General features: G+C 73.9%; 29 protein-coding genes (1 of these 29 only partly in view). 21 read left to right on the forward strand and 8 right to left on the reverse strand.

Annotated elements, in window-relative coordinates:
• The 5 genes from ACFY3N_RS32685 to ACFY3N_RS32705 all read left to right on the forward strand — a co-directional run.
• Positions 1-1,408 carry the 3' portion of an amidohydrolase family protein gene (locus tag ACFY3N_RS32685; protein WP_390820431.1) on the forward strand. Its footprint begins 113 nt before the window's first position, so 1,408 of the gene's 1,521 nt are visible here — the last part of the coding sequence; the start codon falls outside the window, past its left edge; its stop codon occupies positions 1,406-1,408.
• Entirely contained in the window at positions 1,405-2,241 is an 837-nt protein-coding gene (locus tag ACFY3N_RS32690) for a 2,3-dihydro-2,3-dihydroxybenzoate dehydrogenase (protein WP_390820432.1), read from the forward strand. The genes ACFY3N_RS32685 and ACFY3N_RS32690 overlap by 4 nt, the downstream gene beginning before the upstream one ends.
• Before the next feature lie 90 nt (positions 2,242-2,331).
• On the forward strand, positions 2,332-3,018 hold the full coding sequence (locus ACFY3N_RS32695; protein WP_390820433.1) for an isochorismatase family protein: 687 nt from the start codon (positions 2,332-2,334) through the stop codon (positions 3,016-3,018).
• Positions 3,015-4,973, forward strand: a complete 1,959-nt coding sequence (locus tag ACFY3N_RS32700) for an anthranilate synthase family protein (protein ID WP_390820434.1) — start codon at positions 3,015-3,017, stop codon at positions 4,971-4,973. The genes ACFY3N_RS32695 and ACFY3N_RS32700 overlap by 4 nt, the downstream gene beginning before the upstream one ends.
• Positions 4,973-6,208 (forward strand): 3-deoxy-7-phosphoheptulonate synthase, encoded by a 1,236-nt coding sequence (locus tag ACFY3N_RS32705; protein WP_390820435.1) that lies wholly within the window; start codon positions 4,973-4,975, stop codon positions 6,206-6,208. Before ACFY3N_RS32700 ends, ACFY3N_RS32705 begins: the two co-directional genes overlap by 1 nt.
• A gap of 43 nt (positions 6,209-6,251) precedes the next feature.
• Here the strand turns inward: ACFY3N_RS32705 and ACFY3N_RS32710 are convergent, their stop codons facing one another.
• Positions 6,252-9,536 carry a LuxR C-terminal-related transcriptional regulator gene (locus ACFY3N_RS32710; RefSeq protein WP_390820436.1) on the reverse strand — a complete coding sequence of 1,095 codons (3,285 nt, stop codon included), beginning with the start codon at positions 9,534-9,536 and terminating at the stop codon, positions 6,252-6,254.
• Between the two features lie 535 nt (positions 9,537-10,071).
• Between ACFY3N_RS32710 and ACFY3N_RS32715 the strand changes: the two genes are divergently transcribed.
• From ACFY3N_RS32715 to ACFY3N_RS32755, 9 genes are all read left to right on the forward strand, one after another.
• Positions 10,072-10,338 carry an acyl carrier protein gene (locus ACFY3N_RS32715; RefSeq protein WP_004924036.1) on the forward strand — a complete coding sequence of 89 codons (267 nt, stop codon included), beginning with the start codon at positions 10,072-10,074 and terminating at the stop codon, positions 10,336-10,338.
• Positions 10,322-11,245 (forward strand): alpha/beta fold hydrolase, encoded by a 924-nt coding sequence (locus ACFY3N_RS32720; RefSeq protein ID WP_390820437.1) that lies wholly within the window; start codon positions 10,322-10,324, stop codon positions 11,243-11,245. Before ACFY3N_RS32715 ends, ACFY3N_RS32720 begins: the two co-directional genes overlap by 17 nt.
• Positions 11,242-18,042: an SDR family NAD(P)-dependent oxidoreductase gene (locus ACFY3N_RS32725; protein ID WP_390820438.1), complete on the forward strand. Its 6,801-nt coding sequence runs from the start codon at positions 11,242-11,244 to the stop codon at positions 18,040-18,042. The genes ACFY3N_RS32720 and ACFY3N_RS32725 overlap by 4 nt, the downstream gene beginning before the upstream one ends.
• Before the next feature lie 92 nt (positions 18,043-18,134).
• Positions 18,135-25,379: a beta-ketoacyl synthase N-terminal-like domain-containing protein gene (locus ACFY3N_RS32730; protein WP_390820439.1), complete on the forward strand. Its 7,245-nt coding sequence runs from the start codon at positions 18,135-18,137 to the stop codon at positions 25,377-25,379.
• Between the two features lie 31 nt (positions 25,380-25,410).
• The gene (locus ACFY3N_RS32735) at positions 25,411-27,030 is read left to right on the forward strand and encodes a PfaD family polyunsaturated fatty acid/polyketide biosynthesis protein (protein WP_390820440.1); all 1,620 of its coding nucleotides are present in this window, start codon (positions 25,411-25,413) and stop codon (positions 27,028-27,030) included.
• A complete protein-coding gene (locus ACFY3N_RS32740) occupies positions 27,027-28,745 on the forward strand; it encodes an acyl-CoA dehydrogenase family protein (RefSeq protein WP_390820441.1) in 1,719 nt (572 codons plus the stop codon). The genes ACFY3N_RS32735 and ACFY3N_RS32740 overlap by 4 nt, the downstream gene beginning before the upstream one ends.
• Positions 28,745-30,550 (forward strand): acyl-CoA dehydrogenase family protein, encoded by a 1,806-nt coding sequence (locus ACFY3N_RS32745; protein WP_390820442.1) that lies wholly within the window; start codon positions 28,745-28,747, stop codon positions 30,548-30,550. The genes ACFY3N_RS32740 and ACFY3N_RS32745 overlap by 1 nt, the downstream gene beginning before the upstream one ends.
• A 7-nt stretch (positions 30,551-30,557) precedes the next feature.
• Complete coding sequence (locus tag ACFY3N_RS32750) at positions 30,558-31,295, forward strand: 4'-phosphopantetheinyl transferase family protein (RefSeq protein WP_390820443.1); 738 nt, start codon at positions 30,558-30,560, stop codon at positions 31,293-31,295.
• A 29-nt stretch (positions 31,296-31,324) separates the two neighbouring features.
• Complete coding sequence (locus tag ACFY3N_RS32755) at positions 31,325-32,626, forward strand: NAD(P)/FAD-dependent oxidoreductase (protein WP_390820444.1); 1,302 nt, start codon at positions 31,325-31,327, stop codon at positions 32,624-32,626.
• 6 nt (positions 32,627-32,632) lie between these two features.
• Here the strand turns inward: ACFY3N_RS32755 and ACFY3N_RS32760 are convergent, their stop codons facing one another.
• A complete protein-coding gene (locus ACFY3N_RS32760; protein WP_390820445.1) occupies positions 32,633-33,298 on the reverse strand; it encodes a MerR family transcriptional regulator in 666 nt (221 codons plus the stop codon).
• Positions 33,299-33,399: 101 nt separating this feature from the next.
• Here ACFY3N_RS32760 and ACFY3N_RS32765 point away from each other — a divergent pair, with 101 nt between their 5' ends.
• The 7 genes from ACFY3N_RS32765 (at position 33,400) to ACFY3N_RS32795 (ending at position 42,371) form a co-directional block, all read left to right on the forward strand.
• Positions 33,400-33,822: a DUF3291 domain-containing protein gene (locus ACFY3N_RS32765; RefSeq protein WP_390820446.1), complete on the forward strand. Its 423-nt coding sequence runs from the start codon at positions 33,400-33,402 to the stop codon at positions 33,820-33,822.
• Between the two features lie 87 nt (positions 33,823-33,909).
• A complete protein-coding gene (locus ACFY3N_RS32770) occupies positions 33,910-35,406 on the forward strand; it encodes an MFS transporter (protein WP_390820447.1) in 1,497 nt (498 codons plus the stop codon).
• 96 nt (positions 35,407-35,502) lie between these two features.
• The gene (locus ACFY3N_RS32775; protein ID WP_390820448.1) at positions 35,503-36,717 is read left to right on the forward strand and encodes a sensor histidine kinase; all 1,215 of its coding nucleotides are present in this window, start codon (positions 35,503-35,505) and stop codon (positions 36,715-36,717) included.
• Positions 36,718-36,817: 100 nt separating this feature from the next.
• Complete coding sequence (locus tag ACFY3N_RS32780; RefSeq protein WP_390820449.1) at positions 36,818-37,438, forward strand: response regulator; 621 nt, start codon at positions 36,818-36,820, stop codon at positions 37,436-37,438.
• A 215-nt stretch (positions 37,439-37,653) separates the two neighbouring features.
• A complete protein-coding gene (locus ACFY3N_RS32785) occupies positions 37,654-39,399 on the forward strand; it encodes a hypothetical protein (protein ID WP_390820450.1) in 1,746 nt (581 codons plus the stop codon).
• Positions 39,396-40,712: a hypothetical protein gene (locus ACFY3N_RS32790; protein ID WP_390820451.1), complete on the forward strand. Its 1,317-nt coding sequence runs from the start codon at positions 39,396-39,398 to the stop codon at positions 40,710-40,712. Before ACFY3N_RS32785 ends, ACFY3N_RS32790 begins: the two co-directional genes overlap by 4 nt.
• Positions 40,713-40,715: 3 nt before the next feature.
• Entirely contained in the window at positions 40,716-42,371 is a 1,656-nt protein-coding gene (locus tag ACFY3N_RS32795; RefSeq protein ID WP_390820452.1) for a nitrite/sulfite reductase, read from the forward strand.
• 415 nt (positions 42,372-42,786) lie between these two features.
• Here the strand turns inward: ACFY3N_RS32795 and ACFY3N_RS32800 are convergent, their stop codons facing one another.
• From ACFY3N_RS32800 to ACFY3N_RS32825, 6 genes are all read right to left on the reverse strand, one after another.
• Positions 42,787-43,677: an ABC transporter permease gene (locus ACFY3N_RS32800; RefSeq protein WP_390820453.1), complete on the reverse strand. Its 891-nt coding sequence runs from the start codon at positions 43,675-43,677 to the stop codon at positions 42,787-42,789.
• Positions 43,664-44,395 (reverse strand): ABC transporter ATP-binding protein, encoded by a 732-nt coding sequence (locus ACFY3N_RS32805; protein ID WP_390820459.1) that lies wholly within the window; start codon positions 44,393-44,395, stop codon positions 43,664-43,666. The genes ACFY3N_RS32800 and ACFY3N_RS32805 overlap by 14 nt, the downstream gene beginning before the upstream one ends.
• A gap of 127 nt (positions 44,396-44,522) precedes the next feature.
• Positions 44,523-45,614: an ABC transporter substrate-binding protein gene (locus ACFY3N_RS32810; protein WP_390820454.1), complete on the reverse strand. Its 1,092-nt coding sequence runs from the start codon at positions 45,612-45,614 to the stop codon at positions 44,523-44,525.
• Positions 45,611-46,933, reverse strand: coding sequence for a sulfate adenylyltransferase subunit 1 (locus ACFY3N_RS32815; protein ID WP_390820455.1), 1,323 nt, complete (start codon positions 46,931-46,933; stop codon positions 45,611-45,613). Before ACFY3N_RS32815 ends, ACFY3N_RS32810 begins: the two co-directional genes overlap by 4 nt.
• Positions 46,933-47,844, reverse strand: coding sequence for a sulfate adenylyltransferase subunit CysD (gene cysD / locus ACFY3N_RS32820; RefSeq protein ID WP_390820456.1), 912 nt, complete (start codon positions 47,842-47,844; stop codon positions 46,933-46,935). Before cysD ends, ACFY3N_RS32815 begins: the two co-directional genes overlap by 1 nt.
• Positions 47,841-48,524: a phosphoadenylyl-sulfate reductase gene (locus ACFY3N_RS32825; protein WP_390820457.1), complete on the reverse strand. Its 684-nt coding sequence runs from the start codon at positions 48,522-48,524 to the stop codon at positions 47,841-47,843. Before ACFY3N_RS32825 ends, cysD begins: the two co-directional genes overlap by 4 nt.
• Positions 48,525-48,929: the final 405 nt, after the last annotated feature.

A 48,929-nucleotide genomic window follows, 5' to 3' on the forward strand; every position in this document is an offset into this window, starting at 1 on the left:
CGTCGGGACGGTGGCCGAGGTGGACGCCGCCGTCGCGGCGCTGCCGCCGGAGCGGCGGGCCGCGCTGCGCACCGTGGACGCCCGCCGGATGCTGGTCCTGCCCGGCTTCGTCAACGCGCACTGGCACGAACTGTTCTCCACCCGGCTGCCGTTCAACGGGGCGCTGCGGCCCGCCGACGACCGCGGCGACCAGGCCGGCTTCCTCGGCAACGGCGGCGACATGCACCGTATCTCCGCCGTCTTCGACTCCTTCCACGACCTCATCGCCGGTCTCACCCCGGACGAGGGCGAGGCCATCGCGCGCTATTCGATGTGGACGCAGTTGCGGGCGGGCGTCACCACACTCGGCGACGTCGGCTCGGTCAACCGTCCCGAGGCGCTGGCCGCCGCCGCCGTGTGGCTGGGCATGCGCTGCTCGGTGAGCACCTGGGCCACGGACGCCGTGTGCCGGCCCGGGGAGAGCGCGTTCACCCGCAGCCGTGACACCGACGCCGTGCTGTCCGAGATCGAGTCGCTGGTCAAGACGTGCGCGAACGACGGCACGGGCCTGCTGCGGGCCCGCCCCACCGCCGTCTACGGCACCAACATGACCGATGAACTCGGGCGCGGGCTGGCCGAGATCGTGCGGCGCCACGACACCGGGTTCGCCTCGCACATCGGCGCCCAGCGCCACGAGGGCGAGTTCCTCCGCCAGTACTACGGCGACACCCCGGTGCGCCGCTTCGCCGGACTCGGCCTGCTGGACGAGCGGCTGATGTCGGTCCACACCGGGTTCGCCGACGACGAGGAACGGCGGATGCTGCTGGAGGCGGGAGTGCACCTGAGCCACTCCCCCGCCAAGTACGGCCCGGCGGGCGAGTCCGCGATGACCGAGACCCGGCTGATCCCGGAGCTGCGCCGCGCCGGCCTCGACGTGTCGCTGTCCACCGACGGCCAGCCGCTGGTCTTCCCCGGGATGCCCGAGCAGATGCGGGCCGCCTGGCAGACCCACAACGAGATGTACGCCGACCCGCTGCTGGTGCGGCCCACCGACGCGCTGGCGATGGGCACCCGGATCGCCGCGCGCGGACTGCGCTGGGAGGAGGAGATCGGCAGCCTGGCGCCCGGGAAGCAGGCGGACCTGGTGATGGTCCCGCTGGACGACTGGCGGTTCGTGCACACGCCCCGCCCGCTGGAGGCGTTCCTCGCGGTGGGCGGCTCCGGCGACGTCGACACGGTGGTCGTCGGCGGCCGCGTGCTGGTGGAGTCGGGCCGTCCCACCGGCTTCGACGAGGAGAAGCTGCTGGCCGACTACGAGGCGGCGCTGCGCTCCTACTCGCAGCGCTGTCTGAAGGTTCCCGAGGAGCGGATCGACGAGGTGTTCGCGCGCACCGCGCGGCGCCGTGCCGCCGAGGAGGCGACCCGATGACGGTACCGACGCACGAGCCGGACCGGGACGGAGCGGGGCTGGCGGGCGGGGTCGCCGTGGTGACCGGCGCCGCCGGCGGCATCGGCGCGGAGATCGTGGCCCAGCTCGTCCGTCACCGGGCGGCCGTGGCCATGGTCGACCGGGACGGGGCGGCGCTCGACGAGCTCGCCGCGCGGCTGCGCAAGGAGGCCGCGGCCGACCCGGAGGCCCCCGAACCGCGGCTGCTGGCCGTGCCGGCGGACGTCTCGCACGGCGGGGAGGTCGCCGCGGCGGTCGAGCGGGTCGAGAACGAGCTGGGCCCGATCACCCACCTGGTCAACGCGGCGGGCATCCTGCGCCCCGGCCCGGTGGCCGGGCTGACCGAGCGGGACTGGGACGACACCCTGGCGGTGAACGCCACCGGCGTCTACCTGATGAGCCGTGCCGTGGCCTCCCGCATGGCGCCGCGCGGCTCCGGGGCCATCGTCACCGTCACCTCCAACGCCGCCCGCACCGCCCGCACCGGGATGGCCGCCTACGCGGCGTCCAAGGCGGCGGCCCAGGCGTTCACCAAGTGCCTGGGGCTGGAGCTCGCGGGCACCGGCATCCGCTGCAACGTGGTCGCGCCGGGCTCCACCGACACGCCGATGCTGACCTCCCTGTGGCAGGGCGAGGACGCGGGCCGCCCGTCGATCGAGGGCGCCCCGGAGGCGTACCGCGTCGGCATCCCCACCGGCCGGCTGGCCCGCCCCCACGACGTGGCCCAGGCGGTGGTGTTCCTGCTCTCCGAGCGGGCCGGCCACATCACTCTGCAGGACCTCACGGTCGACGGCGGCGCCACGCTCGGCGTGTGAGCCGTCCGCCGTGGTCCGGTCCGCGTCCGCCGGTGGTGCCGGCGGGCGCGGACCGGCTCCCAGACGCTCGAAGACCCAGAAGGGCACACCATGACGCAGGCTGCCGTTCCCGAGATCGTCCCCCATGCCATGCCCACCGCCGCCGACCTGCCGCGGAACACCGCCGAGTGGGTCCTGGACCCGGACCGGGCCGTACTCCTCGTCCACGACATGCAGCGCTTCTTCGTGGAGAAGCTGCCCGCGCACCGGTCGCCGCGCACCGAACTCGTCCGGCACACCGTCGCGCTGCGCGAGGCCGCGGCCCGCGCGGGCGTCCCGGTCCTCTACACCGCCCAGCCGGGCGACATGAGCCCCGACGACCGCGGACTGCTCGCCGACTTCTGGGGTCCCGGCATGAGCGCGCGCCCCGAGCACCGCGCGGTCGTCGACGAACTGGTCCCCGACGAGGGCGACACCGTGCTCGTCAAGTGGCGTGCCAGCGCCTACCACGGCGGCGAGCTGCTGCGGCTGCTGCGCGCCTCGGGCCGCGACCAGATGGTGCTGTGCGGGATCTACGCCCACGTGGGCATCCTGCTGACCGCCTCCGACGGGTTCGCGCACGGCATCCGCACCTTCGTCGCGGGCGACGCCACCGCGGACTTCTCCCGGGGCCACCACCGGCTGGCCCTGTCGTACATGGCGGCGCGGTGCGCCATGGTGCTGCCGACGAGCACCCTGGTGACCGCGCTGGACGGGCACCGGGCGCCGGGCGCCGAGCTCGCGGAGGCACGGTCGTGACCGCCGGCGCGGGCTCCCTGCTGCGCCGGATCGCGGACGGCACGCACAGCGCCCCGTTCGCCCTGCTGCACCGCCCCGAGTCGGGGGCGCCGGACCGCGTCGACGTGCTGGCCGGACCGGTGGACGTGTACGGGGCGCTCGCCGACCTCCCGCTGGAGGAGTCCGGTGACGACGGGTTCGAGCTGCTGGCCCTGGTCCCCCACCGGCAGATCGGCGAACGGGGCTTCGACCACGTCGACGACGGCACACCGCTGGCCGGTCTGCGGATCACCGAGCAGGAGTCGCTGCCGCTGGCCGAGGTGCTCGCCGCCCTTCCCCGGTCCGCCGACCACCCGCTGCGCCTGGAGGACGGCGGCTTCGAACTGGACGACCGCCGCTACGCCGACACCGTGCGCCGGGTCCTGGACGAGGAGATCGCCACCGGGGCGGGCGCGAACTTCGTGCTCCGCCGCGACTACTCGGCACGGCTGGCGGGCTGGTCGGTGCCGGCCGCGCTGGCCTACTACGGCCGGCTGCTGCGCCGTACGTCCGGACAGCACTGGACGTTCCTGGTCCACCTAGGCGACCGCACCCTGGTCGGCGCCAGCCCGGAGCGGCACGTGTCCCTGGACCGGGGGCGGGCCGTGATGAACCCGATCAGCGGCACCTACCGCTACCCCGAGGAGGGCCCGGAGGCGGAGGGGCTGCTGGAGTTCCTGGCCGACGACAAGGAGACCAACGAGCTCTTCATGGTCGTCGACGAGGAGCTGAAGATGATGAGCGCGGTGTGCGCGGACGGCGGCCGGGTCCTCGGTCCGCGGCTGCGCATGATGGCGCACATCGCCCACACCGAGTACTTCATCGAGGGCCGCACCGACCTCGACCCGCGCGAGATCCTGCGCCGCACCCTGCTGGCGCCGACCGTGACCGGCAGCCCGCTGGAGAGCGCCTGTTCGGTGATCGCGCGGTTCGAGCCCGGGGGGCGCGGCTACTACTCCGGGGTGGCCGCGCTGGTGGGCCGCAGCGCGGGAGAGCGGACCATGGACTCGGCGATCCTGATCCGGACCATGGACATCGACCGCGCGGGAGCGCTGCGGCTGGGGGTCGGCGCGACGCTGGTGCGCGACTCCGACCCGATGGCCGAGGCCGCCGAGACCCGCGCCAAGGCGGCGGGGCTGCTGGCGGCCGTCGCCGGCGCGGCCGACGAGGACGCGTCCCCTCCCGCCGCCCCGGCCGGTCGCGGCGACCGGCTGGCCCGGCTGCCGTCCGTGGAGGAGGCGCTGGTCCGGCGCAACGAGCCGCTGGCGCCGTTCTGGCTGACCGATCCGGGATCGCGCGGTACCCGGTGGCCGGCCCTGGAGGGGCTCGGCGTCCTGATCATCGACGCCGAGGACCACTTCACGGCCATGGGCGCCACCCTGCTGCGGTCCCTGGGCTGCGACGTGGAGGTCCGCCGGTACGACGAGGACTACGCGCTGCAGGGGCCGGACCTCGTCGTCGTCGGACCGGGGCCGGGTGATCCGCGGGACCGCGGCCACGCGAAGATCGACATCCTGTACGAGGTCACCGGGCAGCTCCTGGAGCAGGACACCCCGTTCCTCTCCGTCTGCCTGGGCCACCAGGTGCTGAGCCGGACGCTGGGCCTGGAGCTGGTCCGCCGCCCGGTGCCCAACCAGGGAGTGCAGCGCGCCGTCGACCTGTTCGGCGCGCGTGAACTGGTCTACTTCTACAACTCGTTCACCGCGGTCGCCGACGCCGACGAGATCCCCAGCGCCCCGGTGCGCCCCGGCACGGTCCGCGTCGCCCGGGACGTTCCCGGCAACGAGGTGCACGCGCTGCGCGGTCCCGGGTTCTGCTCCGTGCAGTTCCATCCGGCGTCGGTGATGACCAGGCACGGCGACCGTGTCCTGGGCGACCTGCTCACCGGCCTGCTCGCCCCCGTCTGCCCCTCGCCCGACCAGGGAGTCCCGGCGTGATGTCCGTACCGCAGTCCCCCGTGCCGCCGGCCGCCGTACGCCCGGCCGAGCAGCAGCCGCAGTGGCCCGATCCCGACGAGGTGACCCGCGTCCGGGAGCGGCTGGCCGCCCTGCCCCCGCTCGTGAGTCCGCACGACAGCGACCGGCTGGCCGCGCTGCTGGGCGAGGTCGCGCGGGGGCGGGCCTTCCTGCTCCAGGGCGGCGACTGCGCCGAGATGATCGAGCGGGCCACGCCGGCCGCGGTGCACGGCACCGTGGAGACGCTGCTGCGCGTGGCGGGGACCCTGGAGAGGTCCCTCGGGATGCCGGTGGTGACGGTCGGGCGGCTCGCCGGACAGTACGCCAAACCGCGCTCCAGCCCGCTGGAGACGGTGCAGGGGCGCACCCTGCCCGCCTACCGCGGTGACGCGGTCAACGGCGCGGCCTTCACCGCCGAGGACCGCACCCCCGACCCCCGGCGCATGCTGCGGGCGTACGAGGCCGCCGCGACCACGCTGCGGCTCGTCGCCGACCGCCCGGACCCGGTGCCGCGTCCGGTGGCGCGGGAGGTGTTCGTGTCCCACGAGGCGCTGCTGATGGACTACGAACTCCCGCTGACCCGGCAGGATTCCCGCACGGGACGCGCGTACGCCGGCTCCGGGCACCTGCTGTGGGCGGGCGAGCGCACCCGGGACCCCGAGGGGGCGCACATCGCGTTCCTGTCCCGGGTCGCCAACCCGGTGGCGGTGAAGATCGGTCCCGGTGCCCGTCCGGACGACCTGCTGCGGCTCGCCCGGACGCTCAACCCCGGGGCGGTGCCCGGCCGGCTGACCTTCATCGTGCGGACCGGTGCGGGCGCGGTCCGGCGGGTGCTGCCGGAGCTGGTCGGCGCGGTCGCCGACGCGGGCGTCCCGGTGGCCTGGGTGTGCGACCCGATGCACGGCAACACCGTCCGGGTGAACGGCCGCAAGACGCGGTACTTCGACGACGTGTACGAGGAGATCGCCGGCTTCTTCGAGGTGCACCGGGCACTGGGCACGCACCCCGGCGGTGTCCACCTGGAGATGACCGGCGCGGATGTCACCGAGTGCCTGGGCGGCGGCTCGGGCGCGGTGTGGAGCGCGGGCGTCCGCCCCGCGGACCTCGCGTCCCGCTACGAGTCGGCCTGCGATCCCCGGCTGAACCGCACCCAGACCCTCGAGCTCGGGCGGCTGATCGCCGGTCTGCGCACGCCGTCCCTGGTGGCGGCCGGCTGACGGGTCCGGGCAGGGCGGCGACGCCCTGCCCGGCGCGGGTCCTTCAGGCGGCCCGGCCCAGCGTGCGGCGGGCGGCGCCCTGCAGGGCGCCGCCCAGGTCGGAGCGGGCGGTGATGCCGAGTTTCTCGTAGACCCGGTACAGGTGGTTCTCGACCGTGCGGACCGAGACCACCAGGCGCTCCGCGATGTCCCGGTTCGACAGTCCGCCGGCCGCGAGCGCGGCGACCTCGCGTTCCCGCCGGGTGAGGGGCGCGGTGCGGTCCGGCTGCCGGTGCTCCTGGGGACCGGCCCACGGCACGAGGGCGCAGCCGGACTCCGCGAGGAGCCGCGCGCTCGCGGCGCGGGCCAGCCGGCTCGCCCGGCGCCGGCCGTCCTTGCGGTACATCTCCGCGGCCTGCGCCGCCGCCTCGGCCGCCAGTGCGACCGCTCCCATGGTGCGGAAGCGGGCCGAGACGTCCTCCAGCGCCTCGCCGTCCGAGCGGGTCAGCGCGACGACGTGGTCGGCCTGGAGCCGCATCAGCTCCGAATCGGCCCCGGCGGCGAGGTGCGCGGCACGGACGGCCTCGCGCGGCACGTCCGCGACCCGTACGGCCAGGTGCAGCGCGGCCAGCGCGGTCGCGGGGCGGGCGGCGGCCCGCCGGACGACCTCCAGGGCACGGCAGGCGGCGCCCGAGCGGTCCCCGGTGTGGGCGAGCACGACGGCGTGTTCGAGGAGGAGGGCGTCGTCGGCCAGCGGGTAGGCGGGGGCGTCCCGCCGTGCGGTCTGGGCCTCGACCAGGGTCTGCAGCGCCTCCGTCGGCCTGCCCGCCTCGGCGAGCGCGCCCGCGAGCTGGGCCAGCGTCCAGGAGGGCGTGCCCAGCCAGTCGCGCCGCACCCGCAGGGCGCTGGCGCCGCGCAGCAGGGTGACCGCCTCGGCCGGCCGGCCGAGCAGCCGCAGCAGGCGGGAGCGGAGCAGGGCCAGCTGGAGCCGGCGCGGGTCGTCGCCCTGGGCGGCGAAGCGGCCGGTCGCCTCGAGGGCCTCCGCCACGCGGTCGAGGTCGCCCTGGGCGAAGGCGCAGCGCGCCGTCACCACCAGGCACTGCAGGCGGGCGTCGTCGTGCCAGCCGTCGAGGTCGTGCGCGTACCGGCCGATCAGGGTGAGCGCGTCCGCGGGCCGGCCGAGCTCGCTCAGCGCGAAGGCGGCGGGGGGCAGCAGGTGCTGCACCACCGGGGAGTCGGGCGGCTCCCCCGGCAGGAGGGTGCGTCCCGCGCGTGCCGCGTCGTCCGGCCGGTCGTCGAGCAGGGCCAGCACGGCGTGGAACCCGTGGCGCACGCCCGTGCCCTGTGCGCCGAGTCCGGCGGGCAGGCCGTCCACGACGGCGGCGGCGTCGGCGCCGCGTCCCAGTCCCCAGGCGGCGTTGTCGGCCCGGTCGCGCACGGCGGTGATCAGCTCGTCCTGCGGCAGCGTCCGCGTGAGCGGCTCCGCCCGTCCGGCGAGAGCGCCCGCGAACACCTCCTCGGCCTCCTGGTACCGCCCCTGCCCGGCGAGCGCCCGCCCGAGCAGCAGCGCGGCACGCGCGGTGTCGGCGGCCGTCACGTCCCCGGCCGGGGCGGCGGCGTCATCGGCGGCGGGCGCAGCCCCGCGAGCCGCGTGACCACCGCCCGCCGCACGGCCCGGGCCCGGCGCGCCGTCACCGGCCACCGGCCCGTGCGCCGGTCCCGTCCCGAAGGCACCGCCGACGGCCGCCTCACCGGCCGGGACCGGCGCGGGAACCCCGAGGGCCCGCGTTCCGTCACCGGCCGCCGCAGCATCGCCGAAGGCCCGCGTCCCGTCACCGGCCGCCGGGGGAACGTCGAAGGCCGGCGTCCCGTCACCGGCCACCGCAGCATCGCCGAAGGCCCGCGTCCCGTCACCGGCTGCCGGGGGAACGTCGAGGGCCCGCGTCCCCTCACCGGCCGCCGCGGAACCGCCGGCAGCCGGCGGACCGTCGGCCCCGCGGGCGACGGCCGCCTCACCGGTCGGCGGGCCGCCCGCCGCCGGCCCGCCGGGCAACGCCGTCACGGGGCCGGCCGCCGGAACCCCGCCGGCGGGAGCGGACGCGGGGGCCGCGCCGTCCGTCGCGTCGGCGGTCACCCGGGCGGGCAGCGCCCCGCCGGGTCCGGCCGGCGGGACCGCGGGAGGAGTGCCGGGTGCGTCCGGCCGGGGCGCGCGGGTGGTCCCGCCGAGTACCGAGCGGCACAGGCGTTCGGTGAGGGGGAAGTCGCGGCGGTGGGCCGCGGTGCGTGCCGCGGCGAGCAGGACCGCCGGTTCCGGGACGCGGCCGGCCGCCATCCGCAGGGTGGCCATCCGTACGACGTCGTCCTCGCGCCGCGCGCCGGTGGCCTCGATCGCGTCGGCGAGCTGGAGCCGCAGCCGCTGGGCGGTGAGCCCGGACATGCGGTCCGCCACGACCGCCCCGGTGAGCGGTTCGGTGAGCCGGATGCCGACCCGGCGTCCGCTGTACTCGATCTGCACGAGGTCGCGCTCGTCGAGCGTCTCCGCGGCGCGGGCCAGACCGAGCCGCTCGGCCAGCCCGTACTCCACCTGCCCGACCACGGCCAGCACGTTCACCAGTTCCTGCTCCTCGGGCGCCAGGTCGCGCAGCCGGAGGCAGACGATGTCGGCCAGCCGCTCGGGCGGCCGTGCGGGCAGCCCGTCCCAGTGCCAGTGCCCGTCCACGCGGCGCAGCGAGCCGTCCGCCAGGGCGTACTCGACGAGTTCGTGCAGGATCAGGGCGTTGCCCCGGGTGGTGGCCCACAGCCGTTCCAGCGTCGGGGAGTCCACCGGCCCGCCGACCCGGCGGCTGAGGATGGAGCTCACCACGTCCCGGGCGAACGGCAGCACCTCCAGGCGCTCCACGAGGCGCTCCACCCAGAGTTTGTCCACCCCGGCGGGCAGCGCGGCGTCCCGGCGGGCGGTGGCGGCGACCGCGACCCGCCCGGAGGCGGTCAGACGGTACAGCCGGTGGGCGGCGGACTCGTCCACCAGATGGGCGTCGTCGAAGCCGACGACGGTGCGCCGTGCGGGATCGCTGTGCCGCCGGACGGACTCCAGCCGGTCCAGGCACTCGGCGAGTGAGCAGAAGTTCTCCGCGCAGCCGGTCTCCGGACCGCCTGCCCCGCCGACCGCCACGACGGTGCGGCCCTCGGCAGCGGCACGTTGGAGAGAGGCGGCGAGCAGGCGCGTCTTGCCCACACCGGTGGTGCCGGTGAGGAGGATCCCGCCGCGGTCCGTCAGAGCGGAGTCGATGGCCCGCAGTTCCCCCTGGCGAGCCGTGACCGCCCACATCTGTTCGATCTCGGTCGGCATTTCGGTCCTTGTCCATTCTCGGTGAGAAGGAATCGATCACGGAATGTGCGGAATAGCAGTCACCCTTTTTTGAAGGCCGCTTTCGCGTAAGGCTCCACCGACGGAGGGGCGCGCGGGACAACGGCCGTGGAATATGCCGCATGGAACACCGTTCACGATAGGAGAGCCGTCGGACGCCACACTGAGGTGATTCTGACGCCGCGCTGACACGGCGGATGAGCCGCGACCAAGGCTGGGTCGGGTCGCACCCGCGAAAACCTTGCCGAATCAGCCGCCCCCTCGGCCGGGCGGAACCGGGCACACCCCTCTCACCTGGGAAAACAGGTAATCGAGGCATCGCAATCCGGCCACGGCAGCCGATCTTCCGTCGCTCGCGATTGAGTTGCGCGAAAGGTGTCGGCCTACCTACGCTCCCGAACTGCGAGCGGCGGCCTGACCGCTCTTTGTTCTCCCGCAGAAACCCGCCCACTCCGGCTTCCGCGAATAACGCGCCCGGAGTGCACGCGTACGTAGAGGCACGAGAAAGGAACGGGTCATGGGCAAGGTCACGGCCGACGAGGTGCAAAAGTGGCTGATCGAGAAGATCGCGGAGCGGCTCGGCGAGCAGCCCTCGGCCATTCCTCCGGGCCAGTACTTCGACGAACTCGACATGGACAGCACGGAGGCGCTGATCATCGCCGGCGAGATGGAGAGCTGGCTGGGCTTCGAGCTGGGCACCACGGCGCTGTGGTACCACCCGACCATCGAGGCCCTGTCGGCGCACATCGCCGAGGAGAGTGCGCGGCATGGCGCGACGGCCTGACGCGACGTCACCGCCGAAGCTGCTGATACGGCACCGGGAGGCCGCGCCCGGCGCGGGCACCGTCTACGCGGTGCACCCCGGTGCCCTGCCCGTGGGCCTCTGGGCCGGCCTGTCCGGCGCACTGCCCCGGGAGACCGGGTTCGCCGTACTGGACCTGGGCGCGGTGCCCGAGTACGGGGAGGCCGCGCTCGCGCCGGAACGCTCCCGGCTGACCATCGACCACCTCATCGACCTGCTCACCACCGCCTACCGCGCCGACCGCGACCGCACCGGCGGGGACGGCGCGGACACCGTGCTGGTGGGCTGGTCCTTCGGCGGAGTGCTCGCCCACGGCCTGGCCGAACGGCTGGAGCCGCACGAGCGGCCCCGCGGCGTGGTGCTGCTGGACAGCATCGCCCCCACGGACACCTACCAGCACACCGAGGGCGACGAGATCGACCCCACGCTCGTCCTCCGCTGGTTCGCGATGTTCCTGGGCGCCCGGCGCGGCGCCGAGGTGCGTCCGCGCCCGGTGCCGAAGGGGGCGGACGCCGGCACCGCGCTGACCCTGCTGCTCGAGGACGCGATCGCCGCGGGCGCGCTGCCGCAGGGCACGCCGCCGGCCGGCGTGCGCAAGCTCTTCGAGGCCTACACGGCGGGGCTGCTGCGCAACAACCGGCTGACGGCTCCGTACCGTCCGGCGCCCGCCACCGTTCCGCTGGTCCAGATCAAGGCCGGCAACAGTCTCATCCCCTCGGACCCGACGCTCGGCTGGGAGGAGCTGGCCGGCCGCGGGATCACCGCCCATTCGGTGCCCGGCGACCACTACACCATGCTCATCCGCCCGGACTCCTCGCAGGCCATAGCCGGACTGGTGCCATCCCTCCGGCCGGCGCACCTCGTCACGACCCGGAGGCCCTCGCCGTGAACGAATCCCAGCAACGCACCCTCGACCGACGGCTGGCCCGCGACCCGATCGCCATCGTCGGCCTCTCCGCGCTCTATCCGAAGGCGCGCAACCTCCAGGAGTACTGGTCCAACGTCGTCGCGGCGGCCGACTGCACGACGGAGGTGCCGGCGACCCACTGGGACGTCGACGAGTTCTACGACCCCGACCCCTCGGCGCCCGACAAGACGTACGCCAAGCGGGGCGGCTTCATCCCGGACGTGCCGTTCAACCCGCTCGAGTTCGGTCTGCCGCCCAACACCCTCGAGGTCACCGACGTACTGCAGCTGCTCAGCCTGGTCGTCACCCGCGACCTGCTGAAGGACGCGGGAGCGGACCAGGAGTGGTACGACGCCTCGCGCACGGGTGTCGTGCTCGGCATCACCGGTGCCAACCAGCTCACCCAGCCCCTCACCGCCCGTCTGCAGAGCCCGGTGCTCAAGGAAGTGGTCAGGAGCTGCGGCCTCTCGGACCGCGACGCCGAGGAGATCGCCGCCAAGTTCCGCATGGCGTACGCCCCGTGGGAGGAGAACTCCTTCCCCGGCATGCTCGGCAACGTCGTCGCCGGCCGGATCGCCAACCGGTTCGACCTCGGCGGGATCAACATGACGATCGACGCCGCCTGCGCCAGCTCGCTGGGTGCCGTCCGCACCGCCGTCAGCGAACTGCTGGAGGGCCGGGCCGACACCATGCTGGCCGGCGGGTGCGACGCCGAGAACACGATCTTCATGTACCTGTGCTTCAGCAAGACCCCGGCGCTGTCGAAGTCGGGCCGCATCCGGCCCTTCGACAGCGAGGCCGACGGCACGCTGATCGGTGAGGGCATCGGCATGCTCGCCCTGCGCCGGCTGGCCGACGCCGAACGCGACGGCAACCGGATCTACGCGGTCCTGCGGGGTCTGGGCACCTCCAGCGACGGGCGCTTCAAGTCCATCTACGCGCCGCGCAAGGAAGGCCAGATGGTGGCGCTGAACCGCGCCTACCGGGACGCGGACGTGTCCCCCGACAGCATCGAGCTGTTCGAGGCGCACGGCACCGGCACGGCGGTCGGCGACGCCACCGAGATCGGCGCGCTCACCGAGGTGGTGGGCAAGGACGGCGGGGAGCGGGAGTACGCGGCCATCGGCAGCGTCAAGTCGCAGATCGGGCACACCAAGGCGGCCGCGGGAGCGGCCGGGCTGATCAAGCTGGCGCTCGCCCTGCAGCACAAGGTGCTGCCCCCCACCATCAACGTCACCCGGGCCGGCTCCGCCTTCGGGCCGGAGAGCCCGTTCTACGTCAACTCCCAGACACGTCCGTGGATCCGCGACCCGAAGCGGCCGAACCGCCGTGCGGCGGTGTCCGCGTTCGGCTTCGGCGGCACCAACTTCCACGCCGTCCTGGAGGAGTACGGCGACGGCGACGACGTCGCCGTGCGGTTCCCGGTCGCCCGGGTGCACCTGTGGCACGCCCCCGACCCGGCGGCCCTCGCCGACGCGCTGGCCGCCGGTGCGGCGCCCACCGGGGGACCGGTGCCCGAGGGACACGCCCGCCTCGCCTTCGCCGCCCGCGGCGAGGACGACGCCCGGGCGCTGCGCGAGATCGCGCTCGGTGAGCTGCGGTCCCGGGCCGAGGCGCCGGAGTGGACCCATCCGAAGGGCATCCACTACCGCCGTTCGGCCGGCGAGACCGGCAGGGTCGGCGCCCTCTTCGCGGGCCAGGGCAGCCAGTACGTGGCGCCCGGACTGAGCGCCGTACTGGCGCTGCCGCCGCTGCGCTCCTCGTTCGACCGCGCCAACCGCCACTACCCGGAGGACACCCCGCTGTCGCGGGTGGCCTTCCCGCCGCCCCTCGTCGACGAGGCCGGCCGCGCCGCGCAGGAGGCGGCCCTGCGGGCCACCGCCTACGCGCAGCCGGCGATCGGGGCGCTGTCCGCCGGTCACTTCCGGTACCTGACCGAACTCGGTTTCACCGCCGAGGGTTTCCTCGGCCACAGCTTCGGCGAGCTGACCGCGCTGTACGCGGCCGGGGCCTACGACGAGGACACCCTGCACCGGCTGGCGCGCGCCCGCGGCAGCGCCATGTCGCCGGCGTCCGGTCAGGCGGACGACACCGGGACGATGGCGGCGGTGTTCGCTCCGGAGGAGCGGGTCGCCGAGCTGCTGGCGCAGCGCGCCGGCCTGCTGGTCTGCAACCGCAACGCGCCGGACCAGATCGTGGTGGGCGGCGCGACGGCGGAGGTGGAGCTGCTGCTCGAGGCGGCGGAACGCGCGGGCGTGCGCGCCCGCCGGCTGCCGGTCTCCGCCGCGTTCCACACCCCGTTCGTGGCGCACGCGGTGGACGACTTCCGTACGGCCGTGGAGGCCGCGGACATGGCGGCGCCGCGCGGCCGGGTCTACGCCAACACCTCCGGGGCGGACTACGGCGCGGACGTCGCCGGCAACCGCCGGGTGCTCGCCGAACAGCTGATCCACCCGGTGGAGTTCGCCGCCCGGGTCGAGGAGATGTACGCCGACGGGTTCCGCGTCTTCGTCGAGTTCGGGCCGGGCACGGTGCTCGCCGGTCTGGTGGGCAGGATCCTGCGCGGGCGCCCGCACACCGCGGTCTCGCTGGACGGCGGCCCCGGCCGGGACGCCGACCTGACGCTCAAGCAGGCCGTGGCGCGGCTCGCGGTGCTGGGCCTGCCCCTGGCCACGAGCGACCGCTACACGGCCGAGGCGGAGCCGGAGACGCCCACCAAGGGCATGACGGTGATGCTCAACGGCATCAACTACGTGTCCCCGGAGCGCCGCGCCGCCTACCAGGACGCGCTGGCCAACGGGTACCGGGTCGCGGCACCCGCCCCGGCCCCGGTCGCGGCACCCGCCCCGGCCCCGGTCGCCGTACCGGTCGTGGCGGCGGCGCCCCCGGCACCGGAGCCCGCCGTCGCGGCCGCCGTGCCGCAGTCACCGCACCCGGCGCCCGAAGCGGCCGCCTCCCGGCTGCCGGCCGTCGCTGCGGAACCGGACCACCCCCGCCCCGCCCAGGAGAACGCACCCATGCCGAGCGACCGACTCACCGAACTCATCTCGGACCACCTCTCCCTCCACGACGAGTATCTGAACGGCCAGCTGCAGAGCGCCGAGCGCCTGTCCCGGCTCCTGGAGCGGGCGGACGAGGAGGGCAGGCTGGACCAGGTGCTGCCCGGGATCAGCTCGGTCAAGGAGCACGGGCTGGCGATCGGCCGCACCCACGTCCGGGCCAACGAGGTCCTGGGCCGGCTGGCCGGGCTGGAGCTCGGCACCGGGTCCTCCACCGCCCCGGTCCGGCCGGCGCCGGCGCCGGCCGGAGCGCCCTCTCCCGCGCCCGTGGCGCAGGAGCCCGCGCTTCCCGCGCCGCTGCCCCTTCCGGAGCCGGCGGTCGCGCCCGCCCTGCCCGCGACCTGGACGCCGGCCCCGGCGCAGGCCCCCGTCCCGGCGCAGGCCCCGGCCCCCGCTCCGGCTCCGGCTCCGGCTCCCGGCGCGGACGCCGACAAGGTGCGCTCGGTCCTCCTCGAGGTCGTCGCCGACAAGACCGGCTACCCCGCCGACATGCTCGACCTCACCATGGACGTCGAAGCCGACCTCGGCATCGACTCCATCAAACGCGTCGAGATCATGGGCGTCATCCAGGAACGCTTCGACACCACCACCGCCGCCGGCCCCGAACAACTCGCCGAACTGCGCACCCTGGGCGACATCGTCACCTTCGTCGCCGGCACCACCACAACCCCGGCCCCGGCCCCGGCCACAACCCAGGCCCCGGCCACCGCACCCGACGCCGACACCGTCCGCACCGTCCTCCTCGAGGTCGTCGCCGACAAGACCGGCTACCCCGCCGACATGCTCGACCTCACCATGGACGTCGAAGCCGACCTCGGCATCGACTCCATCAAACGCGTCGAGATCATGGGCGTCATCCAGGAACGCTTCGGCGCCGTCACCGCCGCCGGCCCCGAACAACTCGCCGAACTGCGCACCCTGGGCGACATCGTCACCTTCGTCGCCGGCACCACCACAACCCCGGCCCCGGCCCCGGCCACAACCCAGGCCCCGGCCACCGCACCCGACGCCGACACCGTCCGCTCCGTCCTCCTCGAGGTCGTCGCCGACAAGACCGGCTACCCCGCCGACATGCTCGACCTCACCATGGACGTCGAAGCCGACCTCGGCATCGACTCCATCAAACGCGTCGAGATCATGGGCGTCATCCAGGAACGCTTCGGCGCCGTCAGCGCCGCGGGCCCGGAACAGCTGGCCGAACTGCGGACGCTGGGCGACATCGTCGACTTCGTGGCGGGCGCGGGTGTCCCCCGTACCGCCGCGCGGGAGACCGCGTCCGCCGGCTCGTCCGCGCAGGGCGCGTCGACGGGTGAGGACCACCCCCCGGAACCGGCGTCGGAGCAGCCCTCGCGCATCGGCCGGGCCCAGGCCGCGCTCGTCACCCTCCCCGCTCCCGACCCGCTGCTCGACGCCTACGCCCCGGACCACGGCGCCCTCGTCGTGGACGACGGCTCGCAGCTGGCCGCACGGCTCGTCGAACGGCTCACCGGCACCGGCCGGCGGGTGCACACCCTGCGTCTGCCGGGAGTTCCGGCACGCTCGGCCGGCGTGCACGACCACGCCCTCACGGGATGGGGCACCACCGAACTCGCCGCCCAGGTCGAGGAGATCTTCACCGACCGCATCGCCCTGGTCGTCGACGTCACCGCACAGCCCCGCGCCGAGTGGGCCGAGGGCACCCGGCGGCTGGCACACTCGCTGCTCCTCGCCCGGCACGTCGTACGGCCGCTGAGCGAGGCGGCGGAGCACGGCCGTGCCGCCTTCCTCACCGCGACCGTGCTGGACGGCGCCTTCGGACTCACCGGGGTCGCCGAGGAGCGGACCCCGGCCGGCGGAGTGGCGGGCCTCGTCAAGACGCTGGCGCTGGAGGCACCCGCCCTGTTCTGCCGCGCGGTCGACCTCTCCCCCGCCCTCGACGCCGCCACCGGGGCCGCGCTGCTGCTGGACGAGGCCGCCGACTCGGCCCCGGAGCCGGTGCAGATCGGCCTCGACGGGACGCGCCGGGTGGGACTGACGCTGGGCGAGCAGCCGCTCGCCGGGGACGCCCCGGAGGTCGGCGCGCCCACCTCCGACGACCTCCTCGTCGTCACCGGCGGCGCGCGCGGGATCACCGCCACCTGTGTGCTCGAACTGGCCGAACGGCACCGGCCGCGGCTGCTGCTGCTCGGCCGTACCCCGCTCGACGCGGAGCCCGACTGGGCGCGCGGCGTCCCGGACTCCGGTCTGAAGGCGGCCGCGGCGGCCTCCCTCACGGCGGCGGGCGAGAAGCCGACCCCCAAGAAGGTGGGGCGGCTCGCGGCGGACGTGACGGGCAGCCGGGAGATCCGGGCCACGCTGGACGCGCTGCACGCGGCCGGCAGCGAGGCCGAGTACCTCGCCGTGGACATCACCGACCAGGCCGCGACGGCCGCCGTGCTCGCCCCGTACCGGGACCGGGTCACGGGTGTGGTGCACGGCGCCGGGGTCCTCGCCGACCAGCTGATCGCCAACAAGAAGGCCTCGGAGATCGAGCGGGTCTTCGCCCCGAAGCTGGCCGGACTGCGGTCCGTGATGGCCGCGCTGCCCGCCGAACGCCTCCGTCACGTGGTGCTGTTCTCGTCGGTCGCAGGCTTCTTCGGCAACCAGGGGCAGTCGGACTACGCGATGGCCAACGAGGTGCTCAACGCCTGGGCCGCGTCCGCCCGCCGACGGCTGCCGCACACCAGGGTCACCTCGCTGAACTGGGGCGCCTGGGACAGCGGCATGGTCTCCCCGCAGATCAAGGCGGTGTTCGAGGAGCGCGGCATCCCGCTCATCCAGGCTCCCGAGGGGGCCCGGCTGTTCGCCGACCAGTTCGCCCCCGAGCGGGCCGCGGACACGGTCACGGTGCTGGGCCCGACCACCCCGCTGAGCTCGCGGGAGCGCCCGGCCCTGCCGGCCGGGGCGACCGTACGGCGGTCGCTCACCGAGCTGGAGGGCACGCCGCTCGTCACCGACCACCTGATCGACTCGGTGCCCGTCCTGCCGGCGGCCGTGGCCATCGGCTGGGCGCTCGGCGCGGTGGAACACGCAGGGGGGCGGCGCGCGGTCCGGCTGCGCGACTTCTCCGTGCACAAGGGGATCGTCTTCGACGGCACCCGGCCCGACGAGTGCCGCGTGGTGATGACCCCGGCCGACGACGGGGTGAAGGTGGCCGTCCGGTCGGTCACCGAGGACGGTTCGGTACGGCCGCACTACGCCGCCACGGTGGTCACCGGCCCCCTGGCACCGGCCGCCCCGCTGACCGGGCTGCCCGCACCGGGGTCCGGCCGGGACGCCGCCGGTCTGTACGAGGACGGCACGCTCTTCCACGGGCCCGCACTGCGCGGGCTGCGGCGGGTGCTCGCCGAGGAGGAGTCCCGGCTCGTCCTGGAGTGCGAGCCCGTCGCGACGACGGCCGGGCCGGCCGCCGCGTCCTGGTACGCGGCGGGTCCCGCGGACCTGCTGCTCCAGGCCGCGCTGGTCTGGGTGCGCCGCTTCCGGTCCGCCGCCGGGCTGCCGCTCGCCGTGGGCGGGGTGGAACTCCACGCGCCGCTGACCTCGCCGGGGACGTTCCTCGTCGTGGTGGAGCCGGTGCGGCACGAGGGCCCGGACTCCCGGCTCACCGTCACCGCCTGTGCCCCCGACGGCCGGGTCCTCGCCCGGTTCACCGACGTGTCCGTGGTCTCGGCCCCGCAGCTGGCTGCCAAGTTCGCGGGCTGACCCGTGGCCTGTGCCGGACGTACCGCGCGGGCGGCGGTTCGCCGCCGCCCGCCCCACAGGATCCCCCGTTCGGGAAGGAACCTCTCCCTGTCATGAGCAGATACGCGATCGTCGGGATCTCCTGCCTGTTCCCCGGCGCCCGGACTCCCGAGGAGTTCCGGCACAACCTCCGAAGCGGCACGGACAGCCGCCGCGAAGGTGGTGAGGACGTCTTCGGGCCGGCGCCCGACGAGCGTGACCTCGACCCCCGCCACCGCATCACCTCCCGTCGTGGCGGGTTCATCACCGACTTCGAGTTCGACCCCACCGGCTACCGGCTGGAGGCCGGCCGGCTCTCCCGGCTGGACCGGATCTTCCACTGGTCCCTGTACGCCGCCCGGGAGGCGCTGCGCGACTGCGGAGTGGACGAACGGCCCGAGACCCTGGCCCGCACGGGCCTGGTGATGGGCAACTACTCCTTCCCCACGCCCGCCTCGGCCGAGGTCAGCGTCCCGCTGGCGCAGGAGGCCGTGCTCGCCGGACTGCGCCGCGCGGACCTGCCCGAGCTGGCCGGACTGCCGGGCGCGCGCCCGCTGATCGACCGGGCGTCCGTCGTACCGGAGAACCTGCGGGTGAGCGGGTCGCCCGCCGCGGTCACCGCGGCCGCGCTCGGTCTCGGCGGCCCCCGCTACTGCCTGGACGCGGCCTGCTCGTCGGCGCTGTACGCGCTGAGCCTGGCGTGCGGTCACCTCGCCTCGGGCCAGGCGGACCTGGTGCTGGCGGGCGGGGTGTGCGCCCCCGATCCGACGCTGATCCACCTGTCGTTCTCCGATCTGCACGCCTACCCGGAGAACGGGTTCAGCCAGCCCTTCGACCGCCGTTCCGGCGGCATCGTCACCGGCCAGGGCGCCGGCATGGTCGCGGTCAAGCGGCTGGCGGACGCGCTGCGCGACGGTGACCGCATCCACGCCGTGGTGGACGGCATCGGGCTGTCCAACGACGGCTCCGGACGCCACCCCCTCGTACCGCGCAAGAGCGGTCAGCTCGACGCGCTGGCCCGGGCGTACGCGGACGCCGGGGTGGACCCGGCCGACATCGACTACCTGGAGTGCCACGCCACCGGCACGCCGATCGGGGACGCCACCGAGGCGGAGTCCGTCGCCGAGTTCTTCGGCGCGCGCGGCGAGGTGCCGCTGCTCGGCTCGGTGAAGGGCAACATCGGGCACCTGCTGACCGTGGCCGGTCTGAGCAGTCTGCTCAAGGTCGTCCTGGCCATGGACGACGGCACGATCCCGCCGACGATCGGCGTGGCGGAGCCGCTCTCCTCCCCCGACGGCCGGGTCGGCGGGCCGGCCCTGGTGCGTGCCGCGCGGGCGTGGCCCGAGGGGCCCGGTCCGCGGCGGGCGGCGGTCTCCGCGTTCGGGTTCGGCGGCACCAACGCGCACGTCGTGCTCTCGGACGCCTCCTCCGCCGCCCGCACCGGCACCGCCGAGCCGTCCGTGCCGCCCGCGCTGGACGTGGTGGGCCTGGGCGCGCACTTCGGGTCGCTCGAGACCCTGGAGGACTTCGAACGCGCCGTCCACCGCGGCGAGCACGATCTGCGGCCGCTGCCCGAGCAGCGCTGGCGCGGCCTGGACCGCACCGACGGCGGCACCCTGGAGGAGGCCGGTCTCGCCGGCGGCGCGCCGCACGGGGCGTTCGTCGACGGCGTCGAGGTGGACCCCGCCGAACTCCGGGTCCCGCCGTCCGACCTGCGCATCTACAACCCGCAGCACGCGCTGATGACGAAGGTCGCCGACGAGGCGCTGCGCGACGCCGGCTACCGGCTCGGCGCCGGGGCGGGCGACACCCCCGAGCCGCGCCGGGTCGCCGTGGTCGTGGTGACCGAGATCGAGCCGTACACGCACGCCCGGCTCAGCCGTTACGGGCTCGGGGCGTTCCTGCGCCGCGAGTTCGACGAGGCGGGCGTCGAGCTCACCGAGGAGCAGCGGGCGGCGCTCGCCGCGATCTCCCGGGACGCCGTGGTGGACCCGATCGGCGCCAACGAGGTGCTCAGCTACATCGGCAACGTCATGGCCGGGCGGATCTCCTCCCGGTGGAACCTGACCGGCCCGTCCTTCACCCTCTCCGCCGACGGCGCGGGCACCGCCGAGGCCCTCGAGGTCGCGCGGCTGCTGCTGCTCGACCCGGACCTGGAGGCGGTGCTGGTCGGCGCCGTCGACCTGGCCGGCTCCGCGGAGAACCTGCTGACCGGGCCGGACCTCGTCGCCGGGCCGGGGCTGTCGTTCAACGACGGCGACCGCGGGCGGCGGGTCGGCGAGGGCGCCGGCGCCCTGGTCGTCACCCGCGCGGGCGCGGCCGGGAGCGCGGGCCGGGTGCACGCCCGGATCGACGGGATGGCCGTACGGTACGCGCCGGCGGCCGGCGCCATGCCCGCGGCGGACGCCGGGGAGCTGGCCGGGGCCGCGCGGGCGGCCCTGGAGCAGGCCGGTGTCGACGCCGCCGACGTGGGGTACCTGGAGGCGCACGCGGACGGCACCCGGGACGCGGACCGCGCGGAGATCGCCGGTCTGGCGCGGGTCTACCGCGCGGGCGCCGGCAGCACCGCCCTGGGCAGCGCGAAGGCGCAGCTCGGCGACGCCGGGTGCGCGAGCGGGATCGCCGGCCTCATCCGGGCCGTGCTGTGCCTGCGGTACGCGTATCTGCCCGGCACGCGCGGCTGGCGCCGCCCCGGGGAGGACCTCGCCGACGACTTCGCGGCCTCCGCCTTCCACGTGCCCGAGAGCTCGCGCCCCTGGCTGCGCGAACGCGCCGGGACCCGCCGCCACGCCGCGGTGAGCATGCTGGGCGCGGGCGGCTCGCACGCCCATCTCGTGCTGTCCTCGGTGCCCGGCGCCGACCGCCCCCGGCCCACGGCCGACTGGTACCGGGCGGGCGGGCCGGTGCTGCTGGCCGTCGGCGCGCAGACGCCGGACGGGCTGGTCGCCGAGGCCGGGCGGTACCGCGCGCTGCTCGGGGACGGCGCCGACCCGCACGCGCTGGCGCGGGAGGCGGCCGGCCGGCTCGACGGCCGGCGGCTGCGGGCCGTCCTGGTGGGCCAGGACCGCGAAGGGCTCCTGAAGCAGCTGGAGTTGATGGTCCGTGACGTGCCCGTGGCGCACGCCGAGGGCAGGGAGTGGGCCACCCCGGCCGGTTCCTTCTTCACCCCGCGGCCCCTGGGCCCCAAGGGACGGGTCGCCCTGGTCTACCCGGGCGCCTTCAACAGCTATCCGGGGCTCGGCGCGGACCTCTTCCGGGCCTTCCCCGCCCTGCTGGACCGTTTCGAGGGGCAGGCCGCCGAACCGGCCCGGATGCTGCGCGCCGCGCACCTGTACCCGCGGAGCCGTGAGGCGCTCACCCGGCGCGATCTGATGCTGCTGGAGGAACGGCTCGGCGACGACGTGCCGTTCATGCTCGCCACCGGCACCAGTTTCGCCATCCTCTACACCGCCCTGGTGCGGGAGGTGCTGGGCGTCACCGCGCACGGCGGGTTCGGCTACAGCCTGGGCGAGTCGAGCATGCTGTTCGCGACGGGCGGCTGGGACCCGGCCGGCCGCAGCGACTCGCTGATCAGTGACAGCCCCGTCTTCCAGGACCGGCTGTGCGGACCGCGCCGCACCGTGCGCGAGGCCTGGGGGCTGTCCGGGGAGACCCCCGACTCGGCCGTGTGGGCCTCCCACATCCTGCTCTCCCCGGCCGAACCGGTGCGTGAGGCGCTCACCCGTCACGACCGGGTGTTCCTGACCCACATCAACACGCCGGGGGAGCTGGTGATCGCCGGTGACCCGGCCCAGTGCAGGGCGCTGATCGAGGAGGTGGGCTGCCGTGCGGCCCGCTCGCCGGTGAACGTGGTCATGCACTGCCCGGTGGTGGACGCCGAGTTCGACGGTCTGGCCCGGCTGAACGACTACCCCACCGGTTCCTTCGGGGACCTGGAGCTGTTCAGCGCGTACGACTACCGGCCGCTGCCCGCCGAACGGCTGGCCGAGTCGCCGCGGCGCATCGCGACGACCCTGCGCTCGACGATCGACTTCCCGCGGCTGGTGCACGCGGCGTACGAGCGCGGCTACCGCTACTTCATCGAGGTGGGTCCCGGCGCCACCTGTTCGCGGTGGGTCCGCGACACGCTTGGCGACGCACCGCACATGGCCGCCTGCGTGGACCGCCGCGGGGTGTCCGCCACCACGCCGCTCGCCCAGCTCGTGGCCCGGCTCGTCGGGCACGGACTGCCGGTGGACCTGACGGCCCTGCTGGCGCGGGAGCCGGACGCGCGGTCCGCGCCGGCGACGGCGTCCCGCCGTCTGCCCACGACCCGGGTGGGTCTGGGCGAGCCCATCCCGGACCGTGTCGCCCGCGAGGCGGCCGAGGCCCTGTCCGCCCTTCGTCCCGTCGCCGCGGCACCGTCCGCGGACCGGCCCGAACCAGCCGTCACAGTCCCGTCTGTCCCGCCGGAGGTGCCCGCCGCCATGCCCGCCGACCCGACCCTCGAGATGTCCGAGGTCATCACCTTCGACGGGGAGCCGGCCGCGGTCCTGCCCTGGGCCCCGCCCGCGCCGGCCGTCGCCGCCGCACCCCCCGCCCGCGCGGACCGTACGGACCCGCCGCGCCCGTCCGTGCCGGCCGCACCGCCCGTGCCGGCCGCACCGGCGGCCGCCCGCACCGGCACCGGGCCCGCCGCGGACCTGGTGCGGGAGCTGCGCCGGGAGATCGTCGCCGCGCACGGCGTGGTGATGGAGACCCACCGGGTGCTCCAGGCCGCCACCCTGGACCGCACGGAGGCGCTGCTCGGCACGCCCGCGCCCGCCGCTCCGCCCCTCGCCCGCACCGCGCCCGCCGCCCCGCCCGCCGTGGCCGCGCCGGCCTCCGTACCCCCGCCCGCGCTGCCCGCGCCGCCCCCGCCCGCGGCACCGCGCGGGAGCGGCGCGCAGGACGGTGTGATCTGGAACGAGGCGGACCTGCTGGAGTTCGCGACCGGTTCGGTGGCCAAGGTCTTCGGCCCCGAGTTCGCCGAGATCGACACCTTCGGGGCCCGGGTACGGCTGCCGGCACCCCCGTACCACTTCGTCACCCGCGTCACCGCACTGGACGCCAAGCCGGGTGTCCTCGAACCGGCCAGGATCACCACCGAGTACGACGTGCCCGAGGACGCCTGGTACGCCGTGGACGGCGGGGTGCCGCCGGCGGTAACCGTGGAGTCCGGGCAGTGCGACCTGCTGCTCGTCAGTTACCTGGGCATCGACTTCCGCAACAAGGGCGAGCGGGTCTACCGGCTGCTCGACAGCTCGCTGACCTTCCGCGGCGGGCTGCCCACCACCGGGCAGACGCTGCGCTACGAGATCTCCATCGACCGGTTCGTCCACCAGGGCGACACCACGATCTTCTTCTTCAGCTACGACTGCTACGCCGACGGCGAGCTGATCCTCGAACTCCGTGACGCCTGCGCCGGGTTCTTCAGCAAGAAGGAGCTGGACACCCCGCTCGGCGTGGTCATCACCGACCAGGAGCGGGCCCGGCGCGCCGCCCTGCCGAAGGGCACCTTCAAGCCCCTCGCCCGCGCCCGCAAGGACCGGCTCGACGCCGCCGACCTGGAGCTGCTCGCCCAGGGCCGGCCCGGTGACGTCTTCGGGCCGGAGCACGCGCAGGACCCCGGCATCAACCCGGCGCTGCGGCTGCCGGACGCGCGGCTGCGGATGGTGGACGAGGTCACCGTCGACCGCAAGGGCGGGCCGTGCGAACTGGGTTCGATCAGCGCCGTCAAGCGTCTCGAGCCGGACGCCTGGTACTTCACCTGCCACTTCCCCGACGACCCGGTGCTGGCCGGCTCCCTGATCGCCGAGGGCGCCATCCAGCTGCTGCAGATCTACCTGATGCACCAGGGCATGCACCTCACCCTGCCGGACGCCCGCTTCCAGACGGTGACCGACCGGCGCATCGACGTCCAGGTGCGCGGCCAGGTCACCCCGAAGGACTCCGAGATCCGCTACGAGGTGGAGGTCACCGAGCTGACCCTGCTGCCCCGGCCCACGGTGATCGCGGACGTCCTGATCTACCTCGGTGACAAGCCGGTGGTGCGGATGCAGAACCTCGGTCTGCAGATCGTGGAGAAGCCCGGCACCCCGTACCGGCCGGAGACCGGCGGCGTCCCCGCGTTCCTCGGCCGCCGCAACCGCGCCGGCGAGCCCGCCATGATCAACGAGCTGCACCTGGCGCACTCCGCCAAGGGCCTGCTGGACATGGCGATGGGCCCGGAGTTCGAGATCTACCGCACCAGCAGGGCGCCCTACATCCCCAACGGCGACTTCCAGTTCGTCGACCGGGTCATGTCGCTCACCGGCACCCGCGGCGATCTGAGCCCCGGCTCCGAGATGGTCACCGAGTACGACTCGCCGGACGACGCCTGGTACTACCGCGAGAACTCCGCGCCGTACATGCCGAACTGCGTGTACATGGAGAGCTCGCTGCAGGCCGCCATCTTCCTCGGCTACTACCTGGGCGCGACGCTGCGCGAGCCGCAGGAGGAGTACTCCATCCGCAACCTGGACGGCCGGGCCACCCTGGTCAAGGACGTCGACCTGCGCGGCAAGACCGTCCGGCACCACTCGAAGCTGCTGATGACCAGCGTGGTGTCCGGTGCCGTCCTGCAGAACTTCTCGTACGAACTGTCCGCGGACGGCGAGGTGTTCTACACCGGTGAGTCGCTCTTCGGGTACTTCTCCGCGTCCGCCCTGGCCAATCAGGTGGGTCTGGACAGCGGCACCTACAAGCCGACGTGGCTCGAGGAGGAGAAGCCGGCGCCGGAGCGGGTGAAGCGGATCGAACTGGGTCCGGACGCCCCCGCCTTCCGGGACGCCTCCGGCGGCCGGCTGCACCTGCCCGGCGGCCGTTTCGACCTGGTGGACCGGGTCGACCTGGTCGCGGACGGAGGCCGGCACGGCGCGGGCTACGTGCACGGGTACCGCAGCATCCGCCCCGACGAGTGGTACTTCGACTGCCACTTCCACCGCGACCCGGTGATGCCGGGCTCGCTGGGCGTCGAGGCGGTGCTCCAGGCGCTGCGCCTGTTCGTCCTGGACCAGGACCTCGCCCGGGGCATGGACCGGCCCCGCTTCGCCATGGCCACCGACGTGGAGATGTCCTGGAAGTACCGGGGGCAGATCCTGCGCCACGACCGCGAGCTCTTCTTCGACGTGCACGTCAAGGAGGTCCGCGAGGAGGCGGGCCGGCTGCTGCTGATCGCCGACGCGGACCTGTGGAAGCCGGGGCTGCGCATCTACGAACTCACCGACGTGGCCATCGAGGTCCGTCCGGATGCCGACTGACCGCAGGCACAGCCAAGGAGCAGTGTTGTCCATGAGCACCACACCCGAGACGCTCCGCTGGTACGGGAGCGGCTTCCCGAGCACCGACCCGGCCGGCATCCAGCAGGCACTCACCCGGCTGGACCAGCCCTGCTTCATCGTGTCCACCGGGCAGGGCACCGGCGCGGTCGCCGGGGGCACGGCGGCCGCCGGCGGGGACGGGCCGGCCGTGCTGGCCGCCGTCGGCGCCCTGCCGCCGCACCGGCTCGGCTCGGCCGCCTTCCGGGCCGCGCACGGGGTGCGGCAGTCGTACATGGCCGGCGCGATGGCCGGCGGCATCGCCTCCGCCGACCTGGTGATCGCCCTGGCCCGGCACGGCTTCCTCGCCTCCTTCGGCGCCGCGGGGCTGCTGCCGGGGGCCATCGAGGAGGCCCTGGCCCGGTTCGCCGCCGAGATCCCCGGGCTGCCGTACGCCGTCAACCTCATCCACAGTCCCAGCGAGGAGCGGCTGGAGCGGGAGGCGGTGGAGCTGTTCCTGCGGCACGGGGTGCGGTGCGTGGAGGCCTCCGCCTTCCTGGGCCTGACCCCGCACCTGGTGCGCTACCGGCTGGCCGGGCTGCGGCGCGAGCCGTCGGGCCGGATCGTGGCCGGGCACCGGGTCATCGCCAAGGTGTCCCGGTCCGAGACCGCGGAGCGGTTCATGCGCCCGGCGCCCACCGCGATGGTCGACGCCCTGCTGCGGGACGGTCTGATCACCCCCGAGCAGGCGCAGCTCGCCCACCACCTGCCGCTCGCCGACGACATCACCGTGGAGGCGGACTCCGGCGGGCACACCGACCGCCGCCCGCTTCCGGCACTGTTCCCGGTGATCCTGCGGCTGCGCGACCAGATCCAGCACGAACACCGCTACGCCGACCCGGTCCGGGTCGGCGCGGCCGGGGGCCTGGGCACCCCGTCCGCCGTCGCCGCCGCCTTCACGATGGGCGCCGCCTACGTGGTGACCGGCTCCGTCAACCAGTCGTGCCTGGAGTCCGGCACGTCCTCCGTCACCCGCGAGCTGCTGGCGCAGGCGGAGGTCACGGACTGTGTGATGGCGCCGGCGGCCGACATGTTCGAGATGGGCGTCGAGCTTCAGGTGCTGCGCCGCGGCTCGATGTTCCCGATGCGCGCCGCCCAGCTCTACCAGCTGTACCAGACGTACGACGGCATCGACGCGCTGCCCGCGGCGCAGCGCGAGCGGCTGGAGTCGCAGGTCTTCCGGCGTCCGCTGGAGGACGTCTGGAAGGAGTGCGTCGAGTACTTCAGCCGGCGCGACCCGGACCAGTTGCGCCGGGCCGCCGACAGCCCCAAGCGGCGGATGGCCCTGGTGTTCCGCTGGTACCTGGGCATGGCCTCCCGCTGGGCGGTGACCGGGCAGCTGGACCGGGCCGCCGACTACCAGATCTGGTGCGGGCCGGCGATGGGCAGCTTCAACGCCTGGGTGTCCGGCAGCTACCTGAAGACCCCGGAGAACCGGACGGTCGCCGACGTCGCCCACCACCTGATGCGGGGCGCGGCCTTCCACACCCGGATCGCCCAGCTCGCCACCGCCGGCGTCACCCTCCCCACGTCCGTGGCGGACTACCGCCCGGTGCCGCTGGAGCCGGCCGCCCTCACGGAGGCCGCCCGATGAGCGGGGCGCTCACGCCCGAAGGCGTGGAGGAACTGCTCGGGGACCCCGGGGACCCGGCCAACCCGTACGGTTTCGCCGCGGCCGTCGCCCGCGACGAGGCCGACGCCCCTCCCGACGAGCTGTGCCGCGCGCTGGTCTCGGCGGGCTTCCACCTCAACTACCTGCCCGAGGAGTGGGGCGGGGCGTTCGACTCGTTCGACCGCGGGCTGACCCTGGTGCGTGCCGCGGCCCGCCGGGACGTGAACGTGATGCCGGGGACGATGTTCAGCATCATCGCCGCCACCTGCCTCCAGCTGCACGGCGGCGAGGAGCAGCGCGCGCGGGTGGCCCGGATCCTGACCGGCGGCGGCTCGGTGGGGTTCGCCCTGACCGAGGCCGCGCACGGCAGCGACCTGCTGGCGGGCGAGGTGCGGCTGGACGGGGACGGGCGGCTGCACGGCGAGAAGTGGATGGTCGGCAACGGCATGCGCTGCGACGCCCTCTACGTGGTGGCCCGCACCGGCGAGCGCGGTCCCGGCGCGTTCTCCGCCTACCTGCTGGACCCGGACACCGACGGGCTGGTCCGCGAGCCCGCCCCGCGCACGAACGGCATGCGGGGCGTGGACACCGCGCGGGTGCGCTTCGACGGGGTGCGGGTGCCGGCGGACGCCCTGGTGGGCAAGGTGGGCGAGGGGCTGGAGGTGGCGGTCCTCGCCCAGCAGGCCGTACGCCTGATGAGCATGGCGGGCAGCCTCGGCTGCGCGGACACGGCGCTGCGCCTGACCCTCGGTTTCGCCGCCGGGCGCGAGGTCGCCGGCACGCCCCTCACCGAGGCGCCGCACTCCCGCCGGGAGCTGGCCGTCGCCTCGGCGGCGCTGCTGGCGGCGGACGCGGTGGCGCTGGCCGCCGCGCGGGGCGTGCACGTCGTGCCCGGGGTGTTCAGCGTCTGGGCTCCGGCCGCCAAGCACGTGGTGGCCGAGGCGTGCGACGAACTGGTGCGGCGCTGCGCCGGCGTCCTCGCCACCCGCTCGGTGCTGCGGGAGGGGGCGCCGGGCGCGGGGCTGTTCCAGAAGCTGCAGCGCGACACGGCGGTGGTGCGGGTGATCGACGCCAGCCCGCTGGCGAACCTGCGCTCCTACGCCGCCCAGATCCCGACCCTCGCCGGGCGCCGTGAGGAGCCCGGACCGGACACCCTCACCCGGGTCTTCTCCCTCGACGCCGAGCTGCCGCCGTACGAGCCCACCCGGCTGGACCTGGTGGCCCGCGGCGCCGACCCCGTGCTGACCGGACTGGGCGGGATCGCCGGACCCGTCCGCGCGGAGCTCGCCGATCCGCGCGCCGCGGCGCTGGTGCGCCGGGTGGGCGACGCCGTCGCCTCGCTCGGCGCGGAGGCGGCCTCGGCGCGCCGGCGCGACGCCGACCCCAACGCCGTGGTCGACGTCGCCGAGCGCTACGCCTGGCTGCACGCCGCCGCCGCGTGCGTCCACCTGTGGTGGGCGAACCGGCACCGGCCGCTGTACGGCGGTGAGCCGGGCGCCTCCGGCTGGCTCACCGCCGTCCTGTCCTTCCTGCTCGCCCGGGCCGGCGGCACCGACCCCCGCCGCCACGGCTCCGACCTGCTGCCCGCCCTCGGCACCGCGGACGCCCTGCGGAAGGGCAACCGGCTCATGACCGCCCTGCCCGTCCCCCTCGCCCCCGCCACCTCCCGCCCGTACGACCCGATGGAGACCTCCTGATGTCCCAGGCCGAGCTGACCGATCTGGCCCGACGGTTCGAGCAGTACCTCGGCGACCCGCACGACCCGGCGAGCCGGATGCCGTTCACCGCCGTGCTGGCCCACGACGAGCACGACACCTTCCCGTACGCCTTCGTCAACATGCTGCGCCGCTGGGGCTTCCTCGACTACGGGCTCCCGGCCGAACAGGGCGGCAAGGCCGGCAACCCGGAGACCGGCTTCACCCTGATGCGGCTCGTGGCGCGCCGCGACGGCGCCACCGCCATCGCGCTCGGTCTGACCCAGGCCGCGTTCACGCCGGTGTGGATCGCCGGCACCGACGAGCAGAAGCGGCGCCAGATCGAGGACATCCACGGCGGTGTCGGTCTGTCCTGGGGGCTGTCCGAGGCCGCGCACGGCAGCGACCTGCTGAACAACGAGGTCGTCGCCGAGCGGGTGCCGGGCGGCTACCGCCTCACCGGCGAGAAGTGGCCGATCGGCAACGCCACCTACTCCGACCGCATGGTCGTCTTCGCCCGCACCGGGCCGCGCGGCGGCGCCGGGGACTACTCGATCCTCGTCGTCGACAAGTGGCGGGCCGAGGCGGAGACCGTGCGCGAGACCCACCCCGTCAAGCAGCACGGTGTGCGGGCCCTGGACCTCAGCGGCCTGAGGTTCGACGGTGTCTTCGTCCCCGACTCCGACCGTGTCGGCGCCGAGGGGCAGGGTCTGGAGATCGCCCTGAAGACCAGCCAGACGGCGCGTCTGGTGATCCTCAGCCTGGCCCTGTCGGGGGTGGACACCTCGCTGCGCACGGCCCTGGAGTTCGCGCAGGACCGGGTGCTGTTCGACCGTCCCGTCGTGGAGGTGCCGTACACCGGACGCCAGCTCGCCGAGTCCTTCGCCGAGCTGATGATCGCCGACGCGGTGTGCCTGGGCGCCGTCCGCAGCCTCCAGGCCTCGCCCGCCCAGGTCAGCGTGTGGTCGTCGGTGGCCAAGTACGTGGTGCCGACGCTGCTGGAGGGGACCCTGTCCCGGCTGAACGTGGTGCTCGGGGCCCGGGTGTTCCTGCGCACGCACCCCCGCTTCGGCATGCACCAGAAGATGCTGCGGGACCTCCTCGTCACCAACATGGCCGACGGCAACACGGTGGTGAACCTCCGCAACATCGGCCACCAGCTGCCCTCCCTGCTCCAGCAGGGCCTCACCGCCGGGGCCGGCACCCGCGACGCGGCGGCGGAGCGGGCGGCCGTGCTGTACGGCATGGACACGGAGCTGCCCCTGTACCGGCCCGGGGACCAGGAGCTCTCCAGCCGGGGCATGGACGACGCGGTCCTGGCCGCCCCCGACTCCCTGGAGCGGCTGCGGGCGCTCGCCGAGGAGGCCACCGACAAGGACCGGGACCGGCTCCTGCTGGCGGCCGGCGTCGCGGAGGAACTGCTGGGCCGGCTCGGCCCGCTGCGGGAGCGGCAGCGCATGCTGCAGGCCGAACTCGGCCGCGGCTACGCCCACTCGGCGGAGCTGTTCGACCTGGCCCAGGAGTACTGCCTGGTGCACGCCGCCGCCGCGTGCGTCCACACCTACGTCCACTCGCACGGGGTCATGGCCGACCCGCTGCCCAGCGCGGCGCTGCTCCTGCTGCAACTGGAGCGGCTGCGCCTGCGGTTCGCCCCGTACGAGCCCTACCGGGACCCGGACGCGGCCGACGAGGTGCTCGCCCTGCTGGTCCGGCTGCACTCCGAGAACCGGCTGCTGTCCCACTGGCCGATCACCCTGGCCGAGCGGACCGCGCCCACCGAGGGCGTCCGCCGCGCCGAGGCCCGCTGACGCCCCGGTGGCCGGCCTGTGGACGCTGCCCGAGCGGCAGGTGCCCGAACTGGCCCGCCGGCTGGGCGGCCTGGACCTGCTGTCGGACCGGGAGCGGGCGCGTCACGACCGGCTCCGCACGCCCGGGGCGCGCCGCCGCTTCCTGGGCGGGCGCCTGCTGTGCCGGACGGCGCTCACCGCCCACACCGGGCTGCCGGCGGACACCTGGCGCTTCGTCCGCACCCGGTACGGGCGCCCGGAACTCGAGGAGGACCACGGCGGTCTGCGCTTCAACCTGTCCCACACCGACGGACTGATCGCCTGTGTGGTCACCCGGGGGCAGGCCTGCGGCGTGGACGTGGAGCGGGTGCCCTTCGACCGCACCACGGCCCGCCTGCTGCACGACCGGTTCGACGACGCGCAGCGGGCGGCGCTGGCCGCCGCCCCGGACCGGCTCATGGCCCTGGGCGAGCTGTGGGTCCTGACGGAGGCCTATGTGAAGGGGCTCGGCACCGGGCTGGCGCACGGCGTGCGGGGGCTGCGGTTCGACCGCTGCGGCCCCGGGCGGTTCACCGTGACCGACGCGCGGCGCCCGGTCTCCGGCCGCCGCTGGCGCCTCGACCTGCTGAGTCCGGGGCCCGGCCATCTGCTGGCCGTCGCGGTGGACGGCGGCGGGGCGGTCCCGCCGCGCCACTACGACCTGGGCCCGGCCCCCGCGCTTCCCGGAGCCCCGCCTCCCGCCCGCCCCGCCCCCCTGACTCCCTGACGACCGTTACGAACCCGGAAGGACCTTCCATGCCGCAGCACACCCCGCCGACCGTCGCCGTGATCGGTTCCGGCCCCGCCGGACTGTCCGCCGCCTACCACCTGCGCGACCGCGCCCGGATCACCGTCTTCGAACGCGAGAACCGTCCCGGCGGCCACGCCAACACCGTGGAGGTGGAGGAGAACGGCCGCGTCATCGGTCTGGACACCGCGTTCATCGTCTTCAACCGCCGGTTCTACCCCCGGCTGTGCGGCTTCTTCGACGACCTCGGGGTCGAGACCGTCGCCCATCCCGGCGGCTTCACCTTCTTCGACCTCGACAGCGGCCTCGAGTACGGCACCGCCGAGCTCGAACTCGACGAGGCGGCCATCGAGAAGCGCTACGCCGAGGACCACCCCACGTTCCCGGACGTCTGGCGGGAGGTGCGCCGCTTCCACGAGGAGAGCCGCCGCGACTTCGCCCGCGGCCGCGCCGACATGTCCATGGGCGCCTATCTGGACCGGGGCGGATACAGCCAGGAGTTCCGCCACTCCTACCTGATCATGCTCTGCTCCGCGGTCTGGTCGGTGCCCGCGGAGCTGGTCTGGGAGATGCCGGCGGCCACCGTGATCGCCTTCTTCGTCGGCCACGACGAGGGCGGCCTCGGCGGCCGGCGCGTCGACTGGCGCACGGTGGGGGGCGGCTCGATCTCCTACGTGCGCAAGGCGCTCGCCGCGACCGGTCCCGACCTGCGGGTCTCGGAGCCCGCCACCGCCGTGCGGCAGGATTCCGACGGTGTCGCCGTGACCACCGCGTCCGGCACCACGACCTTCGACTACGCGATCGTGGCCACCCACGCCGACGAGGCCCGCGAGCTGCTGGAGAACCCCACCCCCGCACAGCGGACGGCGCTGGAGGGGATCCGCTACAGCCGTTCCGAGGTGGTGCTGCACACCGATCCGGGGCTGATGCCCACCGACCGGGAGGGCTGGCTGGCCTGGAACTACGGCAAGGTCCGCACGGACGGCGAGACCCGCTGCTTCGTCACGTACTACCTGAACCGGCTCCAGGACTTCACGGCGGAGAAGGACTACTTCGTCACCCTGGACCCGCCGCGTCCGGTCGCCCCCGAAGCGGTGATCGCCTCGTTCGACTACACCCACCCGGTCATCGACATGGCGCTGCGCGAGCGGCAGTCGGTGATCCACGAGGCGAACGAGGGCACGCGGGTGAAGCTGGCCGGGTCGTACTTCCACTCCAGGGAGCTCGGCCCCGACCTGATCGGTTCCCACGAGGCCGCCTTCTCGGCCGGGGCGGACGCCGCCGGCCGGCTCATCGACGAACTGTCCTGATCCCTCTCACGCCGCCTCTCCCCCGTCGGAACTGCCGCTGAACAGACGGGCCGACTTGTCCTCCTGGGCGAGGCGGCGGAGGGCGAGCAGGGCGGGTTCCAGGAGGACCGAGACCAGAACGGCGCGTTCGGCCAGCTCCAGCAGGTCGGACGCGCCGTTCATCTGTTTGACGTCCAGTTCCGAGATCCGGTCCGTCAGCCGCGCGTAGGGCAGCAGGGACTGCCAGTCGATGTCCGAGTCCACGTCGGACAGCGCGTCCAGGACGTCGCCGAGGGTCTGGATGGCGGCCGTCTCGGGGGCCACCTCCCAGCCCATCTCGGTGATCAGCCTGCGCGCGTCGGCGACCCCGGGCGTCTCGCCCCCGGCGGCTTCCTCCTCGGCCTTCTTCTGCAGCTGGGTGGCCGGCCGGGCGTCGATCACGATGCCGAAGATCTGGTGCAGATCGCCCTCCTCGGTGATGGCGCCCAGGATCTCCTTCACCGCGCTCACCGACAGCCTCCGCACGCCGACCAGGGTGCGGATCAGCCTCAGCCGGCGCAGGTGCTCCTCACCGTAGTCGGCCTGGTTGGCAGCCGTCGTCAGCTGTCCCTGGGGCAGCAGACCGTCCCGGAGGTAGTACTTGATCGTGGGGATGGACACCCCACTGCGACGGCTGAGCTCCGAGATCTTCATCGAACTCCACTTACGTTCTGGTACCCACTGGATAACGGATAACGGATCGCGCTACTATCCATTATGAGCTTAGCCGGTCTCTCCAGGAAGGTGGGCGTCGCATGCCGACTCTCGGCTGGATCACCCCTCACCCCGCACCCCCGCGCACGCGGGTCTTCGTCATGGCGTCGCGTTTCGAACTGAACTCCCTGTCGGACGTGCCGCGCTTCCTGATCCACTCCCTGCGCTCCTGGAGCCAGGTGAAGACCGCACGCGGCGTGTACGGGGCCTCCCTCGTCGCACAGCCGTTCCGGCGGACCTTCTTCACCCTGTCGGCCTGGGAGGACCGCGGCACGCTGTACGCGTACGCGAAGACCGACCCGCACGGCGAGGCGATGCGGTCGATGCGGCCGGCCTGCCGGCGGTCGACCTTCGTCTACTGGGAGACGGACTCCGCCGACCTGCCGATCAGCTGGGACGAGGCCAAGCGACGGCTGGACGCCAAGGCGCGCGAGGACGCCGCCCAGAGCGGCCACGCCGCCTGACCCCACCCCCGCACACCCGCACACCCACACCCGCACCCACCCCGGTCCTTCCGCCCTCGCACGGGCTCGCACCATGGAGGTTTTGTCATGAGCACAATCAACACTGGGGAGGGCGGAGCCGTGCCCCGGCCCTCCGCCCCGGGCGCCGGTGACCACCGGCGGCCCTTATGGGTGGTCATCGTCGCGTGCAGCCTGCCGATGTTCATGGTCGCGCTCGACAACCTGGTGGTGTCGACCGCGCTGCGGACCCTGGCCGTCGACCTCGAGGCGTCCACCGAGCAGCTGCAGTGGTTCGTCAACGCCTACGTCCTCAGCTTCGCCTGTCTGCTGCTGACCGGGGCGGCGCTGGGTGACCGGTTCGGCCGGCGCCGGGTCTTCGTGGCCGGCATCGCGCTGTTCACCCTGGCCTCGATCGGCTGCGGCCTCTCCGACAGCAGCGAGCAGCTCATCGTGATGCGGGCGCTGCAGGGCCTGGGCGCCTCGGCCGTGATGCCGCTGTCGCTGACGCTGCTCGCGGAGGAGGTCCCGGACAAGAAGCGCAACCTGGCCCTGGGCCTGTGGTCCGCGGTCAGCGGCATGGCCGTGGCGCTCGGGCCCGTGGTGGGCGGCGCGGTGGTCGACGGGCTCGACTGGCAGTGGATCTTCTGGATCAACGTCCCGGTGTGCCTGGTGGCGATCCCGCTGGTGCTCACCGTGCTCCGGGAGAGCTCGCTGGCCGGCGCCCGGCTCGACCTGCTCGGCATGCTCCTCGCCACGGCGGGACTGCTCGCCGTCGTCTGGGCGATCGTGAACGGCGAGGAGGAGGGCTGGAGTTCCGGCATCATCCTGTCGGCGTTCGCCGGCGGCGCCGTACTGCTGGCCCTGTTCGTGACGTGGGAGCGCCGGGCGCCCCATCCGCTGCTTCCGCTCTCCTTCTACCGCAAGCGGGCCTTCGTCTTCTCCAACCTGGTCTCCGCGAGCATGTACTTCGGCGTCTTCGGGTCAATCTTCCTGCTGGCCCAGTTCTTCCAGATCGCGCCGGTGCGGACCCCGCTGGAGGCCGGTGTGCTCACCCTGGCCTGGACCCTGATGCCGATGTTCGTCGCACCGGTCGCCGGCGCCCTGACCGACAAGGTGGGCGGCGGACGGCTGATGGCCCTCGGTCTCCTCCTGCAGGCGATCGGACTGGCCTGGATCAACCTGGTGGCCACGTCGGACACCCCGTACTCGCGTATGGTCGGCGCCATGGTCGTCGCGGGCATCGGCATGGGCCTCGTCTTCGCACCGACCGCGGCGGTGGTGCTGGGCTCGGTCGGGCCGCAGCACCGGGGCAAGGCGTCCGGCGCCAACAACACCGTCCGCGAGATCGGTGGTGCCCTCGGCACCGCCATCCTGAGCAGCGTCTTCATGCACTACGGCGACGACCGCACGGCTCAGGGCTTCGTCGACGGCATGAAGCCGGGCATCTGGATCGGTGTCGCCGTGGTCCTCGTGGGCGCCCTGTGCGCACTCGCCATCCCGCGCCCGCGGCCCGAGCAGGACACACCGGCCCCGGTGACCGCGGAACGGGAACCCGACCGGGCTCCCAGCTCGGCGACCCCGTAGATTCGGCCGCCGTTCCTCGGGGAGCGGCGGCAGGCTGGTGAAATCGCGCTCGAAACCGCTGAGGACGAACTTCGAATCGGGGGTCAGGGATCTGTGATGAAGCTGTTGTCGTCATGCCGCGCCAACGGGCTCTGCCAGCCAGGTGTCAGCCGTCTGCTGACACTGCTGATCGCCGCCACGCTCACGGTGTCGGTCCTGGTCCACAGCGCGCTGCGGGACAGGACCCACCCCGCGACGGAGGTGGTGCTGGTGCCGCTGCTGGCCGGGGTGCTGATGGCCCTCCAGGTGGGCGTCTTCATCACCCAGCGGCCCGGCCGGGAGGGCGGGCCGGCCCGCCGGGCCGCCCTCGCGGTCGCCCTCCAGTGCCTGGTGGTCGTGGTGTCCGCCGAGGTGCTCGACATGGAGTTCTGCGTCCTCGCCGGCTATCTGGCGGGGACCCTGCCCCTGGTGCTGCCGGCCCGCTTCGCCTGGCCGCTCTTCGCGCTGGTGGTGGTCACCGGCCCGCTCGCCGCCACCCGCGCGGACGGCTCGCCCACCCATCTGCTCCACATGGGCCTCGGACTCCTGGTCACGGGGCTCATGGCCTTCACCCTCTCCAGCACCATGCTGACGATGCGCCGGCTCAGGCAGCACCGCGAGGACTTCGCCCGGGCCGCCGTCCAGAACGAGCAGTCCCGCTTCGCCCGCGATCTGCACGACCTGCTCGGCCACACCCTCTCGGCGCTGACGATGCGGGCCGAACTGCTGCACCGCACCTTCCAGTCCCGTCCGGAGCTGGCCGCGGCCCAGACCGACCAGCTCCTGCGCACGGCACGGCAGTCGATGGCCGAGATACGGATGGCGGTGCGCGGCTACCGGGAACTGCCGCTGTTCAGCGAGGTGCGTGCCGCGGCCTCGCTGCTGGACGCCGTGGGCATCGACGTCACGCTCCGGGTGACCGCGCTGCCGTCGCGCGGCGAGGTCGGCACCGCTCTTGCCGCGGTGCTGCGCGAGTCCGTCACCAATATGCTGCGGCACAGTGACGTCACGCGCTGCGCGGTCCTGCTGACCGACGGACCCGGCAGCGTACGGCTGGAAGTCATCAACGACGGCGCCACCCGCGCGGGCCGCCGCGCGCCGTACGAGGGGGGCAGCGGCCTGGGCAATCTCACCCAGCGCCTGGCCGCCCTCGGCGGCACCCTGGAGAGCAGACTGGCCCCGAACGGAACGTTCCGGCTGGTGGCCGTCGTACCCGCCGCGACCGTGTCCGTCCCGCCCGGAGGGACCGCGCATCTGCAAACCGCCCCGACCGGACTGGCCAACGCGGCGTAACGCCGCGCTTCCGCCGGAACACCGACCGCAGCTTTCCCCGACATGTTCACGCCTCGCATGTCTATGATTCTGGCCAGAGCCAGGACGATCTGCGGGGGGGATGTGTGTGATACGTGTTCTCTTGGCGGAGGATGTACAGATGGTGCGGGAGGCGCTGGCCGCACTGCTCGAACTGGAGGACGACATCCGGGTGGTGGCCGAAGTCGGCTCCGGGGAGGACGTCCTCGACGCGGCCAAGGGCACTCGTCCCGACCTCGTGATCGTGGACGTCAACATGCCGGGCCTCGACGGGCTCACCGCGGCCGAGCGGCTGCGCGACCAGCTGCCCGACTCCCGCATCCTGGTACTGACCGTGCTGGACGCGCCCAACGTCCTGCGCCGCGCGCAGGACGTCCGGGTCGACGGCTACCTCGTGAAGAACGCACCGGTGGAGCACCTCGTCAAGGCCGTACGCCAGATCATGGCCGGCGAGCGCGTCATCTCACCGGAGCTGGCGCTGGCCGCCTGGGAGGGCCAGGCCAGCCCGCTCACGGCCCGTGAGGCCGATGTGCTCCGGCTCGCGGCGGCCGGGGCGGAGACGGCGGAGATCGCCGAGCACCTGCACCTCTCACCGGGCACCGTGCGCAACTACATGACGACCATCGTCGCCAAACTCGACGCGCGCAACCGCCTCGACGCCATCCGCATCGCGCGCGACGCGGGCTGGCTCCTGAACTCCTGAACCACCGCGCTTCGCAGTCCTGGATCACGCACTTCCGTAGTCCTGGATCACGCACTTCCGTGCTCCCGGACCACCGCACTCCGTACTCCCGAACTCCGCGGAATCGGCCGAAAGTCGCGCCCGATCACAGCGTCAGTGGCACGTCAGCGGGCTCTGGGAAGGTACCGGCGCCAGTTCGGACACCACCACCGCTCCGCGAGAGGAGCATCCGCGACGTGCGACGATTCAGCCTCGGACGGCCAGGCAGAGCATCCCGCCTGGCCGTCTGTCTCACCGCAGCCGGCCTGACCGCCGCCCTGCTGACAGGATCCGGCAACGCCACCGCAGCACCCGAACCCGAGCGGACGACGTCGAAGTTCACCGGCAACGACGGCGTCACCTACACGGCCACCAACAACCTGCTGCCCGCCGCCGGCGGGCGGGGGCGCGAGTGGATGCTCACCTGGGCCGGTTCGGCGGACCCCGCCAAGCCCGACTTCCTCGCCGTCGTCGACGCCACGCGTGACTCGCGCACGTACGGCGAGGTCGTCAACACCGTCACCCTCGGCCCGGGCCTGTCCAACGAGGCCCACCACATGCAGTACGTGTGGCACAAGGGCGACCGCCTCTTCGCGGGCGGTCTGCTGGCCGACACCGTCTTCGTCTTCGACACCAAGGCGCTGCCGGCCCTGAAGCTGGTGGGCGTGAACTCGACGGTCGACACGCCCTGCGGCACCGCGCCCGACGCGTTCCAGGTGCTGCGCGACGGCACCGCGTACGCCACCTACCTCGGCGGACCGGACGTGCCCGGCCCCTGCACCTACACCAACGGTGAGGTCCGGCTGGGCAACGGCGCGGCGGGGTCGCCCGGCGAGATCGTCCGGATGGACGAGAACGGCCAGACGATCGCCGAGATCCCCGCGGCCCTCGCCGAGGGCGAGGACCCCGAGCAGTGCGGCAACGTGCCGAAGCTGGAGAAGGCCACCTGCGCCAACCCGCACGGCATCGCGGTCAACGAAGAGCGCAACATCATGGTGGCGAGCGACTTCGTCGAGGCACGCCACTTCCTCAGCCCCAAGCTGCCCGACCAGGCGAGCCTCGCGCGCCAGACGGTCCGCGTCTGGGACATCACCAACCGCGACGACCCCGAGCTGCTCTCCGTCAGCAAGATGCCCGACGGACCCCGCGCCGCGCGCGAGGAGCAGAAGATGTGGCACGAGTCGCGGGTGGTCATGGAGCCGGCGCTGCCCCACAAGAAGCACCACAAGGGCGCGTTCGCCTCGTCCATGCTGGGCGGAGCGATCTTCTACGCGCCGGACGTGACGGTGCCGAACCCCAAGTGGCGTGAGGTCTTCGACGACACCACCGCCTACCGCAAGGCCGGTGCCGACCAGGACGTCACCGGCGCCGGCGACGCGGGCAGCTGGCTGATGGTCAGCCCCGACGACCGGTACCTGTTCCACACGGTGATGGGCCAGTCGACGCCGTACGGCGCACCGCTCGACAAGACCACCGGCATGGTCTACGTGCTGGACATCCGCAAGCTGCTGGCCGCGGGCGACGACCCCGAGTGCGACATCGACTCGATCCACGAGGCCTACCGCGGCGGCAAGGAGCGGGACTGCCCGGCGGTGACCTCCGCGATGCCGATCCGCGACACCACCGACGGCGGCCCGCACTGGGGCGCCATGGACAACTTCAAGCAGGTCCGCGGCGGTCTCTACAAGGAGACGGAGCGCATCGGCCGCATCGCCACCTCGAACTACTTCATCGCCGGCTCCTTCAGCGGTGACGGCAACCACGAGGTGTGCATGTACGACCTCAGCGGGTCGGGCAAGCTGCGCCAGGACACCCGGTTCCGGGACGAGAACACCGGCCGGCCCTGCGTGGACTTCGACCGGACGTCGTGGCCGCACGGCGACACCGGTCCGGCCCGTCCGCACGGCATCCTGTTCACCGTCAGCGACAGCGTGCTGAAGTGATCGGGTCCGCCGAGACTCAGGTGCCCGCCGCCAATCCCCCGGGCGGCGGGCACCTGGCCCTTGTCCAGGAGGCGTCGGCCGGGGGGACGCTGCCGCTGCTCGCACTCGCCGGCGTCGTGGGCCTGGTGTGCGTCGGGGTCCTGGTCCGGCGGAAGCTGCTGCCGGGTCCTTATCTCTTCGCCTCCGGCGCCCTCTGCGTGCTGGTGGTGTCGTTCGTCCTGGGCGCGGCCGTGCGCTCGGAGGACACCTCGAGGACCACGGCGGCGCACGGCACGGCCCACGGCGCGGACCCGGCGGCCGACGAGCCGTCCCGGCCCGGGACCCCGGTCCTGCGGACGCTGCGCCTGAACGGCAAGCAGGTGGGCGTCCTGGTGGTGCCCGGCCGTCCCGGCCGCAACCTGGTGGGGATCGGCGCGGCCGACGCCAGGGCGGGATCCGCCCGGGGCGCCCTGCGGGAGGGGCGGCGGCATCCCGGCAGCGCCCAGACCTGGGTCCCCGTGGACCTGCCCGAGGGCAGCAGCACGCTGCGGGTGTCCGCGGGCGGCGGGACGGGGTCGCTGACCGTGGACACCGGCGACGAACGCCCGGCTCCGCCGCGGGCCCTGATGTCCGCCGACGCGCCCGAGTGCGCCGCCGCGGCCGCCGGGGCGCTGGTCGCCGGCGCCGACCGGCCGCTCACCGCCTGTCCGTCCGACGGCCTCACCGAGCGGGACGCCGCCGCGCTGCGCGCCACCGTCCGTCTCCTCGCCGACCGCGGTGCCGGGTCCGTGGGCCTGGTCTCCGACGGCTCACCGCGCGGCGAGAAGGCCGCCGTCGTCGTCCGTTCGGCGGCCCGGCGGGAGGGCGTCACCGTCACCACCCCCGACAAGGACCGCCCGCTGCTGGTCACCACGGGGTGGGCCGGGGCCACGACGGTGGTCGACGCCGTGGAGAGCGGGAGGACCCGCGCCCAGGGCGTCTACCTCGCACCCTGGCTGCTGGCCCGTTCGGTGCTGACCCCGAGCGCCGGCCAGCTGATACCGCTGCGTTTCACACCCCGTACCAAGGAGGCCATGGCGTACGCCGAGGCACTGGCCGCGCGACTGCCCGGCGAGTACCCCTCCGGCAGCGGCTACGAGGCCTGGCAGCGGGCCCGCGGCGAGAAGCCGGCACCGCTGCCCCGGCTCTACGCCGCCTCCACCGCCTATGTGCCCGGAACCATGGTCTCCGCGGACGGCGGGGACACGGGCGGGCACCACCACGGAGCGTCCGGCGCCGACTGGCTGCCGTCGGGAATGATCTCGGCGGTCAGCGGGCCGATGAGGGAGGGATGAGCAATGACCCGGGACCGCAAGCGAGTCGACGGCCAGTGGGCACTCGGCGAACGGGAACCGCTCAACGCCAACGAGCGGTTCAAGCAGGCCGAGGATCCGCTGCTGGTGCGCGAGCGCATCGAGAAGGTCTACGCGCGGGAGGGCTTCGCCGCCATTCCGCCGGACGATCTGCGGGGCCGGTTCCGCTGGTGGGGGCTCTACACCCAGCGGCGGCCCGGCATCGACGGCGGGCGCACCGCGACCCTCGCCCCGGAGGAGCTCGACGACGAGCACTTCATGCTCCGGGTGCGGGTCGACGGGGGCGGGCTGAACATCGCCCAGCTCCGCGAGATCGCCGCGCTGTCCACCGAGTTCGGACGTGACACCGCCGACATCACCGACCGGCAGAACATCCAGTTCCACTGGATACGCATCGAGGACGTGCCCGAGATCTGGCGCCGGCTGGAGGCGGTGGGACTGTCCACCACGGAGGCGTGCGGGGACTGCCCGCGCGTCATCCTGGGCAGCCCGGTCGCCGGGGTGAGCGCCGACGAGGTGCTGGACGCCACCCCCGCGATCCGGGAGATCACCGAGCGCTTCATCGGTGACCCGTCGCTGTCCAACCTGCCCCGCAAGTTCAAGACCTCGGTGTCCTGGCTGCCCGACGTGCCCTTCCAGATCCACGACGTCTCCTTCCTCGGCGTCGAGCACCCCGAACTGGGGCCGGGGTTCGACCTGTGGGTGGGCGGCGGACTGTCGACCAACCCCCGGCTCGCGGACCGGGCCGGCGCCTGGGTGCCGCTCGCCGAGGTACCCGAGGTGTGGGCGGGGGTGGTCGGCCTGTTCCGCGACTACGGGTACCGGCGGCTGCGCAACAGGGCCCGGCTGAAGTTCCTCGTCGCCGACTGGGGCGTGGAGCGGTTCCGGGAGGTGCTGGAGAAGGAGTACCTGGGGCGGCGGCTGGCCGACGGCCCGGCACCGGTGCTGCCCGCCTCGCCGGTCGACCACATCGGTGTGCACAAGCAGCGGGACGGGCTGCACTACGTGGGTGCGGCGCCGGTGGTCGGCCGGGTCTCCGGCACCCGTCTGGCCGCGCTCGCGGACGCCGCGGCGGCCCACGGTTCGGACCGGGTGCGGCTGACGCCCTACCAGAAGGTCCTGGTGCTCGACGTGGCGGACCCGGAGCCGCTGGTGCGCGACCTGGAGGCGCTCGACCTGCGGGTGGACGCCTCGCCCTGGCGGCGGGCCACCATGGCGTGCACCGGTCTGGAGTACTGCAAGCTCGCGATCGTCGAGACGAAGGCCCGTGCGGCGGAGCTGGTGGCCGAGCTGGAACGGCGGCTCGGGGACCAGCGGGCGGACATCACCATCAACCTCAACGGCTGCCCGAACGCGTGCGCGCGCACGCAGGTCGCGGACATCGGCCTGAAGGGCCAGCTCCTCCCGGGCCCCGACGGCGGCCAGGCGGAGGGCTTCCAGGTCCACCTGGGCGGAGCGCTCTCCCTCTCCCAGGAGGACGAGCCGGCCTTCGGCCGCAAGCCCCGCGGGGTGAAGGTCCTCGCGGCCGACCTCCCCGACTTCGTGGAGGGCCTGGTCCGCAAGTACCGCAGCGGCCGGGCCGACGAGTCGGAGACCTTCACCCAATGGGTCACCCGCGTCGACGAGTCCCAGCTGACCTGACCCACCCCCGACAGGCGCCCACGCCTCACCCCGGTGAGCCGTGGGCGCCTTCGTATGCCGGCCCCGGCCCCCCGTACCCGTATCCGCCGTGCCCGCGGGCGCCCACGTGCTTGTGCGAGGGCGGGCGCGGGGGCGACAGGGTGTCCGGCGTCGGGGCCGGGCGGGGGGCGGGTCGCGCTGCCCGGCGCCGGCCGGGTGCCGTCGCGCCCACCCGTGCCGCCCCAGCGGCACGACTGCCCGCGGGTACGCACGTACGGCCCCCGCCCCCTGCCCGTACAGGCAGAGGACGGAGGCCGTACATGGTGTTACCGGAGGCGACCGCGGGCTACGGTGCACCCTCGCACCGCACTCCCGCGCCGTGAACTACGACCCCGCGGCCGCCCCCGGGCTCAAGGCGCCGGCGCCGTCCCGGGCGTCACCGCAGCCCCCGGCTGCGCAGCACCCGGCGCTCCAGCGGACTGAACACCAGCAGATCGATCAGCACGCCGACCGCGAGGATCAGCAGGATCCCGAAGAACACCCCGGGCAGGTCGATCGTCTCCCGCGCGTTCTCCAGATAGCGTCCCAGCCCGACCCCCAGCTCCGGCGACGAGGCGATGAGCTCCGTGGCCATCAGCGACCGCCACGAGAACGCCCACCCCTGCTTGAGCCCCGCCGTGTACCCCGGCAGCGCGGCCGGCAGCACGATGTACCGCGCCCCCCGCAGCCCCGTCGCCCCGATCGTCCGTCCGGCCCGCAGATAGAGCGGCGGCACCTGGTCGATGCCCGAGACCAGCCCCACCGCGATCGACGGCACCGCCCCGAGCAGGATCACCGTGTACATCGCCGCGTCGGTCAGCCCGAACCAGATGATCGCCGCCGGCACCCACGCCACCGAGGGAAGCGACTGCAGACCGGACAGCACGGGCCCCAGGGCCGCGCGGACGAACGGCACCCGGGCCACGACCAGCCCCAGCGGCGTCCCGATGGCCAGCGCGGCCAGGAAGCCCAGCAGCCCCCGTTCCAGACTGGTCCAGATGATCTCGAAGAGCGTCCCCTGCCGCCACAGGGTGAGGAAACTGTCGCCGACGGCGCGGGGGCTGGGCAGCCGGTCCTCCGACACCAGCCCACCGGTGTGCAGCAGTTGCCACACCGTCAGGACGACCGCGACGCCCAGCAGCGGCGGCGCCACCTTCTGCCGCAGCACCTGCCGGACCGGGGTCCGGGAGACGGGCACCGAGTCCAGGGAGTCCAGGCCCGCCTCCAGCCCGGCCAGCTCCTCGTCGGCCTCCGCCGGTTTCGCCGTACGGATGTCAGTGCCGCCCATGGCGCCGGATCTCCTTCCGCAGCTGGTCGGTGATCTCGGCGGACAGCTCGGCCACCGCGGGGTCCTCGATGCGGCGCGGCTGCGGCATGGCGATGGTCCACTCGCGGGCGATCCGGCCGGGCCGGCACGACAGCAGCACGACGCGCTGCGCCAGCCGTACCGCCTCGCGCACGTTGTGCGTGACGAACAGCACGGAGACTCCCGTCTCCTGCCAGATCCGGGTCAGTTCCTCGTGGAGGACGTCGCGGGTGATGGCGTCGAGCGCGGCGAACGGCTCGTCCATCAGCAGGACCTCGGAGTCCTGGGCGAGGGCCCGGGCCAGGGCGACGCGCTGGCGCATGCCGCCGGAGAGTTCGTGGACCCTCTTGCCGTACGCGTCCTGCAGCCGCACCAGGTTCAGCAGTTCCTCCGCCCGCGTCCGGCGCTCGGGCCGGGGCACGCCCCGCAGTCTGAGCACCAGCTCGATGTTCTTGCCGGCCGTGAGCCACGGGAACAGCGCGTGCTCCTGGAACATCAGGGCGGGCCGGCCGCCGGCGACCTCGATGCGGCCGGAGGAGGGCCGGTCGAGCCCGGCCACCAGGTTCAGCAGGGTGGACTTGCCGCACCCGGAGGCCCCGAGCAGGCAGATGAACTCGCCCGGCGCGACGTCGATGGTGATGTCCTGCAGGACCGTCTGGACACCTTCCGGCCGGACGAAGGACTTGTGGGCGCCGACCACACGGACGGCCGGTGTGCTGGGTGCGAGGCCGGCCGCGCCGGACGCAGCGTCCTTCACCGTGATCGTTGTCGGATGCACTGGGGTCAACTCCTGGGTGCGGGAAAGGCGGTCGGCGCGATGCCGCGCCTCATGACACTCCGAGCCCGGCGTCGTCGGCGGGCGGCCGGCCCTCGGCCGCGCGGATCCCGTTGAGCGCGTCGAGGTCGTAGATGCCGTGCAGATCGGACCGTTCCATCAGTCCGGCCCGGACGGCGTGCTCGGCCTGGGTGCCGAGGGTGCCGGCCAGGGGGTCGTCGGTGAACGTGAGGGACGGCCAGGCGCCGTCGATGATCTCGTCCGGCAGCGGCTTCCCGGTCAGCTGCTCCAGTGCCGCGTTCGCGGAGTCCTTCGCCGGGCCGGGTTGTCCGTTGATCCACGCGTTGGTCCGCACCGATCCGCGGACGACCGCCTCGACGACGTCCCGGTGCTCCGCCAGGAAGCGCTGCGACACCACCAGATGGGTGATCACGAACTTCCGGTCCGGCCACAGGCTCGCCTCGTCCAGCAGCACCTTCGCGCCCTCGGCGACCAGCAGGGAGGCCGTGGGTTCCGGGACCCAGGCCCCGTCGATGGCACCGGACCGGTAGGCGGACGGCGCCAGCTTGTTGTCGGTGCGCACCACGGACACGTCGCCGCGTCCGGAGGCCGGGTCCACGTGCCAGCCCTGCCGGGCGATCCAGTCGAGCAGCGCCACGTCCTGGGTGTTGCCGAGCTGCGGGCTGGCGATGCGTTTGCCCTTGACGTCGGCCGTCGTCCTGATCTTCTCCGGGTCGACGACGAACTTGACCCCCCGGGACGCGGCCCCGGCGACGATCCGCAGGCTCTTCCCGTCCGACCTGGTGAAGCTGTTGACCGCCGGTGACGGGCCCATCCAGGCGAGGTCGACCGAGCCGGAGGTCAGTGCCTCGACCGCGGCGGGGCCCGCGCCGAACGTGGTCGCCGACAGTTTCGTACCGCCGAGTTCCTTCTGGATGATCCCCTCACGCACGCCGACCAGGGCGGTGGCGTGCGTGAGGTTGGGGAAGTAGCCGACCCGCACCTCGTCCACGGACAGCTTCGGGCCGGTGGGCAGGACCTTGGCGCCGGTGTCGACCCGCTCGGACCCGTAGCCGCAGCCGGCGACGACGATCAGGGCGAGCAGCCCCGCCACGGCCGCGCGCAGGCGCGCTGCACCGCTCATGCGCCGGGTCCTCCGGGGGCTCGTGCGACGAAGGACTCGCCCGCCATGCCCGCGGTCAGGGTCGCGCCGTCGGCCGGGTCGATCAGCAGGAACGAGCCGGTGCGGCGCGAGACGACGTAGGGGTCCAGGGCGATCGGCTCGGCGGTGCGGACCCGGATCCGGCCGATGTCGTTGGCGACCAGGTGGCCGGGCGCGGGGTGCCGGCTGAGCGGGTCGAGCGTCACCCGGCTCTCGATCTCCCGCACCACCGCCTGCACGGTCCGGGTGGTGTGCTTGAGCAGCACCTTCCGGCCCGGGACCAGCGGCTGGTCGACGAGGTGGCAGACGGTGGCCTCGAACTCCCGGGTCACCGCGGGCGCGGAGCCGGCGGGCGCGATCAGGTCGCCGCGGGAGACGTCCAGGTCGTCGGCGAGCAGCACGGTCACCGACTGCGGTGCGCGGGCCGACTCGACCCGCTCGCCCAGGAGGTCGATGCCGCTGACGACCGACCGGCGCCCCGAGGGCAGGACGACGACGTCCTGGCCGACGTGCAGGCTGCCGGAGGCGATCAGCCCGGCGTAGCCGCGGTAGTCGGGGTGCTCGGCGGTCTGCGGCCGGATCACGTACTGCACCGGGAAGCGGCCCGGGGCGCCGGCCGGTTCGGCCGTGACCCGGACGGTCTCCAGGTGCTCCAGCATGGTGGGGCCGCCGTACCAGTCCATGTGCGCCGACGGCGTGACCACGTTGTCACCGTTGAGCGCCGACATGGGGATGGCGGTCACCGCGGGGACGCCGAGCTCCTGCGCGTAGCCGGTGAACTCGTCGGCGATGTCCGCGAAGACGGACTCGGCGTGGCCGACCAGGTCCATCTTGTTCACCGCGAGGACCACGTGGGGCACCCGCAGCAGGGCGGCGACCGCGGCGTGCCGGCGGGTCTGCTCGACCACGCCGTGCCGGGCGTCGACCAGGACGATCACCAGTTCCGCGGTGGACGCCCCGGTGACCATGTTGCGGGTGTACTGCACGTGCCCGGGGGTGTCGGCCAGGATGAAGCTGCGCCGGGCGGTGGCGAAGTAGCGGTACGCCACGTCGATGGTGATGCCCTGCTCGCGCTCCGCGCGCAGCCCGTCGGTGAGCAGCGCCAGGTCGGGTGCCTCCTGGCCCCGTGAGCGGGAGGCGCGCTCGACGGCCTCCAGCTGGTCGGCCAGCAGCGACTTGGAGTCGTGCAGCATCCTGCCCACGAGGGTGGACTTGCCGTCGTCGACGGAGCCGGCGGTGGCGAACCGCAGCAGGGTGGAGTGGTGCCCGGTGGTGGAGTGGTGCTCGGTGCCCGTCGTCATCAGAAGTACCCCTCGCGCTTGCGGTCCTCCATGGCGGCCTCCGACATCCGGTCGTCCGCCCTGGTGGCGCCGCGCTCGGTGAGCCGTGACGCCGAGATCTCCGCGATCACCGCGTACGGGTCGGCGGCACCGGATTCCACCGCGCCCGTGCAGGACATGTCGCCGACCGTGCGGTAGCGGACGGTCCGGGTCTCCACCGGCTCCCCGTCCTTCGGCCCGCCCCAGTCCCCCGCGGTCAGCCACATGCCGCCGCGCAGGAAGACCTCGCGTTCGTGCGCGTAGTAGATGGAGGGGACCTCGATCTCCATGCGGGCGATGTACTGCCACACGTCCAGTTCGGTCCAGTTGGACAGCGGGAACACCCGTACGTGTTCGCCGGGGGCGTGCCGGCCGTTGTAGAGCTGCCACAGCTCCGGCCGCTGCCGGCGCGGGTCCCAGCCGCCGAACTCGTCGCGGAGGCTGAACACCCGTTCCTTGGCGCGGGCCTTCTCCTCGTCCCGGCGCCCGCCGCCGAACACCGCGTCGAAGCGGTGGGTGTGGATCGCCTCGATGAGCGGCACGGTCTGCAGGGGGTTGCGGGTGCCGTCGGGGCGTTCCCTGAGGAGACCGCGGTCGATGTGGTCCTGCACGGAGGCCACGTGCAGCCGCAGCCCGTACCGGGCCACCGTCCGGTCCCGGTAGTCGAGCACCTCGGGGAAGTTGTGCCCGGTGTCGACGTGCAGCAGCGAGAACGGCAGCGGCGCCGGCGCGAACGCCTTCAGCGCCAGGTGCAGCATGACGATGGAGTCCTTGCCGCCGGAGAACAGGATGACGGGGCGCTCCAACTCGCCCGCCACCTCACGGAAGATGTGCACCGCCTCGGATTCGAGTGCTTCCAGGTGCCGTACGGGGATGTCTGTCTCGGTCGTCATGTGTGGAGCCCGCATTCCGTCTTGGCGCGCCCGGTCCAGCGGCCGGCCCGGGCGTCCTCGCCCGGGAGGAGCCGCCGGGTGCAGGGAGCACATCCCACTGAGCCGTAGCCGTCCGAGAGCAATGGGTTGACCAGCACTCCGTGTTCGGCGATGTACGTGTCCACGTCCTCGCGGGTCCACCGGGCGATGGGCGAGATCTTCACCTTCCCCCGCCGGGCGTCCCAGTCGACCACCGGCGTCGCGGCACGCTGCGCCGAGTCGAACCGGCGCAGTCCGGTGACCCAGGCGTCGTACCGTTCCAGCCCTTCCTCCAGCGGCTGGACCTTGCGCAGGTCGCAGCACCGGTCGGGGTCGCGGCGGTACAGCTCCGGCCCGTACTCGGCGTCCTGCTCGGCGACCGTCTGCCGGGGCAGCAGGGTGATCAGGTTGACGTCCAGGACGGCCTCGACGGCGTCCCGGGTGCCGATGGTCTCGGGGAAGTGATAGCCGGTGTCGAGGAAGACGACGTCCACTCCCGGCGCGACCCGCGCGGCGAGGTGCGCCACCACGGCGTCCTCCATCGAGGACGTGACGCACAGACGTGAGCCGAAGGTGTCCACGGCCCAGCGCAGGATCTCCAGCGCCGGTGCCTCTTCCAGCTCCGTCCCGGCCCGGATCGCCAGTTGCTGGAGTTCGTGCATTCGTAGCCCTCTCGATACGTCCCCGGGCGAGGAGCCGAGGAAAGACAGGTGGAGAGCGCACGTCCACGCCTCACCGGGCTGCTGAACGGCAGGCGCAGGCTAACCGGGCCGATGGACACGTCGCTGACACCGCACTGACCCCGCGCCTCGAGCCGCGGTCGGCCCGGGTCCGCCCAGCCCGCCGTCAGCGCCCGGTCAGTGGGTGCTGCCAGCATCCGGCTCTCGAATGGTGCCCGCGAGCGAGTAGAGAAGAGGCTCCGACATGGTGTCCACGGGAGCATCGGCGCGCCGGGCACCCGGCGCGGCGGAGGTCCGCCGGCTGGACCGGGTGATCATCAGGTTCGCCGGGGACTCGGGTGACGGGATGCAGCTCACCGGTGACCGTTTCACCTCGGAGACCGCGTC

It is taken from the genome of Streptomyces sp. NPDC000348 (assembly GCF_042898795.1).
GTDB lineage: Bacteria > Actinomycetota > Actinomycetes > Streptomycetales > Streptomycetaceae > Streptomyces.

What these genes read in the sequence shown, in the direction of transcription:
- ACFY3N_RS32775 (WP_390820448.1), top strand. Translation starts at nt 35,503, where the DNA reads ATGAAGCTGTTGTCGTCATGCCGCGCCAACGGGCTCTGCCAGCCAGGT.
- ACFY3N_RS32815 (WP_390820455.1), bottom strand. Translation starts at nt 46,933, where the DNA reads ATGACGACGGGCACCGAGCACCACTCCACCACCGGGCACCACTCCACC.
- ACFY3N_RS32760 (WP_390820445.1), bottom strand. Translation starts at nt 33,298, where the DNA reads ATGAAGATCTCGGAGCTCAGCCGTCGCAGTGGGGTGTCCATCCCCACG.
- ACFY3N_RS32810 (WP_390820454.1), bottom strand. Translation starts at nt 45,614, where the DNA reads ATGAGCGGTGCAGCGCGCCTGCGCGCGGCCGTGGCGGGGCTGCTCGCC.
- ACFY3N_RS32690 (WP_390820432.1), top strand. Translation starts at nt 1,405, where the DNA reads ATGACGGTACCGACGCACGAGCCGGACCGGGACGGAGCGGGGCTGGCG.
- ACFY3N_RS32825 (WP_390820457.1), bottom strand. Translation starts at nt 48,524, where the DNA reads ATGCACGAACTCCAGCAACTGGCGATCCGGGCCGGGACGGAGCTGGAA.
- ACFY3N_RS32735 (WP_390820440.1), top strand. Translation starts at nt 25,411, where the DNA reads ATGAGCACCACACCCGAGACGCTCCGCTGGTACGGGAGCGGCTTCCCG.
- ACFY3N_RS32715 (WP_004924036.1), top strand. Translation starts at nt 10,072, where the DNA reads ATGGGCAAGGTCACGGCCGACGAGGTGCAAAAGTGGCTGATCGAGAAG.
- ACFY3N_RS32695 (WP_390820433.1), top strand. Translation starts at nt 2,332, where the DNA reads ATGACGCAGGCTGCCGTTCCCGAGATCGTCCCCCATGCCATGCCCACC.
- ACFY3N_RS32720 (WP_390820437.1), top strand. Translation starts at nt 10,322, where the DNA reads ATGGCGCGACGGCCTGACGCGACGTCACCGCCGAAGCTGCTGATACGG.
- ACFY3N_RS32765 (WP_390820446.1), top strand. Translation starts at nt 33,400, where the DNA reads ATGCCGACTCTCGGCTGGATCACCCCTCACCCCGCACCCCCGCGCACG.
- ACFY3N_RS32755 (WP_390820444.1), top strand. Translation starts at nt 31,325, where the DNA reads ATGCCGCAGCACACCCCGCCGACCGTCGCCGTGATCGGTTCCGGCCCC.
- ACFY3N_RS32800 (WP_390820453.1), bottom strand. Translation starts at nt 43,677, where the DNA reads ATGGGCGGCACTGACATCCGTACGGCGAAACCGGCGGAGGCCGACGAG.
- cysD (WP_390820456.1), bottom strand. Translation starts at nt 47,844, where the DNA reads ATGACGACCGAGACAGACATCCCCGTACGGCACCTGGAAGCACTCGAA.
- ACFY3N_RS32740 (WP_390820441.1), top strand. Translation starts at nt 27,027, where the DNA reads ATGAGCGGGGCGCTCACGCCCGAAGGCGTGGAGGAACTGCTCGGGGAC.
- ACFY3N_RS32745 (WP_390820442.1), top strand. Translation starts at nt 28,745, where the DNA reads ATGTCCCAGGCCGAGCTGACCGATCTGGCCCGACGGTTCGAGCAGTAC.
- ACFY3N_RS32780 (WP_390820449.1), top strand. Translation starts at nt 36,818, where the DNA reads ATGTGTGTGATACGTGTTCTCTTGGCGGAGGATGTACAGATGGTGCGG.
- ACFY3N_RS32705 (WP_390820435.1), top strand. Translation starts at nt 4,973, where the DNA reads ATGTCCGTACCGCAGTCCCCCGTGCCGCCGGCCGCCGTACGCCCGGCC.
- ACFY3N_RS32730 (WP_390820439.1), top strand. Translation starts at nt 18,135, where the DNA reads ATGAGCAGATACGCGATCGTCGGGATCTCCTGCCTGTTCCCCGGCGCC.
- ACFY3N_RS32795 (WP_390820452.1), top strand. Translation starts at nt 40,716, where the DNA reads ATGACCCGGGACCGCAAGCGAGTCGACGGCCAGTGGGCACTCGGCGAA.
- ACFY3N_RS32770 (WP_390820447.1), top strand. Translation starts at nt 33,910, where the DNA reads ATGAGCACAATCAACACTGGGGAGGGCGGAGCCGTGCCCCGGCCCTCC.
- ACFY3N_RS32710 (WP_390820436.1), bottom strand. Translation starts at nt 9,536, where the DNA reads ATGCCGACCGAGATCGAACAGATGTGGGCGGTCACGGCTCGCCAGGGG.